This window comes from Curtobacterium sp. MCLR17_040 (genome assembly GCF_003234735.1).
Classification (GTDB): Bacteria; Actinomycetota; Actinomycetes; order Actinomycetales; family Microbacteriaceae; genus Curtobacterium; species Curtobacterium flaccumfaciens.
Genome location: NZ_QKTE01000002.1, coordinates 334714 through 387239, shown reverse-complemented (window position 1 = coordinate 387239; position 52526 = coordinate 334714). Strand labels below are relative to the sequence as shown.

Annotated in this window: 48 protein-coding genes (1 of these 48 running past the window's edge); 9 read left to right on the top strand and 39 right to left on the bottom strand. The window is 70.7% G+C overall.

The window, feature by feature from the left end:
• From DEJ01_RS03920 to DEJ01_RS03900, 5 genes are all read right to left on the bottom strand, one after another.
• Positions 1-977: GNAT family N-acetyltransferase (locus DEJ01_RS03920; protein WP_146247547.1), on the bottom strand; the 977-nt coding region annotated here is incomplete at its 3' end.
• On the bottom strand, positions 974-2398 hold the full coding sequence (locus DEJ01_RS03915) for a lysine N(6)-hydroxylase/L-ornithine N(5)-oxygenase family protein (protein ID WP_111092245.1): 1425 nt from the start codon (positions 2396-2398) through the stop codon (positions 974-976). The genes DEJ01_RS03920 and DEJ01_RS03915, both read right to left, overlap by 4 nt.
• Positions 2395-3819 (bottom strand): pyridoxal-dependent decarboxylase, encoded by a 1425-nt coding sequence (locus DEJ01_RS03910; protein ID WP_111092244.1) that lies wholly within the window; start codon positions 3817-3819, stop codon positions 2395-2397. Before DEJ01_RS03910 ends, DEJ01_RS03915 begins: the two co-directional genes overlap by 4 nt.
• Before the next feature lie 97 nt (positions 3820-3916).
• A complete protein-coding gene (locus tag DEJ01_RS03905; RefSeq protein WP_111092243.1) occupies positions 3917-5896 on the bottom strand; it encodes a LamG-like jellyroll fold domain-containing protein in 1980 nt (659 codons plus the stop codon).
• Positions 5897-5995: 99 nt separating this feature from the next.
• The gene (locus DEJ01_RS03900) at positions 5996-8446 is read right to left on the bottom strand and encodes an ATP-dependent helicase (RefSeq protein WP_110863185.1); all 2451 of its coding nucleotides are present in this window, start codon (positions 8444-8446) and stop codon (positions 5996-5998) included.
• Positions 8447-8503: 57 nt separating this feature from the next.
• Here DEJ01_RS03900 and DEJ01_RS03895 point away from each other — a divergent pair, with 57 nt between their 5' ends.
• Positions 8504-9175: a hypothetical protein gene (locus DEJ01_RS03895; RefSeq protein WP_111092242.1), complete on the top strand. Its 672-nt coding sequence runs from the start codon at positions 8504-8506 to the stop codon at positions 9173-9175.
• Here the strand turns inward: DEJ01_RS03895 and DEJ01_RS03890 are convergent.
• Complete coding sequence (locus DEJ01_RS03890; protein ID WP_111092241.1) at positions 9140-10162, bottom strand: glycerophosphodiester phosphodiesterase family protein; 1023 nt, start codon at positions 10160-10162, stop codon at positions 9140-9142. The genes DEJ01_RS03895 and DEJ01_RS03890 overlap by 36 nt on opposite strands.
• Before the next feature lie 106 nt (positions 10163-10268).
• Here DEJ01_RS03890 and DEJ01_RS03885 point away from each other — a divergent pair, with 106 nt between their 5' ends.
• Both DEJ01_RS03885 and DEJ01_RS03880 read left to right on the top strand, forming a co-directional pair.
• Positions 10269-11300, top strand: coding sequence for a DUF817 domain-containing protein (locus DEJ01_RS03885; protein WP_111092240.1), 1032 nt, complete (start codon positions 10269-10271; stop codon positions 11298-11300).
• A 31-nt stretch (positions 11301-11331) separates the two neighbouring features.
• Positions 11332-12204 carry a Bax inhibitor-1/YccA family protein gene (locus DEJ01_RS03880; RefSeq protein WP_111092239.1) on the top strand — a complete coding sequence of 291 codons (873 nt, stop codon included), beginning with the start codon at positions 11332-11334 and terminating at the stop codon, positions 12202-12204.
• Between the two features lie 426 nt (positions 12205-12630).
• Here the strand turns inward: DEJ01_RS03880 and guaA are convergent, their stop codons facing one another.
• The 5 genes from guaA to DEJ01_RS03855 are packed head-to-tail and all read right to left on the bottom strand — an operon-like array spanning position 12631 to position 17432.
• The gene (guaA, locus tag DEJ01_RS03875; protein ID WP_110863189.1) at positions 12631-14211 is read right to left on the bottom strand and encodes a glutamine-hydrolyzing GMP synthase; all 1581 of its coding nucleotides are present in this window, start codon (positions 14209-14211) and stop codon (positions 12631-12633) included.
• On the bottom strand, positions 14208-14654 hold the full coding sequence (locus DEJ01_RS03870) for a DUF3817 domain-containing protein (protein WP_017885467.1): 447 nt from the start codon (positions 14652-14654) through the stop codon (positions 14208-14210). Before DEJ01_RS03870 ends, guaA begins: the two co-directional genes overlap by 4 nt.
• A 10-nt stretch (positions 14655-14664) precedes the next feature.
• On the bottom strand, positions 14665-15441 hold the full coding sequence (locus DEJ01_RS03865) for an SURF1 family cytochrome oxidase biogenesis protein (protein WP_111092238.1): 777 nt from the start codon (positions 15439-15441) through the stop codon (positions 14665-14667).
• Between the two features lie 5 nt (positions 15442-15446).
• Complete coding sequence (locus tag DEJ01_RS03860; protein ID WP_111028990.1) at positions 15447-16898, bottom strand: cation:proton antiporter; 1452 nt, start codon at positions 16896-16898, stop codon at positions 15447-15449.
• A gap of 3 nt (positions 16899-16901) precedes the next feature.
• Positions 16902-17432, bottom strand: a complete 531-nt coding sequence (locus tag DEJ01_RS03855) for a cation:proton antiporter regulatory subunit (RefSeq protein WP_017885470.1) — start codon at positions 17430-17432, stop codon at positions 16902-16904.
• Positions 17433-17507: 75 nt separating this feature from the next.
• Between DEJ01_RS03855 and DEJ01_RS03850 the strand changes: the two genes are divergently transcribed.
• The gene (locus DEJ01_RS03850) at positions 17508-18011 is read left to right on the top strand and encodes a hypothetical protein (RefSeq protein WP_146247546.1); all 504 of its coding nucleotides are present in this window, start codon (positions 17508-17510) and stop codon (positions 18009-18011) included.
• Positions 18012-18081: 70 nt separating this feature from the next.
• Here the strand turns inward: DEJ01_RS03850 and DEJ01_RS03845 are convergent, their stop codons facing one another.
• From DEJ01_RS03845 to DEJ01_RS03815, 7 genes are all read right to left on the bottom strand, one after another.
• Complete coding sequence (locus tag DEJ01_RS03845) at positions 18082-19968, bottom strand: glycerol-3-phosphate dehydrogenase/oxidase (RefSeq protein ID WP_071404640.1); 1887 nt, start codon at positions 19966-19968, stop codon at positions 18082-18084.
• A gap of 62 nt (positions 19969-20030) precedes the next feature.
• Positions 20031-21149: a GuaB3 family IMP dehydrogenase-related protein gene (locus DEJ01_RS03840; RefSeq protein WP_027466694.1), complete on the bottom strand. Its 1119-nt coding sequence runs from the start codon at positions 21147-21149 to the stop codon at positions 20031-20033.
• A gap of 177 nt (positions 21150-21326) precedes the next feature.
• Positions 21327-21518, bottom strand: coding sequence for a hypothetical protein (locus DEJ01_RS03835; RefSeq protein ID WP_111092236.1), 192 nt, complete (start codon positions 21516-21518; stop codon positions 21327-21329).
• 323 nt (positions 21519-21841) lie between these two features.
• Complete coding sequence (locus DEJ01_RS03830; RefSeq protein ID WP_027466696.1) at positions 21842-22648, bottom strand: ABC transporter ATP-binding protein; 807 nt, start codon at positions 22646-22648, stop codon at positions 21842-21844.
• Positions 22645-23535: an ABC transporter ATP-binding protein gene (locus DEJ01_RS03825; RefSeq protein WP_027466697.1), complete on the bottom strand. Its 891-nt coding sequence runs from the start codon at positions 23533-23535 to the stop codon at positions 22645-22647. Before DEJ01_RS03825 ends, DEJ01_RS03830 begins: the two co-directional genes overlap by 4 nt.
• Positions 23528-24514: a branched-chain amino acid ABC transporter permease gene (locus DEJ01_RS03820; protein ID WP_027466698.1), complete on the bottom strand. Its 987-nt coding sequence runs from the start codon at positions 24512-24514 to the stop codon at positions 23528-23530. Before DEJ01_RS03820 ends, DEJ01_RS03825 begins: the two co-directional genes overlap by 8 nt.
• A 12-nt stretch (positions 24515-24526) precedes the next feature.
• Positions 24527-25837 (bottom strand): branched-chain amino acid ABC transporter permease, encoded by a 1311-nt coding sequence (locus DEJ01_RS03815; RefSeq protein ID WP_111092235.1) that lies wholly within the window; start codon positions 25835-25837, stop codon positions 24527-24529.
• A 326-nt stretch (positions 25838-26163) separates the two neighbouring features.
• Between DEJ01_RS03815 and guaB the strand changes: the two genes are divergently transcribed.
• Positions 26164-27666: an IMP dehydrogenase gene (guaB, locus tag DEJ01_RS03810; RefSeq protein WP_071404638.1), complete on the top strand. Its 1503-nt coding sequence runs from the start codon at positions 26164-26166 to the stop codon at positions 27664-27666.
• Between the two features lie 69 nt (positions 27667-27735).
• Here the strand turns inward: guaB and DEJ01_RS03805 are convergent, their stop codons facing one another.
• The gene (locus DEJ01_RS03805) at positions 27736-28536 is read right to left on the bottom strand and encodes an SDR family oxidoreductase (protein ID WP_111087769.1); all 801 of its coding nucleotides are present in this window, start codon (positions 28534-28536) and stop codon (positions 27736-27738) included.
• Positions 28537-28798: 262 nt separating this feature from the next.
• Between DEJ01_RS03805 and DEJ01_RS03800 the strand changes: the two genes are divergently transcribed.
• The gene (locus DEJ01_RS03800) at positions 28799-30127 is read left to right on the top strand and encodes an ABC transporter substrate-binding protein (RefSeq protein ID WP_071404636.1); all 1329 of its coding nucleotides are present in this window, start codon (positions 28799-28801) and stop codon (positions 30125-30127) included.
• 158 nt (positions 30128-30285) lie between these two features.
• On the opposite strand, the gene rarD is transcribed toward DEJ01_RS03800, so the two are convergent.
• Both rarD and groES read right to left on the bottom strand, forming a co-directional pair.
• Positions 30286-31248: an EamA family transporter RarD gene (gene rarD, locus DEJ01_RS03795; RefSeq protein ID WP_175330792.1), complete on the bottom strand. Its 963-nt coding sequence runs from the start codon at positions 31246-31248 to the stop codon at positions 30286-30288.
• Between the two features lie 163 nt (positions 31249-31411).
• Positions 31412-31708, bottom strand: a complete 297-nt coding sequence (gene groES / locus DEJ01_RS03790) for a co-chaperone GroES (protein WP_017885484.1) — start codon at positions 31706-31708, stop codon at positions 31412-31414.
• A 160-nt stretch (positions 31709-31868) separates the two neighbouring features.
• On the opposite strand from groES, the gene DEJ01_RS03785 reads away from it, so the two are divergent.
• Positions 31869-33071, top strand: coding sequence for a class I SAM-dependent methyltransferase (locus DEJ01_RS03785; protein WP_111092234.1), 1203 nt, complete (start codon positions 31869-31871; stop codon positions 33069-33071).
• 51 nt (positions 33072-33122) lie between these two features.
• Here DEJ01_RS03785 and DEJ01_RS18050 read toward each other — a convergent pair whose 3' ends face one another.
• The 13 genes from DEJ01_RS18050 to glmS form a co-directional block, all read right to left on the bottom strand.
• On the bottom strand, positions 33123-33833 hold the full coding sequence (locus DEJ01_RS18050; protein ID WP_181438346.1) for a DUF4190 domain-containing protein: 711 nt from the start codon (positions 33831-33833) through the stop codon (positions 33123-33125).
• Positions 33834-33919: 86 nt separating this feature from the next.
• Entirely contained in the window at positions 33920-34975 is a 1056-nt protein-coding gene (tsaD, locus tag DEJ01_RS03775) for a tRNA (adenosine(37)-N6)-threonylcarbamoyltransferase complex transferase subunit TsaD (protein WP_111092232.1), read from the bottom strand.
• Complete coding sequence (gene rimI / locus DEJ01_RS03770) at positions 34962-35507, bottom strand: ribosomal protein S18-alanine N-acetyltransferase (RefSeq protein WP_181438345.1); 546 nt, start codon at positions 35505-35507, stop codon at positions 34962-34964. The genes tsaD and rimI overlap by 14 nt, the downstream gene beginning before the upstream one ends.
• Entirely contained in the window at positions 35504-36139 is a 636-nt protein-coding gene (gene tsaB / locus DEJ01_RS03765; RefSeq protein ID WP_111092231.1) for a tRNA (adenosine(37)-N6)-threonylcarbamoyltransferase complex dimerization subunit type 1 TsaB, read from the bottom strand. The genes rimI and tsaB overlap by 4 nt, the downstream gene beginning before the upstream one ends.
• Positions 36140-36170: 31 nt before the next feature.
• Positions 36171-37337: a Fic family protein gene (locus tag DEJ01_RS03760; RefSeq protein WP_111092230.1), complete on the bottom strand. Its 1167-nt coding sequence runs from the start codon at positions 37335-37337 to the stop codon at positions 36171-36173.
• A gap of 114 nt (positions 37338-37451) precedes the next feature.
• Complete coding sequence (locus DEJ01_RS03755; protein WP_111053736.1) at positions 37452-37946, bottom strand: hypothetical protein; 495 nt, start codon at positions 37944-37946, stop codon at positions 37452-37454.
• 37 nt (positions 37947-37983) lie between these two features.
• The gene (locus DEJ01_RS03750) at positions 37984-38592 is read right to left on the bottom strand and encodes an NAD(P)H-dependent oxidoreductase (RefSeq protein WP_071406146.1); all 609 of its coding nucleotides are present in this window, start codon (positions 38590-38592) and stop codon (positions 37984-37986) included.
• A gap of 64 nt (positions 38593-38656) precedes the next feature.
• Positions 38657-39127 (bottom strand): GNAT family N-acetyltransferase, encoded by a 471-nt coding sequence (locus DEJ01_RS03745; RefSeq protein WP_111032258.1) that lies wholly within the window; start codon positions 39125-39127, stop codon positions 38657-38659.
• A gap of 11 nt (positions 39128-39138) precedes the next feature.
• Complete coding sequence (gene tsaE / locus DEJ01_RS03740) at positions 39139-39657, bottom strand: tRNA (adenosine(37)-N6)-threonylcarbamoyltransferase complex ATPase subunit type 1 TsaE (RefSeq protein WP_181438344.1); 519 nt, start codon at positions 39655-39657, stop codon at positions 39139-39141.
• Positions 39654-40820, bottom strand: a complete 1167-nt coding sequence (gene alr / locus DEJ01_RS03735) for an alanine racemase (protein ID WP_173032762.1) — start codon at positions 40818-40820, stop codon at positions 39654-39656. Before alr (DEJ01_RS03735) ends, tsaE begins: the two co-directional genes overlap by 4 nt.
• Positions 40817-41920 carry an alanine racemase gene (gene alr / locus DEJ01_RS03730; protein ID WP_111092229.1) on the bottom strand — a complete coding sequence of 368 codons (1104 nt, stop codon included), beginning with the start codon at positions 41918-41920 and terminating at the stop codon, positions 40817-40819. Before alr (DEJ01_RS03730) ends, alr (DEJ01_RS03735) begins: the two co-directional genes overlap by 4 nt.
• On the bottom strand, positions 41917-42312 hold the full coding sequence (locus DEJ01_RS03725; RefSeq protein ID WP_111092228.1) for a holo-ACP synthase: 396 nt from the start codon (positions 42310-42312) through the stop codon (positions 41917-41919). The genes alr (DEJ01_RS03730) and DEJ01_RS03725 overlap by 4 nt, the downstream gene beginning before the upstream one ends.
• A gap of 8 nt (positions 42313-42320) precedes the next feature.
• Positions 42321-44168: a glutamine--fructose-6-phosphate transaminase (isomerizing) gene (gene glmS, locus DEJ01_RS03720; RefSeq protein ID WP_111092227.1), complete on the bottom strand. Its 1848-nt coding sequence runs from the start codon at positions 44166-44168 to the stop codon at positions 42321-42323.
• 70 nt (positions 44169-44238) lie between these two features.
• On the opposite strand from glmS, the gene DEJ01_RS03715 reads away from it, so the two are divergent.
• Positions 44239-44724 (top strand): glutathione peroxidase, encoded by a 486-nt coding sequence (locus tag DEJ01_RS03715; RefSeq protein ID WP_071245463.1) that lies wholly within the window; start codon positions 44239-44241, stop codon positions 44722-44724.
• A gap of 105 nt (positions 44725-44829) precedes the next feature.
• Positions 44830-45774, top strand: coding sequence for a type I pantothenate kinase (gene coaA, locus DEJ01_RS03710; protein ID WP_111046473.1), 945 nt, complete (start codon positions 44830-44832; stop codon positions 45772-45774).
• A 110-nt stretch (positions 45775-45884) separates the two neighbouring features.
• Here the strand turns inward: coaA and glmM are convergent, their stop codons facing one another.
• The 5 genes from glmM to DEJ01_RS03685 form a co-directional block, all read right to left on the bottom strand.
• Positions 45885-47258: a phosphoglucosamine mutase gene (gene glmM, locus DEJ01_RS03705; protein ID WP_071406153.1), complete on the bottom strand. Its 1374-nt coding sequence runs from the start codon at positions 47256-47258 to the stop codon at positions 45885-45887.
• A 22-nt stretch (positions 47259-47280) separates the two neighbouring features.
• Entirely contained in the window at positions 47281-47766 is a 486-nt protein-coding gene (gene rpsI / locus DEJ01_RS03700) for a 30S ribosomal protein S9 (protein ID WP_017885499.1), read from the bottom strand.
• A gap of 36 nt (positions 47767-47802) precedes the next feature.
• The gene (gene rplM / locus DEJ01_RS03695) at positions 47803-48249 is read right to left on the bottom strand and encodes a 50S ribosomal protein L13 (RefSeq protein WP_027466717.1); all 447 of its coding nucleotides are present in this window, start codon (positions 48247-48249) and stop codon (positions 47803-47805) included.
• Between the two features lie 330 nt (positions 48250-48579).
• The gene (locus DEJ01_RS03690) at positions 48580-51675 is read right to left on the bottom strand and encodes an ExeM/NucH family extracellular endonuclease (protein ID WP_111092226.1); all 3096 of its coding nucleotides are present in this window, start codon (positions 51673-51675) and stop codon (positions 48580-48582) included.
• A gap of 124 nt (positions 51676-51799) precedes the next feature.
• Positions 51800-52526: the 3' portion of an MBL fold metallo-hydrolase gene (locus DEJ01_RS03685; protein ID WP_111092225.1), read on the bottom strand. The gene runs 17 nt beyond the window's last position; the window shows 727 of its 744 coding nt (coding positions 18-744); its start codon lies off the right edge, out of view; it ends in the stop codon at positions 51800-51802.

Below are 52526 nucleotides of genomic sequence, written 5' to 3'. Positions count from 1 at the left end.
CGCGCCAGCTGCCCGGCCGACGGCCCGCCCCGCCGGTGCTTCGCCGCCGCACTCGCCAGCGTCGACGCGATCTCCTCCAGGTACGTGCCGAGCAACTCGTCGGGGATCCCGAGCACCTCGTGCAGTTCGAGCACGAGCTCCTGCGCGCTGAGCGGCGCCGGCGCCCCCGCACGGGTCCGCGTCAGCGAGGCCTCGTCCATCGACCAGTGCTCGAGCACGTGCTGCCGGGCGCTGAACCGGTAGGTCGACTCCCCCGCGTCGAGCCGCCAGCCGTCCCTGTCCGGCACAGGGGCGATCAGCCGTTCGTGGGTGAACTCCGCGATCGTCTTCGCGACGAGGTGCCGTTCGGCGGGCTCCAGGTGCTCGGGCCGCAGGTGCGCGGCCGGCCCGTCGTCATCGGGGACGCCGATGCGATCGGTGTCGAGCACCGACAACAGGGCCCGCTTGCCGTCGACGTCCACCTGTCGCAGCGCGCGGAACCCGACCTCGGCGTTCTTCGCCTGCACGGCGGTGTTCCGCACGTCCGGTTCGACGACGACCCGACGGGCGCCGAGGGCGTCCCGGCAGTACTCGACGACGGTACGCATCACCGCGCTGGTCAGGCCGTGGACACGACGGTCAGCGGGCACCGGCGCGACGAGCAGGTGCATGCCGACGTCGCCGGGTTCGGCCGCCCACACGTCGGTGAGCAGGACGGCGGAGGGGTCGTAGGTCTCCGCCAGGAAGCATGGCTCGCCGTTCCGGCGGCCGAGCCACGCTGCCTGCGCGGGGTCCGCCTGGACGCCGACCAGGTAGGCGCGCACCCCTTCCACGTCGAGGTCGCCCATCTCCCACCACGACGACGCCGGGTGGGCGAGCCACGACTGCACGACGGCGGCGTCGCGTTCCGGGTCCACGGGTTCGACGGTCAGGAGGCCCGGCTCGGCTCCCCCAGGCGCGGTCGCGTCCGGCGCCGTGGTGGTCACGGTCGCGCTCATGCGGAGACCTCCGCGCGCTCGGTCGCGAGGCGGGCCGGCGCGCGCTCCGCGGCGCCGGGGCGGGCGGTGGACGGCGCTGCTGTTGACTGCCCCGAGGCGGGCAGGCCGAACTCCTGGAAGGCGATCCGGGCCTCCAGGCCGTACACGGGGCGACCCGTGACGGACCGGATGATCGACGCGTTCCGCCACGCACCCATGCCGAGGTCGGGCGCGGTCAGGCCGTGCGTGTGCTCCTCGGCGTTCTGCACCCAGATGCGTCCGCCCAGGGTGTCGACGTGGTGGTCGCGGGCGACGGCCAGGCGACCGCGGGAGTCGCGGGCGACGAGGTGCTCGACCGGGTCGAGGAACCGCGGGACCCGCGGGGTGTACCCGGTGGCCAGCACCAGCTGCTCGACCTCGTGCTCGTACGTCTGGTCGAGCTGCTCGTGGCGGAGCGTCAGCCGGTAGGTGCCACGGTCGCCGAGCCAGGCGGCGTCGACGACGCTCGTCTCGGTCCGGAGCGTCGTCGGGACGGGGCCGCGCGCACTGATCCGGTAGAGCTGGTCGTACAGGTCGTCGACCAGGTCGGCGCTGATGCCCTTGTACAGGCCGCGCTGCTCCCGCCCCAGGCGATCGCGGACGGCTTCGGGCAGCCCGTGGAAGTGGTCCGTGTACTCCGGGCTCGTCATCTCGAGGGTGAGCTTGGTGTCCTCCATCGGGAAGAACCGGGGCGACCGCGTGATCCAGTCGAGGCGGTAGCCGTCCTGCCGGATGTCCTCGAGCAGTTCGCGGTAGACCTCGGCGGCGGACTGCCCGCTGCCGACGACGGCGATCGACCCGGCGTCGCGCAGGGCATCGCGGTTCGGCAGGAACTCGGCGGAGTGGACCGCCGGTCCGCCGATCCCGCGCAGCGGGGCGGGGACGGACGGCTCGGTGCCGATGCCCACGACGACGTGGTGCGCGCGGTACGTCTCGGGACCCTGATCGGTCTCGGCGTGCACCGTGAACGTGTCGGTGACCGGGTCGTGCTCGACAGCCGTCACCCGGCGGCCCCACCGCAGGGTGTCGAGCCGGTCGGCGGCCCAGCGGCAGTAGGCGTCGTACTCGCTGCGCAGGGGGTGGAAGTCCTCGCGGATGTAGAACGGGTACAGGCGCCCGGTCTCCTTGAGCCACGCGAGGAACGAGAACGGCGAGGTCGGGTCGGCCATCGTCACCAGGTCGGCGAGGAACGGTACCTGGATCGTGGCGTCGTCGAGCATCATGCCGTGGTGCCAGGCGAAGCCGTCGGCGGCGTCGAGGAACACCGCGTCGAGGTCGGCGATCGGGTCCGTCAGGCAGGCGAGGCCGAGGTTGAACGGGCCGATGCCGATGCCGACGACGTCGTGCACGGCGGGGTCGGCGGTGGCGCGGGTGCGGTCGGCGGCGGTGCGGTCGGCGGTCATCGGTTCGCTCCCTCGGTCTCGGTGGTGGCGGCGCGCACCCGGGCTGCTGTCGCGACGACGTGCTCGAGCGACGCGTGCATCTGCTCAGGCGTCGTCTCGGGGTTGAGCAGCGTGAGCTTGTTGCACGGTCGGCCGTCGATGACCGTCTTGGCGATGAGCACCCGGCCCTCGGCGAGCAGGGCCGAGCGGATCGGGGCGACCAGCGCGTCGGCGGCCTCGTCGGTCATGCCGGCGGGCTGCCAGCGGAACAGCACCGTGCTGAGCTGCGTCGGCGCGACGAGCACCAGGTCGGGATGCTCCTCGACGATCCGGTGGGTGGCCGCGGCGAGGTCGATGACGGCGTCGAACGCGGCACCGATCGCGTCGGCACCGGTCGCCCGCAGCGTGGCCCAGAGCTTCAGGGCGTCGAACCGGCGGGTGGTCTGCAACGACTTGTCGACCTGGTTCGGCTCGGCGGCGTCCTCCGGGTTCAGATAGTCGGCGTACCAGGCGGTGCGGCGCAGGTCCTCCGGGCGCTGGACGATCAGGGCGCTCGACGACACCGGCTGGAAGAACGACTTGTGCAGGTCGGCGGTCACGCTCCGGGCCCGTTCGACGCCGTCGAGCAGGTGCCGGCGGGTCGGGGACACGAGCAGCCCGCAGCCGTACGCGGCGTCGACGTGCAGCCACACTCCCTCGAGGTCACAGACGTCCGCGATCGGCTCGAGCGGGTCGATGACCCCGCGGTCGGTGGTGCCGGCGGTGGCGACGACGGCCATCGGCGTCTGCCCGGCTGCGCGGGCGGCGGCGATCGCCTCGGCGAGGGCGGCGGGCACCATCCGGCCGGCGTGGTCGGTGGCGACGGCGACCACGGCCTCGAGCCCGAGCAGTCGCGCCGACTTCGCGATGCTGAAGTGGGTCTCCGCGGTCGTGAACACGGTGCCGCTGCTGCCGAGGGCCTCGCGCGCCAGTAGCAGGGCCTGCAGGTTCGACTGCGAGCCGCCCGAGGTGAAGATGCCGTCCCCCGCGGCGAACCCGATCCGACCGGCGAGCCAGGCGACGACGTGCCGCTCGATCTCGGTGCCGATGCGGGACTGGTCCCAGGTGTCGACCGAGGGGTTCACGGCGGCCAGGACCGATTCGGCGGCGACCGCGGGCAGCGCGACCGGGCAGTTCAGGTGCGCGAGGTACGCCGGGTCGTGGAACCAGACGGCCTCGCGGACGAACAGCTCGTCGAGTTCGGCGAGTGCACGGTCCGTCCCGAGGGGTTCGGCGTCGAGGTCGACGTCCTGCACCCGGGCCCGGAGGACCTCGGGAGCGGTGTCGGTCGTCGGACGGTCGACGGCGGCGAAGCGGTCGGCCAGACGGTCCACCGTGGACGTCACGGCGGAGCGGTAGCGCTCGGCGGTGGCGGTGGTCAGGAGTTCGATGGGAGGTGTCACGTTAGGTAAGGCTAACCTCACAAAGCGTGATCGTGCCACCCGAACGAGGGGCGCGCCGAACGGCCGGGCGTGTCAGACGCCCGTCCGCCGCCGGACGTCAGGCGTTCATGAACTCGCTCGGCTGCAGGGCCCGGCCGACGACGCGCACGTCGCCGATCGACCCGACGAACACGTTGTCGAGCTTGTCGCCGTAGCGGTACCCACCGAGCAGCCACGGCTTGCCGATCGTGCTGAGACCGCGGTTCGGGGTGGACGGGTTGCGCACGACCGGGCACCCGTCGACGTAGAGCACGGTGTGCGTCCCGTCGTTCACCACGGCCACGTGCCACCAGGCGCCGAGCGGCAACTCGTGCCCCCAGTTCGTCAGTGATCCGTCCTGGCTCGCCGGGTACACGCACCACTGCAGTTCGCGGTCCCCCGACAGGCTCAGCGTCACCGCGGGCTCGTCCCGGTCGCCGTCGGCGCCGGTCGCCTTCCCCACCTGGCCGGCGCTCGAGTACTGCGACAGCAGGGCGCTGAACCCGTTCGCAGTCGGGTCGAACGTGGTCGGCAGCACGAAGAACGCCTCGACCGTGTAGCCCCGGGGGAAGTGGGTCCGGTTGAGCGGTGCCGTGTCGACGGTCTGCAGGTGGTCGCCGCCGGTCTTGCCGCCCTGCAGTGCGAGGCTGCCGGCGCCCGGCTGGTCGGGGTGGTGCGCCGCCGTCCAGCGCAGCGCCCCTGCGACGGCACCGGTCCGCCGGGCGACCACCAGGTCGTTGCCCTTGCCGCTCTGGTCGCGCACCCGCGTCGTCGGCGCGAGCGCCGCCCCGTCCGGGTTGCCGTCGAACCGCCAGTACGCCAGCGTCCCCGGCACCAGCATGCGTGCCGCCGGCCGGGAGGCCCGTGGTGCGACCGGCGCGAACCCCGCGAAGCGCGCGTCGAAGTCCACCGCCATGGTGAAGCGGTCGACGTCGCCACTGAGGTTGACCTCCTGGGCTGCGAGCTCGTTCGCGTCGCCGAGTCCGCCGGCGAGCAGGAAGGGCGACAGCGTCTCGACGTCGATGACGTTCCGCTCGAGGTCGACGTGGTACAGCCGGATCATGGCCGCCCCGCCGTAGTAGCGGTTCTGGTAGTTGGTCAGGTGGAGTGCGACGTCGTGCCCCACGGCGTTCTTCGCCGTCGTGCGTCCCGGCCCCCAGTAGTGCCCGTTGAGCGTCAGGAAGACCTGGTCGTGCTTCGTGATGAAGGAGTCCCAGAGCTGCTGCCCGTAGGGGTCGAACGCCGCCCCGCCGCTGGCGTCCGAGTCGACGAGGGCGTGCGTCGTGAGGATGACCGGAGCGTGCGGCCGGGCGGCGAGCACGGAGCTGGCCCAGGCGAGCCCGCTCGCGCTCGTCCGCCAGTCGAGTGCCAGGACGACCCACTCGCGGCCGGCCGCGGTGAACCGGTGGGCGGTGTTGTAGCCGTCGGGGCTCGAACCGATCCAGCCCGGGGCCTTCCGGAACCGCTGCGGACCGAACACGTCGAGGTACGGGGTGCGGCCGCGCTGGTCGTCGGTCGAGGAGTCGACGTCGTGGTTGCCGGCGAGCACGCTGTAGGGCGCCCCGGCTCGGTCGAGCACGTCGAAGACCGCACCGGATGCGCGCATCTCGGACGCCGCACCGTTCTGCGTCAGGTCGCCGAGGTGGACGAGGAACACCGTGTTGTGCCGGGCCTGCTCGCGGACGACGTACTCGAGCGAGGCGCGCATCGGTGCCTGGTCGACCGCGGCGCCGTCGAACATGTACTGCGTGTCCGGCATCACCGCGACCGTGAAGCGCGGCGAGGTCGTGTCCGGGTGCCACCGTCCGGTGTGTCCGCGCGCCACCGCTGCCTGCGCGGCCGCGGCCGATCCGCCGAGCACTGCCGGGGCCACGACGGGTGCCGCGGTCAGCACATCGGCGACGGCCGGGGCGCTGCCGAAGCCGTTCGACGCCACGAGTCCGGCGGCACCGGCGAGCCCGGATCCGACCAGGAAGCCCCGGCGAGAGACCGGGATGCGCTTGCTGCGGTCTCCGGCGTGGTCGTGGGCGTCGTCGCGGTCGTCAGGGCTGTTCTGCACAGCACCGCACCGTACGGATCGCGGGGGAACGCCCCGGGTCCGTTCCGTGAACTCCAGACCGGCTGCGGCTGCCGGTTCGGTGTGGACCGGTGAGGGCTCCTACAGCTTCTCGATCGGGGCGATCTTGATGAGGAGCTTCTTGCGGCCCGCGGAGTCGAACGCGATCTCGGCGATGCGCTTGGCACCCTGCCCCGTCACCGCGGACACCGTGCCCTCGCCGAAGTCGACGTGCTTGATGCGGTCGCCGGCGACGAGTTCCATGTCGCCGTTGTCGCGCACCTGCCCGGACACCCGGTTCGCCCACTCGGTCTTCGGACGGGTCTTCGAGGCAGCCGCTGCGCGGTCGTACGAGCCGCCGCCCCAGCCACCACCACCGCGGTAGCCACCGCCGCCGCCGCCACCGCCGCCGAAGCCGCCGTCGCGCTTGGCGTTCAGGGCACGGGGCTGCGTGCCACCGCGGCTGTTCGCCATGCCCGGGGACTGCTTCCACTCGATGAGCCCCTCGGGGATCTCCTGCAGGAAGCGCGAGGGCATCGCCACGTTGACGTCACCGAACTGGGCGCGGGTCATCGCGAGGGACAGGAACAGGACCTTCTTGGCGCGGGTGATGCCCACGTAGAACAGCCGGCGCTCTTCCGACGGACCGCCGGGTTCGTTGGCGGACATCCGGTGCGGGAGCAGGTCCTCCTCGACGCCGGTCAGGAACACCGCGTCGTACTCCAGGCCCTTCGCGGTGTGCAGGGTCATCAGTGAGACCGTGCCCGAGGAGTCGTCGAGCTCGTCCGCCGCGGCGACCAGCGAGACCTCGGTCAGGAAGTCCGACAGCGTGCCCTCGGGGTTGTTCTTCTGGAACTCACGCGTCACGGCCACGAGCTCGTCGATGTTGTCGGCGCGGGCGGCGTCCTGCGCGTCGGGCGACTTCCGCAGGTTGTCGAGCAGTCCGGAGCCGTCGAGCAGCTGCGTCAGGGTGTCGACCACCGGCTGCGTCGGGGCCTTCTCGGACACGGCGTCGAGCAGCGCCGCGAACTCGGTGATGGCGTTCCGCACCTTCGGCCCGAACCCGAGCTCGCCCGCGTGCCGCAGGGCGTCGCGCATCGTGGTCTCGTGCTCGTCGGCGTAGCGCTGCAGCGTGGTCTCGGTGACCGAGCCGATGCCGCGCTTGGGCACGTTGAGGATGCGGCGCAGGGCCATCGGGTCGGCCGGGTTGGCGACCGTGATCAGGTACGCCATGGCGTCCTTGATCTCGGCACGCTCGTAGAACTTCGTGCCGCCGAGCACCCGGTACGGGATCGCCGCACGGATGAAGATCTCCTCCAGCGCACGGGTCTGCGAGTTGGTCCGGTAGAACACCGCCATGTCGCGGTAGTCCATGCCGTCTTCACGCAGGCGCTGGATCTCGTCGGCGACGAACTGCGCCTCGTCGTGGCCGGTGTACCCGGTGAAGCCGACGATCTTCTCGCCGGCGCCGACGTCGGTGAACAGGCTCTTCGCCTGGCGGTCGAAGTTGTTCGCGATGACGGCGTTCGCCGCGTCGAGGATGTTCTGCGTCGAGCGGTAGTTCTGCTCGAGCAGGATCGTCTTGGAGTTCGGGAAGTCCCGCTCGAACTCGACGATGTTGCGGATGTCCGCCCCGCGGAAGGCGTAGATGGACTGGTCGGAGTCGCCGACCACCGTCAGGGACGCGGGGGCGATCGACCCGTCGGTCTCCCGCATCCGGGCGACGTGCTGGCCGGAGTCCTCGAGCTTGTCGACCTGTTCGACCGGAACCGGGCGGGTGAGCTCACGGATCAGGGCGTACTGGGCGTGGTTCGTGTCCTGGTACTCGTCGACCAGGATGTACCGGAAGCGGCGCTGGTACAGGGCGGCGACGTCCGGGAAGGCTCGGAACAGGAACACCGTCTGCCCGATGAGGTCGTCGAAGTCGAACGCGTTCGCCCGGCGGAGTTCGTTCGTGTAGCGCCGGAACACCTCGGTGAACATGACCTCTTGCGGGTCGTTCACGTTGATGTTGCGCGCGTAGGTGTCGATGTCCTGCAGCTCGTTCTTGAGCTTCGAGATCTTCGACGCCGCGGCGCCGACGGTCAGCCCGAGGGAGTCGGCCTCGAGCTCCTTGATGATCCGCTTCAGCAGCGCCTTGGAGTCGGCGGAGTCGTAGATCGTGAACGACTGCGGGAACCCGAACCGCTCGGCTTCGCGCCGCAGGATGCGCACGCACGCCGAGTGGAACGTGGAGATCCACATCCCCTCGGCCTCGCCACCGACCAGGGCCCGGACGCGCTCGCGCATCTCGGCGGCGGCCTTGTTGGTGAACGTGATCGCCAGGATCTGCGACGGCCACGCTTCGCGGTTGGCGAGCAGCAGCGCGATGCGGCGGGTGAGCACGCTCGTCTTGCCGGAACCGGCGCCGGCAACGATCAGCAGGGACTCGCCGCGGTACTCGACGGCTTCCTTCTGCTGGGGGTTCAGACCCGCGGTGAACGGGTCTTCGTACGCGCGGGCACCGGCGCCCGGCTCGGGCGTCGATTCGAAGGGGTCGAGCACGATCGTCATGTTCGGGACATTCTAGGCGAGACCCCCGACAGCGACCTCGTGCGGCAGGATGGCGCCGTGGCGATCACACCGGACCGACCTGACGTCTTCGCGCTCCCTGCGATGTCGGCCGCGGTCCCCACCACCCAGGACGTCCTCTGCATCCTGCCTCCGGACGGGCGCGACGACCCCGCCGCGATCGTCGCGAGCCACCGTCGGGCCCGTGCTCAGCGGTCTCGACAGGACACGGCGGGGTGCCTGGTCCCACTGTCGGTCGGCCTGGTCACCGCTGGGCTGTGCCTGGCCGTACTCGGGGCCCTCGCTGTGTCGACGTTCCCGAGGAGTGCCCGGCTCCTCGTCGCCGTCGTGGTGTTCCTCGTCGTCTCGTCCGCCGTCGCGGTCCTCGTCGATCGACGGCGGCGCCGACAGCCACCGGTGCAGGCCCTCCCGGTGACACCGATCGACCCTCGGGTCGCCCGTCTCGCGCCCGGGGACCTGCCCGCGGCCGAGGTCATCCGTGCCTCGGCAGTCCTGCAGGTGCTCGACCGTGCGCGTGCCGACCTCCGGAAGGGCGAACACGACGCCGACCTGACGGACGCGCAACGGACCGTCCAACCCGGCGACCGGAGCTCGTGGTTCTACCGGCCCGAGGACCTGGCCGGGCTCCGCGCCGCTGCCACGTCCGCACGCGAGGAGGCCACCGAGGTCCTCCGGTCAACCGGCATCCCGCTCGAGGCGCTCGAGGACTGACCGGGCACGCACCGCCAGGTCGGGGTGGTCGGCGAACACCCCGTCGAGTCCGGTGCGGATCACGGACGTGAACCACCGCTCCCAGTCACCGAAGGCCGCGACGTCGCCGCCACGACGCAACGGCGACGGCAGGAACCGGTTCTCCGGCCGGAGGGTCCACGTGTACACCGCGAGTCCGGCGGCGTGGGCGCGGTCGACGATCGCACTGCGCACCGGCGTCGGGTCGCCGAGTGCGACGCTGTCGACACCGGCCATCAGGGTGCCGATGTCGACGCTGATGCCGTGGAACTCGGTCGCGAACGACGCGAGCGCGTCCTCGGAACGCTCGGCGGCGTAGGTGGGGGCGAGCGATCCGTGGGACGCGACCTCGTCCGCGGCGCTGCCACGGGCCTCCTGGAGGTACACGAGCCGACCACCGGTCCCCCGCTCGCGCAGGTCCCGCAGCACGCCCTTCTCGAAGCTCTCCACCGTGAGCCGCTCGTCCTGCCGCCACCCGGCCTCGCCGAGCGCGGCGTCGACGAGTGCACCCATCGTGAACCCGGCGCGGTCGAAGTACGCGGCGTGCTTCACCTCGGCGACGAGCCCGACCGGGCGGGGCGCCGCGTCGAGGATCGCGAGCAGGTCGACGAGCCGCAGGATCGGCTGCGCACCGTCGTGCTCGGCGGATCCCGGGCGCAGCACCGGCAGGCGCTCGCGGGTGCGGAGCGTCTGCAGCTCGGCCCACGTGAAGTCCTCGGTGAACCAGCCCGTCAGGGTCTGGCCGTCGACGGTCTTCGTCGTGCGCAGGTGCCGGAACTCGGGGTGGTCGGCGACGTCCGTGGTGCCCGAGACCTCGTTCTCGTGCCGGAGCACCAGCACGCCGTCCTTCGTGGGCACCAGGTCCGGTTCGATCGCGTCGGCGCCGAGTTCGATCGCGAGCTCGTACGCGCTCCGCGAGTGCTCGGGACGGTAGCCGGACGCACCGCGGTGGGCGATCACGAGGGTCATGGCGCGACCCTACTTGCCGCGAGTGACCAGCGGGGCACCTGTGTCGCGGGACACACCCGGCGCTCCGAGGCCCGTCGTTCCCAGCGACGACGCCGACCATCGCCGCATGACCGTCCGTTCGCTCTCCACCGCCGTCGAGGCCCGGATCGACCGGGCCGCACGCCGTCTGCTCGACGCCGGGCACCAGCCGCACCGACCCGTCCGGGTGTTCGTCACCGAGTTCCTGGTGTTCGGCGCGAAGCAGGCCTGGGCGTGCGCGTTCGGGGCGCTGCTGCTCGCGACCATGGCGGTGGTGCACCTGACGGTGCCCGCGGCGATGCGGAACGACGTCCTGACGATCGCGGCCGTGCTGCTGCAGGTCGGGATGCTCGTGTTCGGGCTCGAGACCGTGCGGGAGCTCCGGGTCGTCCTGCTGTTCCACGTCGTCGGCACGGTGATGGAGGTGTTCAAGACCCACATGGGCTCGTGGACCTACGAGCCGGGTGGGCTGTTCGTCGTCGCCGGGGTGCCGCTGTTCTCGGGGTTCATGTACGGCGCCGTCGGGTCGTACATGGTGCGGGTCTACCGGCTGTTCGACCTGCGGTTCGACCGGTACCCGCGGCAGTGGCTGCTGGCGGTCGTGGCGGGCGGGATCTACCTGAACTTCTTCGGCCACCACTTCGTCGCCGACGCCCGGTACGTGCTGCTCGCGCTCGTGCTGCTGCTCTTCGCCCGCACGACCATGCACGTGCGGATCCACCGGGCGACGCTGCGGATGCCCGTGCTCGTCGCGATGGGACTCGTCGCGGTGTTCATCTGGGCGGCGGAGAACGTCGCGACCTGGGCCGGGGCGTGGAGCTACCCGGCGCAGCTCGCGGTGTGGCAGCCGGTGGCACCGACGAAGATCGTGGCGTGGTTCCTGCTCATGACGATCTCGGTCGCGCTCGTCACCTGGCTCTACCCGGCGCTGCCGTCGGGACGGGCGCGCTCGACGGGCTCGACGGGCTTGACGGGCTCGGCTGGCTCGACGGCGGACTCTCGACGTCCTCGGGGCGCGCGTGCAGCGGGCGACCCTAGGCTTCCCTCGACGGGGCCCGCTGGGCCCGCGTCCGCTCGCCGCGAATCCTCAGCCTTCCGCGACCGAGCGCCCCTAGGCTGAGAGGACTCGAATCTCCTAGGAAGAGGACACCATGGCCTTCAAGCCCGGTTTCGACCAGTCCCCCGCCTTCAACGCACAGGGGGCAAACACCTGGGGTGGGCGCGGTGCTGGTCAGCAGCAGGCCGGCTGGGGACAGACCCCGCAGCAGGCCCAGGGCGGCATGACCCCCGAGCAGCTGCAGTACATGTACGACCGTCCGACTGCGTCCCCGGTGGACACCGACCGCATGTCGTACGAAGACACCATCGTCAAGACGCTGCTCGCGTTCGGCGTGCTCGTCGTCGGCGCGGTGGCCGGTTGGAACCTGCCCCCGGCCGTCTGGGTCGTCGGCGCGCTCGTCGGGTTCGTCCTGGCGCTCGTCAACACCTTCAAGAAGAAGCCTTCGCCGGGTCTGATCCTGACGTACGCGTTGTTCGAGGGGCTGTTCGTCGGCGGTATCTCGAACTACTTCCAGACCGCGTTCCCCCAGGCCGACGGCATCGTCGCGCAGGCGGTGTTCGGCACGCTCGGTGTGTTCTTCGTCACCCTGCTCCTGTTCCGCTCGGGCAAGGTCCGCGCGACCCCGAAGGCCACGCGCTTCTTCCTGATCGCGATGGTCGGGTACATGGCGTTCTCCCTGGTGAACCTGGTCCTGATGTGGACCGGCGTGACGCAGAGCGCGTTCGGCCTGATGGGCGTGACGCTCTTCGGCATCCCGCTCGGCGTCCTCATCGGCGTGTTCGTCGTGCTGATGGCCGCGTACTCGCTGATCCTCGACTTCGACCAGATCAAGACGGGTGTCGAGCGCGGGGCACCCCGCATCTACGCCTGGACCGCGGCGTTCGGCTTGATCGTGACGCTCGTCTGGCTGTACCTCGAGATCCTGCGCATCCTCGCCATCATCGCGAGCAGCTCGCGCAACTAGTACCACCGCACACACGAAGGGCCCCGGCGCTGCCGGGGCCCTTCGTCGTTCCCGGGCCGGTGGAAGCGAGAGCGGCAGCGGTCCCAGTGGTCACAACACCCCGCCGGTCGCCCGCCGAGTGGTCACGAAGTGTCGCCCGGGCCGGGGCCAGCCGACAGTTCGTGACCCCTCGGCACCGGGCCCGCGGGGTGTCGTGACCACTCGACGGCCCCGGCAGCACCCACGCCCACAACTCCAGCCGCCCGAGGTCGCACAACACGCCGCACGTGCAGCGCCCGGGTCGCGCGAACTGCCGTCCGACGTCCCGGCAGACGGCAGTTCGTGCGACTCCGGCACCGACCCCGGCACCGACTCGCGCGCCGCCCCCGGACGCACGAAGGCCCGGCACGCGTGACGCGTACCGGGCCTTCGTGACTCAGGGGAGCCCTACTCCCACTCGATCGTCCCCGGCGGCTTCGACGTGACGTCGAGCACGACCCGGTTGACGTCGGGCACCTCGTTCGTGATGCGGTTCGAGATCTTCGCGAGGGTGTCGTACGGCAGACGCGTCCAGTCGGCGGTCATGGCGTCCTCGGACGAGACCGGACGGAGCACGATCGGGTGCCCGTAGGTCCGGCCGTCGCCCTGCACGCCCACGGAGCGGACGTCGGCGAGCAGCACGACCGGGCACTGCCAGATCTCCTGGTCGAGGCCCGCCGCGGTGAGCTCTTCGCGGGCGATCTTGTCGGCCGCGCGGAGCAGTTCGAGCCGCTCCTTCGTGACCTCGCCGACGATGCGGATACCCAGGCCCGGGCCGGGGAACGGCTGGCGACCGACGATGACCTCGGGCAGCCCGAGCTCGCGGCCGACCGCACGGACCTCGTCCTTGAACAGGGTGCGCAGCGGCTCGACGAGCTCGAACGTCATGTCCTCGGGCAGGCCGCCGACGTTGTGGTGCGACTTGATGTTGGCGGTGCCTGCTCCTCCGCCGGACTCGACGACGTCGGGGTAGAGCGTGCCCTGCACGAGGAACTTGACCTCGGCATCGGAGTCGGAAGCCTGGGCCTCGAGCACGAGTGCCTCGGCTGCGCCCTCGAACGTGCGGATGAACTCCCGCCCGATGATCTTGCGCTTCTGCTCGGGGTCGCTCACGCCGGCGAGGGCGTCGAGGAACTGCTGCTCGGCGTCGATCGTGATGAGCCGGACACCGGTGGAGGCGACGTAGTCCTCTTCCACCTGCTTCCGCTCGTCGGCACGCAGGAGCCCGTGGTCGACGAAGACGCAGGTCAGCTGGTCGCCGACGGCCTTGTGCACCAGGGCTGCGGCGACGGCGGAGTCCACACCACCGGAGAGCCCGGCGATGACCCGGGCGGAACCGACCTGCTCGCGGATGCGGGCGACCTGCTCCTCGATGACGTTGCTGGAGTTCCAGTCGCCGGGCAGGCCCGCGGCACGGTGCAGGAAGTTCTCGAGCACGGCCTGGCCGTACACGGAGTGCTTGACCTCGGGGTGCCACTGCACGCCGTAGAGCTTGCGCTCGTCGGACGCGAAGGCCGCGACGGGCGTCGACGCGCTCGAGGCGAGCACCTCGAAGCCGGCCGGTGCCTTGGCCACGGAGTCGCCGTGCGACATCCACGTCACCTGGTCCGCCGGCTGGTCGCCGAGCAGCGTGCTGGTGCCGGGGGCGAGCGTCACGTCCGTGGCGCCGTACTCGCGCAGCCCGGTGTTCGCGACCTCGCCACCGAGGGCGGTCGCCATGGCCTGGAAGCCGTAGCAGATGCCGAGCACGGGGACGCCGAGGTCGAGGATGTCACCGTCGAGGGACGGCGCGCCTTCTTCGTACACGGACGACGGACCACCGGACAGCACGATGGCTGCCGGGTCCTTGGCGCGGACCTCGTCCGCGGTGATGGAGTGCGGCACGATCTCGCTGTAGACGTTCGCTTCACGGACCCGACGCGCGATGAGCTGCGCGTACTGGGCCCCGAAGTCGACGACGAGGACGGGACGCTGTTCGGTCTCGCTCACCGAGCGGCCTCCTTCTCACGCTGCTGGGCAGCGATCAGCTCGTGGTAGGTGTCCATGGCCCGCTGCTGCATGCGGTGTTCGACCACGAAGGACATGAACGGGATGATGCCCCCGAGGGCGATGAGCAGGAAGCGCGACGGCCTCCAGCGCATGATGCTCCACAGACGGAAGTCCGTGAAGAGGTAGAGCACGTACAGCCAGCCGTGGGCGATGAGGATCGCGATCGACAGGTTGAACGTGCCCGGGGTCTCGCCCGCCGTGCCGTTGGGCACGAAGAACGGACCGTTGCCGAGCTGCATCTCGAGCTGCAGCGGCGTGTACTTGATGATGACCTCGACCACCAGGGCGAGCAGCAGCACACCGGTGATGTACGCCGAGACGCGGTACCACTTCACCGCCCCCGGGATCTTGGGGATGTCACGGGTTCGGACGGTCAGGGCCATGCCGGCAATCCTACCGTCGGAGCGCGTCGGCTTCGGTGGCGAGGGCTGCCTCGCGCTCCTCTTCCTGCTCGCGCTCCCAGGCGTCCTTCACGAACCGGTACCAGAGGAACACGGCGAAGCCGGCGAAGACGACCCACTCGATCGCGTAGAACAGGTTGAGCCAGTCGAACTGGACCTCGCGCGACGGTGCCCGGTCGGCGATGGTGCCGAGGTCGGCGGCCTTCGCGGTGGTGCCGTCGGCGACGACGTACCCGAGGTACATGCGGTCGTCGAAGGCCTGCCAGGTGTTCACGAACCGGGCGGGGGCGACGGCGGAGTACTGGCCCTTCTTGTAGGCGTCCTGGTCGGGCGACTCCGCCGGGTAGTAGCGGCCCTGGATCGTGAGCGTCTGGCCGTCTGCCAGGCGCTCGCCCCCGTCGACGGCGGCCGACCGCTGGTCGGACCACCCGATGACGACCGGGAGGCTCGCCCCACCATCCGAGTCCACGAGGTGACCGACGGTCTGGTACTTCCCACCCCCGGTGCGGCCGGTCAGGACGGTGGTGTCGTCGGCGACGAAGGTCCCGGTGACGGTGACCTTCTGCCCGGCGAGACTCTCGCTGACGGGGCGCTCGGGGGTCGTGACCGCCTCGAGCGTGCGGCGGGTCTCGGTGGTCGCCGGCAGGGGCTTGCCGTTGGCGATCGACCGCTCCAGCTGCCACTTGCCCAGCCCGGCGAACACCGCCGCCAGCACGAGCGCCAGCAACAGCAGCGCGATCCACCTCGGTCGTCGGGCAACGGCCCACATCTGTATCAGTACTCCGGATCGCGCTGTCGGACCGGGCGCTCGGGGCGCTCGGCGGGGATCTCGACCGGCGACGTCACGGGGGCGGACGTCGGGTCGGACCCCTCATTGTCTCGCTCGTCCCTGCCAGCCGCCTCGACGAGCGCGAACTCCTCGGCGAACTGGCGGTCCCGCTCGGCCTTCCGCGCCGCGGCGGTCGCGTCCGCCTCGGCCTCGGCCGCTTCGGCGCTCTCGGCAGCGGCTGCCGCGGCGACGGCGCGTCGGCCGCCCAGGCGTCCGCGCAGGCGGATGAGCCGGCCCGGGCGCACCACGAGGCGGCCGATCCGGTCCGAGTTCACCGCGAGCAGCGGCCCGAGGACGGCCATGCAGAGGACGTAGAGGCCCGCGAAGGCGGTGATCCGCGCCTCCAGCCCGGCGGCAGCCGACAGGGTCGCGAGGATCAGCGCGAACTCGCCACGGTTCACCAGGATGACGGCGGTGTTGATGCCCTGCTGGACGTTGAAGCCGTTCATCCGCGCGACGATCTGGCCGGCGACCGCGTTGAGCACGACCGTCATGCCGATGGCACCGAGGACGGGCCAGAGCACCTCGCCGAAGGTCGACAGGTCGAGGCCGAGCCCGAAGTTGACGAAGAAGAACGCGGCGAAGACGTCGCGCATCGGCAGGGCGAGCTGTTCGATGCGGTCGCGGTACCGGGTCGCTCCGCAGAGCAGGCCGATGACGAAGGCACCGATGGCGTCGGTCACGCCGAGCAGGTCGCCGATGCCGCCGAACATGACCGCGAGTCCGAAGAACAGCACCGTGAACAGCTCGTCGTCACGGGTGGCGAAGATCTTCGACACCCACTTGCCCGCGAAGCGCGCGAGCGTGAACATCACGATGAGGAACCCGAACGCGAGTGCCAACTTGCCGACGACGGCCCAGACGTTGGTGTCGCCGGACAGCACGACGGAGACGATCGCCAGGTAGACGGCGATGAAGACGTCCTCGATCACGGTGACGCCGAGGATCATCGGGGTCTCGTCGTTCGCCAGGCGCCGGAGCTCGATGAGGAGCTTCGTCACGATGGCGCTCGAGGACGTCGCCGTCATGCCGGCGATGATCAGGGCTTCGCGGGTGCCCCAGCCGAGCGAGAACCCGAAGGCGAACCCGACGCCCATGTTGATGACGACGTAGGTGCCGCCGGACACCAGGAGCTTGCCGGCGTTGCCGTAGAACTCCTCTTGGTCGAACTCGAGCCCGAGGTTGAACAGCAGCAGGATGAGCCCGAACGTCGCGATGAGCTCGATCGTGTGGGACTCGACGCTCAGCCCGAACCACGGCGTGTTCGGACTCGCGACGAGTCCGACCACCATGTAGATCGGGATGGCCGGCAGACCGATGGTCTTGCCGAGCCGTCCCAGGACGTAGGCGATGACGAAGAGCACACCGATGGTGAGCAGCTCACCACCCAGGTGCATGCGCTAGCTCTTCCGCGGGGCCTCGGCCGAGGCGGCCGCAAGCTCTCCGCTGCGGTAGAAGGAGAACGCCTTGGCGACCTTCTCGGGGGATCCGGCGACGACGATCGTGTCTCCGGGGAAGACGACGAAGTCCGACGAGGGCGCCGGGTTGGCGCTGTCGCCACGGACCACGGCGACGACGGTCAGGCCGATGAACCCCGAGTCGTGCAGGTCACCGAGGGGCTTGCCCGCGATGGCGTCGTCGTAGTCGACGGAGAACCAGTCGATGGACAGCCCGGGGATCTCGTCGAGCTTGTCGAGGCCCTCGGTGATCCGGGTGCCGCCGAGGAGTTCGGCGAGCGTGTGCGCTTCGTCTTCGCTGAGACGCAGCGAGACCTTCTCGGACTTGTCCGCGCCGTCGGAGACGTCGGCGAACGAGATGAGGTCGGAGTGCCCCGACCGGTGCGTGATGACACCGCACTTGCCACCGTCGTCGGTGTAGAAGCTGTGCAGCACGCCGACTCCGGGGAGTTTGACGCGATGGACGTCGACCATGATGGCTCCCTCTTCGAGTACCCCCATGCTAACCACCCGGTGGTCCCGCGCATTCCTCCCACTACTGTTCTGTGGATGGGGAGAACACGGATCGTCGTGGCCGTCGTCGGGGTGCTGGTCGTCGCGCTGTACGCGGCCTTGCTCGCGGTGCAGCAACTCGTGCTGGATCCGCTCGCGGCGGTGCCGGGCACCTCGCTGGAAGCGATCCACGCGCACCTCGAGGGGCAGGGGTTCGACGTCCGCGGTGACGTCGTCGCCGTCCTCGTCACCGCGGCGATCGGTGTCGCGCTGGCGCTCGTGGTCGCGACGGTGACGCTCTGGCGGCGCGTGGAACCGCACTTCGTCGTCGCCTGGATGCTCGGGATCATCGCGGCGGGTGCGGTCCCGTTCTTCGTCGCCGGCTTCCAACTCGGCATGGACATCGCCGACGGCTACGGGGTCAGCGGCGGCGCCCACACCACCTGTGCCGGTGTGCTGTACGTCACGAGCCTGATCGCGCTGGTCGCGATCCCGGTGGTGATCGTGTTCGGCGAGCGGCGACGCGCCCTCCGGGCCACGTCGGGACCGCAGGTCGCCTGACGGACGCACCACGGGCCTCCAGTCCGGTCTGCTGGCCTGGAGGCCCGTGGTGCGTCCGCGACGCTGCCCGCTACTCCGGCTCGCTCGTCTTCTCGCCGACGACCTGCTCGTCGGACGCCTTCGCGCCCTCGGCGCCGTCCGAACGGCCGCCGCCCACGACCACGTCGTCCTCGTCGAAGCCGAACGCGATGTCCGGGGCCTCGAGCCGCACGCGGTCCGCGCTCTCGTCGTCGGGCTGCAGCTGCGACTCCCGTTCGGCGGCGACGCGCTTCAGGTAGTTCGCGACCTCGTGCTCGGTCGTCTCCTGGTCCCAGCCGAGCACGTCCGCCATGAGCTTCGCGGCGACGGGCGCTGCTGACTCGCCGCGGTCCCACGCCTCGATGGAGATGCGGGTGCGGCGGGCGAGGACGTCCTCCAGGTGCAGGGCGCCCTCGTGCGAGGCGGCGTAGACGACCTCGGCGCCGATGTAGTCGTCGGCCCCCGGCAGCGGCTCGGCGAGTGCCGGGTCCTGCTCCACGAGCTGCAGCACCTCGGTCGCGAGGGTCCCGTAGCGGTTGAGCAGGTGCTCGATGCGGACCTTGTGCACGTTGAAGCTCCGTGCGGTGCGGGCGCGTCGGTTCCACGCGGCGGGGTAGCCCTCGGCGCCGAGGAGCGGGATGTCCTCGGTCGTCGACTCCGGGATCCTGCCGTCCATGGCCGCGACGGCCTCGTCGATGGCGTCCTTGCCCATCACGCGGTACGTCGTCCACTTGCCGCCGGCGACCACGACGAGCCCGGGCACGGTGTGCGCGACGACGTGCTCGCGGCTGAGCTGCGAGGTCTGGTCGGACTCCCCCGCCAGCAGCGGGCGGAGGCCGGCGTAGACGCCCTCGACGTCCTCGCGGGTGAGCGGGACGGCGAGCACCTTGTTGACGTGCTCGAGGATGTAGTCGATGTCCGCCGCGGTCGCTGCCGGGTGCGCCTTGTCGAGGTACCAGTCGGTGTCGGTCGTGCCGACGAGCCAGTGGCGGCCCCACGGGATGACGAAGAGCACGCTCTTCTCGGTGCGCAAGATCATGCCCGTGTTCGACTGGAACCGGTCACGGGGGATGACGAGGTGGACGCCCTTCGACGCCCGCACCTTGAACTGGCCGCGGGTGCCGATCATCGCCTGGGTGTCGTCGGTCCAGACACCGGTGGCGTTGACGACCTGCTTCGCGCGGATCTCGAACCGTTCGCCGGTCTGGATGTCGTGGGCCTGCGCGCCGACCACGCGCTCCCCGACCTTGATGAACCCCTCGATGCGGACGCGACTGGCTGCCTCAGCGCCGTACGAGGCCGCGGTGCGCACGAGCGACGCGACGTAGCGCGCGTCGTCGACCTGGGCGTCGTAGTACGTCATGCCGCCGACGAAGGCGTCCTTCTTGAGCCCGGGCATGTTCCTGAGCACCTGCTTCCGGCTGAGGTGCCGGTGGTGCGGGACGCCGGGCGGACGGCCGCCGGACCAGCTGAACACGTCGTACATCGCCATGCCGATCCCGATGTAGAAGCGCTCCCAGACCCGGTGGTTGAGCGGGTAGAGGAAGCGCACGGGCTTCACCAGGTGCGGGGCGATGCGCTGCAGCAGCAGGCCGCGTTCGATGAGCGCCTCGCGGACGAGCGCGAAGTTGAGCTGCTCGAGGTAGCGGATGCCGCCGTGCACGAGCTTGGACGAGCGGCTCGACGTCCCCGAGCCCCAGTCGCGGGCCTCGACGATGCCGACGCTCAGGCCGCGGGTCACGGCGTCGAGCGCGCTGCCCGCACCGACGATCCCGCCGCCCACGACCAGGACGTCGAGCTCCTTGGTCTTCAGCGTCTCGATCGCGGCCGCACGTTCGTCCGGCCCGAGCTTCGCCGCGGGGTCGAACCCCACGCCGGGCGTGACGTCACGCGGACGTCCGGCCGTGCTGGTCTGCTTCGTCGTGCTGGACTTGGCCATCGTCGCCTCCGGGTCACGGTCGGCGCCGTGGCGTCACCCGGGTTCGTGCCCGGGTGCCACCGTCACTGGTGGTACGGCGCCACGACCACTTCTACTCGCTGGAACTCCTTGGCGTCGGAGTATCCCGTCGTCGCCATCGAGCGGCGCAGGGCACCGACCAGGTTGGCGCGGCCGTCGTGGGTCGGCGTCGGACCGTTCAGGACGTTCTCGAGCGGGGCGATCGTGCCCACCTCGACCCGGCGGCCGCGGGGCAGCTCGGGGTGGTGCGCCTCGGCACCCCAGTGGTAGCCGCCACCCGGGGCCTCGGTCGCGCGGGCGAGCGCGGTGCCGAGCATGACGGCGTCGGCACCAACGGCGATGGCCTTGACGATGTCGCCCGCGGTGTCGAGCCCGCCGTCGGCGATGACGTGCACGTACCGGCCGCCCGACTCGTCGAGGTAGTCGCGACGGGCACCGGCGACGTCCGCGACGGCGGTCGCCATCGGGGCGTGGATGCCGAGCGCGGCGCGGGTGGTCGACGCTGCGCCGCCACCGAAGCCGACGAGCACACCGGCGGCACCGGTGCGCATGAGGTGCAGCGCCGACGTGTACGTCGAGGCACCGCCCACGATCACCGGGACGTCGAGCTCGTAGATGAACTTCTTGAGGTTGAGGGGTTCCTCGGTCTGGGAGACGTGCTCGGCCGAGACCGTGGTACCGCGGATGACGAACAGGTCGACACCGGCGTCGACGACCGTCTTCGAGAACTCCTGGGTGCGCTGCGGGCTGAGCGAACCGGCGACCGGCACCCCGGCTGCGCGGATCTCGGCCAGGCGTGCGGTGATCAGCTCGGCCTTGATCGGCTCGGAGTAGATCTCCTGCATGCGCTTCGTGACGTTGCCGTCGGTGAGCGACTTGATCTCGTCGTAGTACGGGGTCGGGTCCTCGTAGCGGGTCCACAGACCTTCGAGGTCGAGCACACCGAGGATGCCGAGCTTGCCCATCTGGATGACCGTCGCCGGCGAGGACACGGAGTCCATCGGCGCCGACAGGATCGGCGACGCGAACGTGAACGCGTCGATCGACCACTGCACGCTGACGTCGCGCGGGTCACGCGTCCGCCTGGAGGGGACCACCGCGATGTCGTCGAACGCGTACGCCCGACGTCCGCGCTTGCCTGCACCGATCTCGACTTCGCTCACTCGGACAGCCTACCGGGCGGGCTCTGCGGCGTGCACGGGCCGGACGGTGCGGGCGGTGGCAACCTCGCACGGTGCGAGGCCTGCCGCTTACGGTGCGAGGTTCCGCGTTCGGTGCGAGGTCGCGAGGTTCGCACGACGTGCGGAACCTCGCACCACGCAGCCATCACCACGCAGCCGTCAGCGCGGACGCCGCGGGGGCCGTCGGCGCTTCCGGAGCGCCCGCAGCACGAAGCCGAGCAGGAGCGCGAGCACCACGAGGACGACGAGCAGCACGGCCGCGACCTTGACGAGCAGCGCCGCCCCGACGAAGAGCGCGATGAACACGAGCCAGACGAGGGCGTCGAGCACGAGGGGTCCGGAGGTGCGCACCCGCGGAACGATACCGACCCGCGCGGGGCGAGCCGCGCCTCCTGGCCGGGTGCGACGGGCGACGCCGTCGTCAGCCGAAGACGCCGTCGTCAGCGCAGGACACCGCCACGCCGTCGAGACGCCGCCGAATTCCGAGGCGTCTCGACGGGACCGCGGCGTCGACGGAACACGACGGCGTCATGCGACCACAGCCATGCAACCAGGGGCGAGCCGCGCCTCCAGGCCGGGTACAGGAGCGGGGCCGTGCGGCGCGAAGCGACCACGCACGGCCCCACCCGTCACGGATACCACCCCCACAGCGGTACCCGTAGCCGACGACAGCGCTAGCGCTGTGCGTCGACGTCCTTGGCGAGCGTCCCCAGGTAGAGCTCGATGACCTTGGGGTCGTCAGCGAGTTCCTTCCCGGTGCCCGAGTACGCGTTCTTCCCCTGGTCGAGCACGTACCCACGATCGCAGATCTGCAGACAGCGTCGCGCGTTCTGCTCCACCATGATGATCGACACACCGGCCTTGTTGATCCGGCGGGTGCGCAGGAAGGTCTCGTCCTGACGCACGGGGGACAGTCCGGCGCTCGGCTCGTCGAGCAGCAGCACCTTCGGGTCCATCATCAGCGCACGGGCCATCGCGACGGACTGCCGCTCACCACCCGAGAGCGATCCGGCCCGCTGGTTGCGTCGCTGCGCGAGGACCGGGAACAGGTCGTAGATGACCTCGAGCCGCTCGGCGAACTTCCGGGGCCGCAGGTACAGCCCCATCTGCAGGTTCTCCTCGATGGACAGCGAGGGGAACACGTTGTTCGTCTGCGGCACGAAGCCGACACCGGCCTGCACGAGCTTGTTCGCCTTGAGGTTCGTGATGTCGTCCCCCTGCAGGGTCACCGAACCCTCGCGGATGGACACGAGCCCGAACAGCGCCTTGAGGAGCGTCGACTTCCCCGCACCGTTCGGCCCGATGATGCCGATGAGCTCGCCCGGGTAGCAGTCCAGGTCGCAGCCGTTCAGGATGTTCACGCCCGGCAGGTAGCCGGCGACGAGGTTCTTGGCGCTGAGCACCGGCTCGCGTTCCAGCGTGGCCGCCGGGGACGGACTGGAGGCACTGCTCGCGTTCGTGGGGTCCGTTGCGTCCGTCATCGGGTCGTCTCCTCTGCTGCGTCCTCTTCGGCGACTTCCTCCGCCAGTTCCTCGAAGGTCTCCTCGGTGAGGAGCGAGTCGTCACCCAGGTCGGTGTCGTGGTGCGCACCGAGGTAGGCGTCGATCACGGCCTGGTCGTCCATCACCGTGTCCGCCGGGCCCTCGGCGACGACCTTGCCCTCGGCCATCACGACCACCCAGTCCGAGATGTGCCGGACCATGTGCATGTCGTGCTCGACGAAGAGCACGGTCATGCCGTCGTCGCGCAGGGACTGGATGTGCCCGAGGAGCGACTGGGTGAGCGCGGGGTTCACGCCGGCCATCGGCTCGTCGAGCATGATCATCGTCGGGTCGGACATCAGCGCCCGGGCCATCTCGAGCAGCTTGCGCTGCCCGCCGGACAGCGAGCCGGCGTAGTCGTCGGCCTTGGTGTCGAGCTTGAACCGGGCGAGGAGGTCCTCGGCCTTGGCCGTGATCTCGCGCTCCCGCTTCGCCCACACCGGCTTGACCAGGGCGGCGAAGAAGTTCTCGCCGGGCTGGTCGCGGGCGCCGAGGAGCATGTTCTGCATCACGGTGAGCCGGGACAGCGCTTTGGTCAGCTGGAAGGTGCGGACCATGCCCTTGTTCGCGATGTGCGTCGCGCTCGTCTTCTGCAGCGTGGCGCCGTTGAACTGCGTCTTCGCTCCGGGGCTCGGCTTGTCGAACCCGGTGAGCAGGTTGAAGAACGTGGTCTTGCCGGCGCCGTTCGGGCCGATGAGAGCCGTGATGGAGCCGCGCTGGACCTCGAGGTGGTCGACGTCCACGGCGGTCATGCCCCCGAAGCGGCGGGTGACGTCGTCGACGGTGAGGATCGGGTCGGCCTTGGGGTGGCCGTAGGTCTCAGACACTGAACGTCAGCTCCTTCTTGTTGCCGAGCAACCCCTGTGGACGGAACACGATGAGCAGCATGAGCGCGACGCCGACGAGCACGTACGAGAACTGCTCGGCCTGCTGCGCGTTCATGATCGAGTCGGGGATGAAGTCGCCGGCCAGCGTGCGGATGAAGAGCCGGACGACGAAGAAGAGCACGGCTCCGAGCACCGGTCCGAACACCGTCGCCGCACCACCGAGGATGAGCGCCGTCCAGATGAAGAACGTCATCGAGCGGCCCATGGCGTCCGGTTGCACCGAACTCGGCAGCACGTAGATGATGCCCGCGATCGCACCGAGCGCCCCACCGAACACGAGCGCCTGCATCTTGTACGAGTAGACGTTCTTGCCGAGCGAGCGGACGGCGTCCTCGTCCTCGCGGATGGCCTTCACCACGCGGCCCCACGGGCTGCGCATGAGCAGGAAGAGCACCAGGGTGAACAGGGCGACCATGGCCCACGCCGCGATGCGGATCCACCAGCCGTTGACGCCGTTGTTCGCGTACGTGAACCACAGGATCGTGGTGGTGCCGTCGGGCAGCGGGCTGAGGGCGGTGAACGGGTCGCGGTAGCTCGACCCGGTGATGCCGTTCGAGCCACCCGTGGTCGAGGTGAGCAGGCTCGAGCGGCCCACCATGCGGATGATCTCGGCGCCGGAGATCGTGACGATCGCCAGGTAGTCGCCGCGCAACCGCAGGGTCGGGATGCCGAGGATGATCGCGAACACGATCGCGACGAGCAGGGCGATGAGGACCGCCATCACGAACGGCAGTCCGTTGGTGATCGAGATCGCGAAGCCGTAGGCGCCGAGCAGCAGGAACGCCGCCTGGCCCATGTTCACGAGGCCGGTGAGCCCGAAGTGCACGTTCAGGCCGATCGCGGCCAGCGCGAACGCCGCCGTGGTCGGGGCGAGTGCCTCCTGGGTGAGCGAGGACAGCAGGTTGAGGATGTAGTCCATGCGCGTGCTCCCTTAGCCGATCCGCTCGGCGCGGCCGAAGATGCCCTGCGGCCGGAACAGCAGGATGAGGATGAGGATGATGAGGGCGGTGGCGTACTTGAAGTCACCGGGGAGCACCAGGTTCGTGAGCTCCACGACGACGCCGATGATCATCGAGCCGACCAGGGCGCCGTACGCGGTGCCGAGGCCACCGAGCGTGACCGAGGCGAACATGAGCAGGAGCAGCTGGAGCCCGGTCTGCCAGTTCACGCCGTTCAGGACGAGTCCGAGCATCACACCGGAGAGCCCCGCGAGGCCGGCGGCGAGCGTCCACACGAAGCGGATCACCCGGTCGACGTCGATGCCGGAGGCCGCGGCGAGCGCCGGGTTGTCCGACACGGCGCGGGTCGCCCGGCCGAAGCGCGTCTTCGCCAGGAAGAGCCCGGTCGCGACGAGGACCACGAGCGCGATCCCCATGGCGACGTAGGACTGCACCGTCAGGGTGACTCCGGCGAACCGCACGGTCTCCGGGTTGCCCTGCTGGATGCGGACCGTCGAGGCTCCGAAGAAGTACTGGAACGCGTACTGGGCGGCGATCGACAGACCGATCGTCACGATCATGAGCTGCGTCAGGCTGATGCGCCGTCGCCGGAGCGGCCGCCAGATCGCGGCGTCCTGCAGGTACCCGGTCGCGGCGCACAACAGCGTGACGACGATGCCGGTGACCCAGATGTTCCAGCCGAGCTGGTTGGCGAACACGTACGCCAGCAGACCGCCGAGGGTGACCTGCTCACCGTGCGAGAAGCTCGACAGCCCGGTCGTGCCGTAGATGAGCGAGAGCCCGATCGACGCCAGGGCGATGAGCAGCCCGAGCCGGAGACCCGAGGCGAACTGCTGCCAGGCCCGCTGGATGCTCACGCCCGACGAGTCCGTCGAGGTCGTGGCGCCCTTCTGGTCGGACAGCTGGAAGATCTGCCCGACGTTGGCGTTCAGGGTGGCCTGCACCTTGCGGTCGGCGTCGGCGGCGTTCGTCAGGTACTGGCCCTTCGGCAGGGCGCCCTGGTCGACGCTCACCGTGTACTCGCCGGCCGTGTCGACGCTGACGGACCAGCGGCCGTCGCCGTTGGTCGTGGCCGTCTGGTCGAAGCCGCTCGGGCCGGTCACGTCGACGTCGACGCCCTCGGCCGGTTCACGCTCGGAGTCGGTGATCGTGCCCTGGATGCACCCGTTGTCGGGGCTGACGGTGCACGCCTGGCTGGTGGCCGGTGCCGAGGTGGCGCTGAAGGCCGGCAGGGTGACCGCCCAGTCGATCAGGAAGGTCGCCAGGAACGCGGCGACGAGCACGGCCGCGAGGACCGGTCGTCGTCGTGCGTGGCGGAGGCGGAACAGGCGCGGCTGCGCCCGTCCCGGAGGAGTGATGGATCCCACGGAAGAGCCTCTCGTTCGGATGACGAGGAACCTATGGGGATTTTGTGACACCCGTGTTTCCAACACGTTCCCTGTGTGATTCGTACCCGAACTGTGACGTTGTGGAGGAACGCTCCGAGGCGGGCGCGATCCGTGCCTCCAGGCGGAATGCGGCGACAGCCGCTCGCGTTACCATGTCCTATCCGGAACCCGTCGTCGTGTTCCCGGTGTCTCGACACTTCACTCGCCCACGAAGGGGACCCATGGACCAGCCGGATCCGTTCGGATTCATCGGACTCACGTACGACGACGTCATGCTGCTGCCCGGGCACACCGACGTCATCCCGAGCGAGGCGTCCACGGCGTCCCGGCTCACCAAGCGGATCTCCGTCAACGTCCCGCTGCTCTCCGCCGCGATGGACACCGTCACCGAAGCCCGCATGGCCATCGCCATGGCGCGCCAGGGCGGCATCGGGATCCTGCACCGCAACCTGTCCATCGAGGACCAGGCTGCCTACGTCGACAAGGTCAAGCGCTCGGAGTCGGGCATGATCACCAACCCGGTGACCACCACCCCGGACGCCACCGTGGCCGAGGTCGACGCGCTCTGTGGCCAGTTCCGCGTCTCCGGTCTGCCGGTCGTCGAGCAGGACGGCACCCTCGTGGGCATCATCACGAACCGCGACATGCGCTTCGTGGCCACGTTCGAGCAGGCCACCACGTACGTGCGCGACGTCATGACGAAGGCCCCGCTGATCACCGCGATGGAGGGCATCGACCCCGAAGAGGCGATCGCGATCTTCGCGCAGCACAAGATCGAGAAGCTGCCGCTGGTCGACGCCGACGGCAAGCTCCGCGGCCTCATCACCGTCAAGGACTTCGACAAGAGCGAGCAGTACCCGGACGCCACGAAGGACGACGAGGGCCGGCTCCGCGTCGGTGCCGCGATCGGGTTCTTCGGCGACGCCTGGCAGCGTGCCGAGGCCCTGCGTGACGCCGGCGTCGACGTGCTCGTCGTCGACACCGCCAACGGTGAGAGCGAAGGCGTGCTCGACATGGTCCGCCGTCTCAAGGCCGACCCGACGTTCGACGCGATCGACGTCATCGGCGGCAACGTCGCCACCCGCGCGGGCGCCCAGGCGCTCATCGACGCCGGTGTGGACGCCGTCAAGGTCGGCGTCGGGCCGGGCTCCATCTGCACCACGCGCGTCGTCGCCGGTGTCGGTGTGCCGCAGGTGACCGCCGTGTACGAGGCCTCCCTCGCCGCACGTGAAGCCGGTGTGCCGATCATCGCCGACGGTGGCCTGCAGTACTCGGGCGACATCGCGAAGGCCCTGGTGGCCGGTGCCGACACCGTCATGCTCGGCTCGCTGCTCGCCGGCACCGACGAGTCCCCCGGTGACCTGGTGTTCGTGGGCGGCAAGCAGTTCAAGGCCTACCGCGGCATGGGGTCCCTCGGGGCCCTGCAGACCCGTGGCAAGAAGACCTCGTACTCGAAGGACCGCTACTTCCAGGCGGACGTGCCGAACGACGACAAGCTCATCCCCGAGGGTATCGAGGGCCAGGTGCCCTACCGCGGCTCGGTCGGCAACGTCGTCTACCAGCTCACCGGTGGGCTGCGGCAGTCGATGTTCTACGTCGGCGGTCGCACGATCCCCGAGCTGAAGGCCCGTGGCAAGTTCGTCCGCATCACGGCGGCGGGGCTCAAGGAGTCCCACCCGCACGACGTCCAGATGGTCGTCGAGGCGCCGAACTACCGCAGCTAGCAGCACTGCTCGACCAGACGCCCCCGCTCCGGACGGAGCGGGGGCGTCTGGCGTTCGTACGCGGACGCGTCAGGCCGAACGCCAGTCGTTCGACGTGATGTGCGAGCCACCGTGCGGGCCCATCTGCAGCATCCCGCCGTCCACCGGCAGGGACACCCCGGTGATGTACGACGACGCACGCGAGGCCAGGAACGCCACGGCGGCCGCGATCTCCCACGCGTTGCCCGGACGGCCGAGCGGCACACCGGGGCGGTCGATGGTGTGCGGGTCCTCGTCCTCGGCACCGGTCATCCGGGTGGCGATCTCGCCGGGGGCGACGGCGTTCACGGTGATGCCGTGTTCGGCGAGCTCGATCGCCATGGTCTTCAGCAGGCCGCCGAGCCCGTGCTTCGCGGCGTCGTAGGCGCTCGAGCCGGAGCGGGGCTGGTGCTCGTGCACGCTCGTGATGCCGATGATCCGGCCGCCGGTACCGGCCTGCACCATGTGCTTCGCGGCGGCCTGCATCGTGACGAAGGCCCCGTCGAGGTCGGTCGACACCGTGTGGCGCCACTGGTCGAGGGTCATCTCGAGGAACGGGGCGTTGTCGCCGGTGCCGGCGTCGGCCACGAAGACGTCGACGCCACCCAGCTGCGAGACGAGGCGGTCGACGACGGCGGCCGCCCCGGCGAGGTCGGAGACGTCGATCTGCTCGACGAAGGCACGACGGCCGGTCTTCCGGACCTCCTCCGCGGTCTCCTCGGCACGGTCGGGTTCGGACAGGTAGGTGATGCCGACGTCCATGCCGGCTTCGGCGAGTGCGACGGCGGTCGCACGGCCGATCCCGGATTCGGAGCCGGTGACGATGGCTGTGGTGGGCTGGAAGTCGCTCATGCGGCGGAACGTACGCCGGGCCTCCCGGGCGCCCTGCCGGACCATCCGCCTGGCGCAGGTCGGGTCGTCACGCCAGCACCGTCGCTCCTGCGCCGATCCCTGTCCCTGCGCACAGGAACGTCACGGCTCGGTAACGAAACACCTTTGCGTACCGCCCCGTCACACGGGCGAAACACATGGACCCTACGTTTCTCGACATCCAGTGGAGGCGTCGCATTCACCCGAAGCGGCACAGCCTCCGCGCAGAGAAAGGGCTCCACGGATGATCAGAACCACCCGTGCCACCGCGGCACTGGCGTTGGCGGGCGCAGCAGCCGTCCTCCTCGCCGCGTGTTCCACCACCGGCAGTGCTTCCCCCTCGAGCTCGGCGTCGAGCGATGCGAAGAAGGATCCCGCCGCCAGCTGCAAGGCCCCGGACACCCCCGGTACGGACGCGCTGAAGATCGGCACGATCCTGCCCCTGACCGGTTCGCTGGCCTACCTCAACCCGCCGGCCGAGTCCGGTGTCGGCCTGGCCGTCAAGGACATCAACGCCGCGGGCGGCGTCCTCGACAAGGACGTCACGATCGACCCGGCGACCGACTCCGGCGACAGCAACGACATGACCGTGTCGAGCTCGGCCGCGACGAAGCTCGTCAACGCGAAGGTGCCGGTCGCGATCGGCGCCGAGTCCTCGTCGGTCACGCTGAACGTCATCGACCAGCTGACCAGCAACTGCATCGTCGAGATCTCGCCCGCGAACACCGCGACCGACCTCTCCGGCTACTCGTCGTACTACTACCGGACCGCACCGCCGGACTCGGTGCAGGGTTCCGCGCTCGGCCAGCTCGTGACCGGTGACGGCAACGCGAAGGTCGCCTTCCTGGTCTTCAACGACACGTACGGCACCGGCCTGCGCAACTCGGTGCAGGCTGCGGTCGAGGCGTCGGGTGGCCAGGTCGTCTACGGCGGCAAGGGTGAGGGCCAGGAGTTCCCGCCCGGCCAGACCACGTTCTCGTCCGAGGTGACCGCGGCCCTGGCCGCGAAGCCCGACGCGATCGTCGTCCTCGCCTTCGACGAGACGAAGTCGATCATCCCGGAGCTCGTGTCGCAGGGCAACGAGGCGAAGATCTACATGTCCGACGGCAACACGGCGGACTACTCGAAGGACTTCGACAAGGGCACCCTGACCGGTGCCCAGGGCACCATCCCCGGTGCCTCGCCGAAGGACGACTTCAAGAAGCAGCTCGCTGCGTTCTACAAGGACTCGTCGGGCAAGACGCTCGCCGACTACTCGTACGCGGCGGAGTCCTACGACGCCACCGTCCTCGCCGCCCTGGCCGCGGTGAAGGGCAAGGGCACCGACTCCGGCACGATCCAGGCCAACATGGCTGCGGTGTCGGGTGCCGACGGCGGCACCGAGTGCGCCACGTTCAAGGAGTGCAAGACGCTCCTGGACGACGGCAAGGACATCCACTACACCGGCCCGTCCGGCATCGGTCCGTTCGACGAGAACAACGACCCGTCGGCCGCCTACATCGGCATCTACAAGTTCGACGGCGACAACAAGCCCGTCTACCAGAGCGCCATCCAGGGTGCGGTGAAGAAGTAGGGCGCAGCCCAGCACCGCTCGCGAAAGCGACAGGCCCCCACGGAAGTTCCGTGGGGGCCTGTCGCTTTCGCGTCGGTGACCGGGATGCGCGGCAGGGCAGGGTCCGTCGCCGCAGCAGGACGGACCGACGGGCGGCCTGGAGGCCCGTGGTGCGTCCGTCAGACCGGCTCGGCCTGGGTGGGTGCGAGCGCCCGGCGACGGGACGCCCGCGCGGCGGCGAACGAGTCCGCCGTCAGCACCACGAGCGCGAGCCACACGATGCCGAAGCCGAACCAGCGTCCGGCCGACATCTCCTCGTGCTGCACGAGCACCCCGACGAGCAGCTGCATCACGGGCGCCAGGTACTGGGTCAGCCCGAGCGTCGACAGGCTCACCCGGCGCGCCGACGACGCGAAGAGCAGCAGCGGCACGGCGGTCGCCGGCCCGGTCAGCACCGTGATGACCGCGTGCCCCCAGCCCTCGCTCGTGAACGTCACGCCGCCACCGAGCCCGGTCACACCGAGCACGATGAGTGCCACGACCGCGATCGGCAGCAGCCACACGGTCTCGATCGTCAGGCCGCTCAGGGCATCCACGGTGCCGCCGACCCGCTTCTTCACCAGGCCGTACAGTCCGAACGAGAACGCCAGGGCCAGCGAGATCCACGGCATCTGCCCGTAGCCGATCGCGATGACGACGACCGCCACGACGCTCAGCCCGACGGCTGCCCACTGCGCCGGACGCAGGCGTTCGCGCAGGACCACGACGCCGAGCGCGATCGTGACGAGCGGGTTGATGAAGTAGCCGAGCGCGGCCTCGACGGTGTGGCCGGTGGTCGTCGCGAGGACGTAGACGGTCCAGTTGACCAGGATCAGGACGGCGGCGAGCCCCATGACGAGCATCACGCGGCGCTGGGCCATCAGGGTCCGGGTGCGGAGCCACGACCGGGTCACCGCGATCGCCACCGCGCAGAACACCAGGCCGAAGACGATCCGCCACGACACGATCTCGAACGCCGCCGCGGGGGCCATGGCCGCGAAGAGCAGGGGCATCAGTCCCCAGAGCCCGTACGCCACGATCGCCTGCACCACGCCGACGGATGCCTCGCTGCGGACGGGTCGCGCCGGACTCGGTTCACTCACGGAACCATCCTAGGAACGACCGCCGACGCGTGGGACGCGCACCGGGCCTCCAGGCGGGGTGCGCGGGCTGATCAGGACCGGCGCACCCGGGTGACCGGCCCCGGACGCACGAACGCCCCGTCGGCCCGAAGGCCGGACGGGGCGTCCGCGGTGAGTACTCGACTCAGTGAACGATGACCGCGAGGACATCGCGGGCCGACAGGACCAGCAGGTCCTCGCCCGAGTACTTGACCTCGGTTCCGCCGTACTTGGAGTAGATGACCTTGTCACCCACGGCGACGTCGAGCGGGACGCGGTTGCCGTTGTCGTCGATCCGACCCGGACCCACGGCGACGACCTCGCCCTCCTGGGGCTTCTCCTTCGCGGTGTCGGGGATGACCAGACCGGAAGCGGTGGTCTGCTCCGCCTCGACCTGGCGGATGACGATGCGATCCTCGAGCGGCTTGATGCTGACGGCCACGGTGACCTCTTCTTTCTCGGTACGGACTCGGTACAGATGAAAACCGGGTTGGCACTTCGCACAGGAGAGTGCCAACGCCAACTCTAGGGGGCCTCTGGCACTCGGTCAATCCGAGTGCCAGCACATCCGGAGAACACGCAGCACCTGCGAGGATCGACGCATGGACGCCGCCGAACTCACCGCACTGCTGACCCCCGACGGGATGGCCCTGCTCGACCGTACCCCGGGCGTCTCCGACGGCGGCGAGATCGTCCGCGTGGTGTCCCGGCTGCGCGCCGAGGGCCACGATCCCCGACTGGTCGCCGCGGTGCTGACCCAGGCGAAACTGCGGCTGAAGGCCCGCGGCAAGTTCGGCGACTTCGCCTCCCGCATGCTCTTCACCGAGGCCGGGCTCGAGCAGGCCACCCGGCTGCAGGTCGCGGCCCAGCACGCCGGACGCTTCGCGGCGGCCGGCCTCACCCGGGTCGCCGACCTCGGCTGCGGCATCGGCGGGGACGCCATGGCGATGGCGGCGCTCGACCTCGACGTCACCGCCGTCGACCGTGATGAGGTGACGGCGGCCGTCGCGACCCACAACCTCGCGGTGTGGCCGAACGCGCGGGTGGAGCTCGGTGATGCCGCGTCCTTCGACCTGTCCGCGGTGGACGGCGTGTGGATGGACCCCGCACGACGCACCTCCGGCCATTCGGACACCCGTCGCCTCGCCGACCCCGACGACTGGTCCCCCTCGCTCGACACCGTGTTCGCCGCGGCGACGACGACGCCGACCGGCGTGAAGCTCGGACCGGGCATCGACCGCGACCTGATCCCGGACACCGCCGAGGCGCAGTGGACCTCCGTCGACCGCGAGGTCGTGGAGCTCGCCCTGTGGTTCGGCCCCCTCGCCCGCCCCGGGATCCGCCGCGCTGCGACCGTCATCGGTGCACACGGCATCGCCGAGATGACCGGAGCGGCCGACGCCGACGACGCCGAGGTCGGACCGCTCGGTGCCTACCTGTACGAGCCCGACGGCGCCGTGATCCGCGCACGGCTGATCGGCGACCTGGCACGAGGCCTCGACGGGCACATGCTGTCCGAGGGCATCGCCTACGTCACGTCCGACCGCGCCGTCACGACCCCCTTCGCGCAGGGTTTCCGGGTGCTCGACACGATGCCGCTCGACGTCAAGCGACTGGCCGCACGGCTCGCCGCCGACGGCATCGGCACCGTCGAGATCAAGAAGCGCGGCGTCGACGTCGACCCGGCGCAGTTCCGCAAGCGGCTGCGGTTGCGCGGATCGGGTCGCGTCACGCTCGTGCTCACCCGCCTGGAGGGACGCCACACGGCGATCCTGTGCGAGCGGCTCACCGACACGGTCGGCTGACGGCCGGGGGCCGCGTGCGGTGCTGCGTGCGCGCCGGCCTCGGCGCCGGCGTCAGTTGACGAAGGCGCCGGAGTTCGAGCTGTAGTCGGAGTAGTCCGACGCGTTCGCGATCGAGATCCACACCAGGGCGACGATCAGGATGAACAGGCCCGTCAGGATCCAGCCACCGATGATGCCGGCGAGCGCCAGGCCGCGGCCACCCTCACCGGTCTGCTTGATCTTGCCGAGGGCGATGTGGCCCATGATCGCGCCGGCCGGGCTCGTCAGGATGATGATCGGCCAGATGATGATGCCACCGAACGCGAAGACGATCGACAGGATCGACAGGACGTTCGTCTTCGGGCGCTGCGCGTAGGGCTGGTACGTGTACGGGTTCGACGCGTAGGGCTGCTGCTGCGGCTGCGCGTACGGGTTCTGCTGCTGGCCGTACGGGTTCTGCGGGGCGCCGTAGGCATGCTGCTGCTGCGGAGCCGCGTACGGGTTCTGCTGCTGCGGAGCCGCGTACGGGTTCTGCTGCTGCGGGGCCGCGTACGGGTTCGACGAGGCCTGCGGTGCCGCGTACGGATTCTGCTGCTGCCCGTACGGGTTCGACTGCTGCTGCTGCTGCTGGCCGTACGGGTTCTGGGGCGCTTCCGGGGCCGACGGCGCCTGCGGTGCGTCAGGAGCCTGCGGGGCGTCCGGGGCGGGCGTGCCGTCGGGCTGTCCGTTCGCCGGGCCGTTCGGCGTCTCGCCCGGCTTCGGCCACTCGTTCTGATCGGACACCGTCCACCCCTCTCGGGCGTCCGGTCTCTCCGACGCCCGTGTGAATCCTCCCACAGGCTCCCGAAGAAGGACCGGGGCCGAACTGGTCAGACCTGGACGGTCGTCACCGGCAGGGTCGAGTCCGCCGCGATGCCGAGGTCGCTCGGCGCGTGCCCCTCGGCCACGAGTCGGGCGCCGACGGCGGCGATCATCGCGCCGTTGTCCGTGCACAGCTCGAACGGCGGGATCCGGAGCCGCACGCTCGCGGCCGCGCAGCGCTCCTCGGCGACCTGTCGCAGTCGGGCGTTCGCGACGACCCCACCACCGAGCAGCAGCCGGTCGACGCCGGTGTCGCGGCACGCGTTCAGGGCCTTGGTCAGCAGGACGTCGACGACGGCCTCGCGGAAGCTCGCGGCGACGTCGGCCACCGGCACCTCGCGGCCCTCGTCGCGGCAGCGCTCGACCCACCGTGCGACGGCAGTTTTCAGCCCCGAGAACGAGAAGTCGTACCGGTGCGCGGCCATGTCCTTCGGCAGCGTCAGTCCCCGGGGGAACCGGACCGCCCTCGGGTCGCCGTCGGCCGCCGCACGGTCGATCTGCGGGCCGCCGGGGTAGGGCAGTCCGAGCAGCCGCGCGACCTTGTCGAACGCCTCGCCCGCCGCGTCGTCGATCGTCTCGCCGAGCAGTTCGACGTCGCCGACCAAGTCCCGCACCAGCAGCAGCGACGTGTGGCCACCGGAGACCAGCAGCGCGATCGTCGGCAGCTCGATCTCACTGCCGTCCTCGCGCAGCACGTCGGCGCCGACGTGCCCGACCAGGTGGTTCACGCCGTACAGGGGCTTGCCGGTGGCCACGGCGAGCGCCTTCGCCGCGCCCACCCCGACCATGAGCGCCCCCGCCAGGCCCGGCCCGGCGGTCACTGCGACGGCGTCGAGTTCGTCGAGGGTGACGCCGGCACGCTCGAGCGCCTCGTGCAGCGTCGGGGTCATCGCCTCGAGGTGGGCCCGTGCGGCGACCTCGGGCACGACCCCGCCGTAACGCGCGTGCTCGTCCATGCTCGAGGCGATCACGTTCGCCAGCAGGGTGCTCCCCCGCACGATGCCGACGCCCGTCTCGTCGCAGCTGGTCTCGATGCCGAGCACCAGTGGTTCAGTCGCGCTCACCGAGGGCCTCCTGTCCGATGGGTCCGACGCCGGACGACCGCTCGGCGTCCGGGCCGGGCAGTTCCGCCCGCATCACCCACGCGTCGACGCCGTCCGGTTGGTAGTAACGCGGCCGGGTCGCGATGTGCTCGAACCCGAACGCCGTGTACATCGCCTGCGCGACGGGGTTGTCCGCGCGCACCTCGAGGAACACCTCGCGCACACCGCGGCGCCGGGCCTCGTCGAGCAGCTCCGTGAACAGGACCCTCCCGAGCCCCTTGCCGCGCTGGTCCGCGGCGACGGCGATGGTCTGCACGTCGGCCACCGGGTTGGCCGCGAGCGACGAGAGCCCGGCGTACCCGACGACCAGCGGCGCGGACGTGTCGTCGGCCGTCTCGATCACGACGTAGTACCCGTGCGGTGAGTACAGCTCGCCGGACATCTGCGACGCCGACCAGGCGTCCGTCGGGAACGAGACGTGCTCGAGCCACATGATGTCGTCGAGGTCCTGCGGGTGTGCCCGCCGCAGGCGGAGCCCGTCCGGCAGGGTCACTGCTTCACCCGCTTGGGCGCACCCGGCACCGTGACGTCGGGCTCGCGCAGGTACAGGGGCGTGTTCTGGTCGAACGCCGCACCGGACGCGAGCCGGTCCGCGGCGAGCGAGCCGAGCCTCCAGGCCGGGATGGACGCGACCGTCACGCGGTCCCAGCCCACCGCTGCGGGCCGGGAGGCGCGGATCGCGTCGTCGAGATCGGCGGGCTTGGCGAGTCCGGGGCCGGCCACGCGGACGCCGTCGGCGTCGTAGGCGCTCCAGTAGACCTCGCGGCGGCGGGCGTCCGTGAGGACGACGAACGGACCGGCGGCGCCCGAATCGCGCTGGTCGAGGGCGACGGCGTCGTGGCTGACGAGGGGCAGGACGGGGACGCCGCGGGCTGCGGCGAAGGTGCGGGCGGCAGCGATGCCGACGCGCAGGCCGGTGAAGGGGCCGGGGCCCATGCCGGCGACGACGCCGGTGACGTCGGCTCCGGTGATGCCGGCCTCGGCGAGGGTCTCGGCGAGGAACGGGCCGATCACCTCGGCATGCCGGCGGCTGTCCTCGGTGTCGCGGGTCGCGAGGGCCTGGCCGGTGGCCGGGTCGACGACGGCGACGGAGGTCCCGGCGGAGGTGTCGATCGCGAGCAGCACCCGTCCATCGTAGGCGGGGCGGGGCAAGGGGTCAGTCCTCGTCGAGGCTGCCGGCGACCGCGTTCCAGATCTCGTCGGCACGCCAGCGCTCGCGACCGCCTCTGCCCGCTCGCCCGAGCGACCGGAGCCAGCCGTACTCCTCGGCTCGACGGAGCAACGCGGATGCCGTCGGCTGTGACACGCCGAGCGCCCTCCGGACCGACGCCACCGTGAGGACGGGGTTCTTGAAGATCACGTCGACGAGCCCGGGGAGCGCCGAACGCTCCGTCCGCGCAGCGAGGCGGTATCGCTCGCGGATCTCCACGAGCTTCCGGATCCGCTCGGCGCTGTCATTCGCTCGGACGGTCACCGCCTCGGCGAAGAACTGGATCCACTCGTTGACCTCTCCGCGCTCCCGAACGGCCTGCAACCGCTCGTAGTACTCGGTTCGGTGTTGTTCGAAGTACCCCGAGATGTGCAAGATCGGCGCGGGCAGGATGCCGTCTGCGATCAGCGAGAACCCGATCAGGAGGCGCCCGATCCGACCATTGCCGTCGAGGAACGGGTGGATCGTCTCGAACTGGTAGTGCATCAGGGCGCACTTCACCGTGACCGACATCGAGTCCAGTGGTGCGTTGACGAAACGCTCCCAGTCGTCAAGGGCCTCGGGAAGGTGGTCCTGGTGCGGCGGGATGAACCGGGCAGTCTCCGGTCGAGCGTTCGGAGATCCGCTCCACACTGGTGAGCGACGAAGCTCACCGGGCGACTTCTCGTCTCCACGGACCTCCCGCATCAGGGTCTCGTGGAGCGAACAGATGAACCGCTGGGTGATGGGGAGATCTGCGAGGAGCGCCACTCCCTCGCGGGCGGCCCGGACGTAGTTGTCCACCTCGCGGAGATCCTCGTCGAGGATCTCGTCGTCGTTCTCGACGCTGAGCACATCGCTCAGTGACGCCTGGGTCCCCTCGATGCGCGAACTCGCCAGCGCCTCCTGCGCCATGGACGGGCCGAGCAGGAGTTGTGGTTCCTGGATGAGCTGCCCGAGCCCGGCGAGCCGACCGATCGCGATGTCCGCGCGTGACACCGCAGCGTTCGTCACGGGCTCGAGGACGAGTTCGCGTGGGAGGGGCGCGGGGAGGAAGTAGGCGTGCGGCCACTCCGACAACGGACGCGTGGCGAGTGTGCCGAAGCGTTCTGATCGGAAGTCTTCTCGACGCATCTCCTCATCATAAGCAAAGTGCCCTCTGCCCTATAACTTCAGATCGAACTTCCAAGCACCTGCACGTCGGGACGCGGGGACGTTCGATCCGTCATGCAAGTCAGGGGGCCGCGGCTAGTCGAAACGGACCGTGCTGGTGGGCGACGTCGCGCCCGTACCCGTCGCGGCCTCGTCCGCTGCTCCTCGAAGGTGCCGCAGCCGGGACCGCACACCGCCGTCCTGGCGACGCAGGACGATCGCAACGTCCGCCACGGACATCCCCGCGGCCGTCATTGCCTCGAGCCCGGTGTCCTCCTGCTGCGTCCACGGCGCGTAGGCGGCGGGCCGGTCGAGCCGAGCAGCGTCGACCTGCGGGTTGCCGGTCGGTGCAGCCCGGACCACCAGCGGGGACGACGGGTCGTCCGCTCCGGACGTCGTGGCGACGGCCGGCACCGGCGCCGACGCTGACCGCGGGCCGGTCGCCCGGACCTCCAGGCAGACGACGGCGGTCACCGGATGGCGTGCCACGACCGCTCCTGCGGGCGACCGGAACACCAACTCGGTGTCGTCACGGTCCACCGTGCCGACCTCCACGTCGCTGAAGCCGCCGGTGTCGAGGACGATGCGCATGGTTCCCCCGTTCGCGCTGACCAGATCTGCTGCGAGGCTACCGGTCGCCGGCCGGGGCACGGTCGACGACCGCCCGACGGACACCCTCCACCGCCGCGGCGACCGCGCGCTCGCGGGCCTCGGCGTCCTCGGTCTCGGAGTCGTGCACGAACACGGTGGCGCCCCGCCGGGCACCGCAGAAGTCGACAATGCCGTGCTCGACCTGCGTCCGGAGCGCCTCGGCGTACCCGTGCCGTTCGTACACGCCGGCGTCGTCGCCCGCGATCGGCACCAGATGGACAGTGAGCCGTTCGAGCGCCCGACGGATGCCGCCGTCCGGGTCGACGTCGAACGCCCAGCCGTTCACGAACACGCGGTCGATCCACCCCTTGAGCACCGCGGGCACGGACCACCACCAGACCGGGAACACGAGGACGAGGTCGGTGGCGCGGTCGATGCGCTGCTGCTCGGCGACGACGTCGGCCAGCGCGTCCGTGCCGGTCCGGTAGGTCTGCCGGTCGGCGAGGGTGAAGCGCGGGTCGAACCCCTCGGCCGCCAGGTCGGCGGTCTCCACCGTCCCCGCGGGCAGGGCGTCCCGCAGGCGAGCCGCGAGGTGGTGGGTGAGGGAGTCGGGGTCCGGGTGGGCGGTCACGATGAGCGTCGGCACACCGCATCCTCCCGGAGCCGGCTGGGTGGTACCGGGACACCCGCTGTCGCCCGGCCGCGCCGGCTCACACCGCGGTCAGGTCGAGGGACCAGGCGACCTCGCGCGCGAGCTGCCCGGTCCGCCGGAACGACCGAACCTGGTGGGTGGCGGCCAGGGCGGCCGCCAGGTCGTCGCGGTCGGCGAGGGTGAACCCGAGCGACTGCCAGAACGGACCGGAGCGCCGCGAGAACAGCCACGCCCGTCGCGCGCCCGTGACCGCGGCGTGGTCGACGGCGAAGCGCGCGAGCCGGGTGCCGTGGCCGAGCCCCCGGAGCTGCGGCGCGACCGCCACGCTGCGGACGAGCACGTGGACGCCGTCGGCGCTCGTCTCGTACCCGGTGCTGCCGACCACGCGGCCGTCCTCGGCACGGTCGACCCACAGCCGGACGGTCGGCTCGAGACCGGCACGGTCGTGGCCAGCACGGTCGAGCCCGGCGACGGTCAGGTCGGCACCGACGAGGAAGGTGCGGAGGTCGTCGACCGCACCGGTGTCCACGCGCTGCAGGGTCAGAGGTCGACGCCCGTCCAGCGCGGCCCCGTCGCGGTGACGACGACCCGGCGCGGCTCGTCGGGCACGTCGTCCGGATCGAGGTCGTCGTCGACACCGTGGTCGGCCGCGTCGGCGCCGGTGGCCCGGGTGATCTCGACGTCGAGCACGCTGTCGCTGATGCCGTCGACCATGCCGCGACCCCACTCGACGACGACGATGGCGGCGTCCCAGTCGAGGTCGAGGTCGTCCAGCTCGACCGGGTCGGACAGACGGTAGGCGTCGACGTGCACCAGGTCGGGGCCGGCGGTCGTCGGGTGCGTCCGGGCGAGGACGAAGGTCGGGCTGGACACCTGGCCGCGCGCGCCGAGTGCGGTGCCGAGCCCGCGCGTCAGGGTCGTCTTGCCGGCACCGAGCGGCCCGGTCAGCACGACGAGGTCCCCCGCGCGCAGCACCGCGGCCAACCGGGCCCCGAGCTCCCCCATCGCCTCGGTGCCGTCGACGGTGGTGTCGAGCAGGACGTGCGGCAACTCGGTCACGGCCGCTCGCCCCGCAGGTACTCCCCGACCCGTCCCTCGATGTCGTGGCCCTCGTAGAACCGGGGCACACGGCTGCCGATCCGGCAGACGATCTCCTCGCCGATGGTCTCGAGCGCCGCGCCCCACTCGAGCACGGTCATCTCGTCGTGCTCGCCGGTGCCGAAGAGCACGACGGTGTCGCCGGTCTGCACGTCGTCCTCGCCGACGTCCACCAGGAACTGGTCCATCGCGACGCGGCCGGCGATCGGGTAGCGCTTGCCGCGGATCGCGACCTCGATGCGGCCCTGCGCCAGACGCGGGACCCCGTCGGCGTACCCGACGGGCACGAGCGCCAGGGTCGTCTCGGTCGCCGTGCGGTACGTGTAGTCGTAGGAGACGCCGGTGTCGACGGGGACGCGCTTCGTCTTCGCGACCGACGCGGTCAGGGTCATCACCGGCTCGAGTCCGAGGTCGGCCGCCGAGACGCCGTCGGCTCCGGGGATGCCGAACAGGTTCGCGCCCATCCGGACCATGTCCTTGCGGAACTCCTTGCGCTCCAGCCCCGCGAGCGACGCGGCGACGTGCTCCATCGGGACGTCGAGCCCCAGGTCCTCGGCGATCTCGATCGCGGCGTCGAACACGGCGACCGCGGCGCTGTCCTCGTGGTCGGACGCCTCGGCCAGGTGCGTGTACGCGGCGACGACCTCGATGCGGCCGTTCCGCTGGGCGTCCCGGGCGAGCTCGACGAGCGCCGGCCAGTCCGCCGGGGTCGCGCCGTCGCGGTGCAGGCCGGAGTCGACGCCGAGGTGCACCCGGGCCGGTCGCTGGTCGACGGCGTCGACGATGCGCTGCAGCTCGGCGACGTTCGAGACGCCGAGGTCGACGGCCGAGTCGATGGCGTCACGGAAGTCCAGGTCGGGGTCGTGCTGCCAGGTGAACAGGTGGACGTCCTCGCCGACGCCGATCGAGCGCAGGCGCAGGGCCGCGGGCACCGTCAGCACACCGATCCAGCGGATGCCGGCGTCGACGGCGGCGAGCGCGATCGGCTCGAGGCCGTGCCCGTACGCGTCGGCCTTCATGATCGCCATCACGGCGACCGGGTCCATCCACTCGCGGACACGGTCGAGGTTGGCCCGGTAGGCGTCGAGGTCGATGCGCGCCTGACGCAGCGGTGCGGAGCTCACGTCGTCCTCCGTTCCACGCTGCGGCCGATCCGGGCGACCACCTCGTAGTTGATCGTGCCGATGGCGTCGGCCCAGTCCTCGACGGCGGGGTCGCCGTTCGCGGGGTCGCCCCACAGCACGGCCTCGTCACCGACCTGCACGTCGGCATCGCCGATGTCGACGTGCATGGCGTTCATCGCGACACGTCCGACCACCGGGAACGTCCGGTCGCCGATCCGCACCGAGACCCGGTTGCCGAAGTCCCGGTCGAAGCCGTCCGCGTAGCCGAGGCCGATCACGGCGAGACGGGTGTCCGTCTCGGCGCGCCAGGTGTAGCCGTAGGACACACCGTCGCCCACGGCGACCGGCACGGTGCGGAGCACGGCGGCGGTGACCCGCATCGCGGGGCGCAGCCCCAGGTCAGCAGAGGTGCGACCGTCGAAGGGGCTCAGCCCGTACAGGGCGAGCCCGACGCGGGACAGGTCGTGGCGGGTCTCCGGCACGGCGATGCTCGCGGCACTCGCGGCGAGGTGCACCACGTCCGGCACTATGCCGTTCGCGGCGAGGCCGTCCAGCGCCCGCTGCAGTGCGGCGTCCTGGTCGAGGTCGTCGGTGCGCGACGCGTTCGACAGGTGGGACATGAGCCCCTCGACCCGGGTGCGGTTGCCGCCGCGGGCCAGGGCGCCGGCGGTCGCGAAGAGCTCGGCCCACTCGGACTCGACCGCTCCGTTGCGGCTCAGGCCGGTGTCGACGCACAGGTGCACGGCGCGGACGTCGGAGTCGGCTGCTGCGGAGAGCTGCTCGACGCTCGACACCGCGGGCGTGACGTCGAACTGCGCGGCGCGACGGAAGTCCTCGTCGGGGGCGTGCAGCCACGCGAGGATCCGGACCCCCTCGTCGATGCCGCCCTGACGGAGCGCGACGGCCTCGTCGATGTCGGCGACCCCGAGCCACTCGGCTCCGGCGTCCACGAAGGCCTGCGCGGCGTCGAGGGCCCCGTGGCCGTAGGCGTTCGCCTTGACGACGGCGATGACCCCGGCCGGTGCGACCCGGTCGGCGATCGTCGCGTAGTTCTCGATCAGGGCTCCGCGATCGACGGTGATGCCGGTGAACGCACTCACCGGACCGTTCCTTCCAGGACCACGTCTGTTCCTTCCAGGACCACGAACGCGGTCGCGATCCCTCCATCATGCGAGAGCGACAGGTGCACGGACGTCACGCCACGCGCGTCCGCCACGTGCCGGGCGCCCTGGTGCAGGGTGAGCGACGGGTTCCGCTGGTCGTCGGACACGACCTCGAGGTCCTGCCAGCTGAGCCCGGCACTCGACCCGAAGGCCTTGATCAGGGCTTCCTTGGCAGCGAACCGTGCAGCGAGGGATGCGATCGGCCGGGGTTCGCCGTCACGGACCTGCTCGGACGGCGTGAACAGCCGCGCCCGCATCGCCGGTGTGCGCTCCAGCACCCGTTCGAACCGCTCCAGGTCGACCACGTCGACCCCGATCCCGATGATCACCGTCGCGACTACTCGACGGTGACCGACTTCGCGAGGTTGCGTGGCTGGTCGACGTCGAGGCCCTTGGCGGCGGCGAGCTCCATGCCGAACATGTGCAGCGGTGCCACGGCGAGCAGCGGCTCGAACAGCGGGGTCGCCAGCGGGATCCGCAGGACCTCGTCGGCGAACGGCAGCACCGCGGCGTCGCCCTCTTCGGCGATCGCGATCACCCGGGCACCGCGTGCGCGGATCTCCTGGATGTTCGAGACGACCTTCGGGTGCAGCGATCGGGGGTCGCGCGGCGAGGGCACGATGACGAAGACGATCTGGCCGGGCTCGATCAGGGCGATCGGGCCGTGCTTGAGCTCACCGGCGGCGAAGCCCTCGGCGTGGATGTACGCGAGCTCCTTGAGCTTGAGGGCGCCCTCGAGCGCGATCGGGTAGCCGACGTGGCGACCGAGGAACAGCACGCTCCGGGTGTCCGCCATCCAGCGCGCCAGGTCCTTGATGCCGGCGGCGTCCTCGATGGTCTGCTGCAGCTTCGGCGCGAGGCCCTCGAGCTCGGCGACCTGCTCGGCGATCTGCTCGGCGGTGAGCGTGCCGCGCAGCGTCGCCAGGTGCAGCCCGAGCAGGTAGAGCGCGACGCCCTGGGCGATGAAGGCCTTGGTCGACGCGACGGCGACCTCGGGCCCGGCGTGCGTGTAGATCACGGCGTCGGACTCACGCGGGATCGTGGCGCCCTGGGTGTTGCAGATCGACAGGACCTGCGCGCCCTGCTCGCGGGCGTACTTGACGGCCATGAGCGTGTCCATGGTCTCGCCGGACTGGCTGATCGAGACGACCAGGGTGCGCTCGTTCAGCACCGGGTCGCGGTAGCGGAACTCGTGCGCGAGCTCGACCTCGACCGGGATGCGGGCCCACTGCTCGATGGCGTACTTGCCGAGGATGCCGGCGTAGGCGGCGGTACCGCAGGCGATCACGATGACGCGGTCGACGGTCGCCAGGCGCTCGGCGATCGGGTCGAGGTCGGTCAGCGTGACGGCGCCGTCGTGGACGCGACCGAGGATCGTCTTCGCGACGGCCTCGGGCTCCTCGCTGATCTCCTTCGCCATGAACGAGCTCCAGCCGCCCTTGTCGGCGGCGGAGGCGTCCCAGTTGACCTCGAACTCGCTCGGCGTGGCCGGGGTGCCGTCGAAGTGGATGACGTCCACGCCGTCGGGGCGGATCGTGGCGATCTCGTCCTGCCCGATCGACAGCGCGCGCTGCGTGTAGGCGACGAAGGCGGCGACGTCCGAGCCCATGAAGTTCTCACCGTCGCCGAGCCCGACCACCAGGGGCGAGTTGCGACGGGCACCGACGACGACGCCGGGCTGGTCGGCGTGCACCACGAGGAGCGTGAAGGCCCCTTCGAGCCGCTGCACGGCCTGCTGCATGGCGGCGGTCAGGTCACCGGTGTCGCGGAAGGCCCGTCCGACCAGGTGCGCGGCGACCTCGGAATCGGTCTCGCTGCGGAACTCGATGCCCTCGGCCTGCAGCTCGGCGCGGAGCTCGGAGAAGTTCTCGATGATGCCGTTGTGGATGAGGGCGAGCTTGTCGCCGTCGGCCAGGTGCGGGTGGGCGTTGCCGTCGGTCGGGCCGCCGTGGGTCGCCCAGCGGGTGTGCCCGATGCCCGTCGTGCCGTCCGGGATCGGCGACGACTCGAGCTCGTCGACCAGGGCCTGGAGCTTGCCCGCCTTCTTGGCCGACACGAGGTCTCCGGCTGGGTCGACGACGGCGATGCCCGCCGAGTCGTAGCCGCGGTACTCGAGGCGACGGAGGCCACCGAGGAGGACGTCCTGGCTGCTGTTGCTGCCGACGTAGCCGACGATTCCACACATGGAACCGATCCTACGGTCTGCCTGGACGCCGACCCTGCGAAGTCCCGGGGGTGGGGATAACGTTTCGGCCATGGGACGCTTCGACGACATCGCCATCACCACGCTGCACGGCGAGGACACCACGTTCGGCGCCTACGCCGACAAGGCCGTACTGGTCGTGAACGTCGCCTCCCGGTGCGGCCTCGCCCCGCAGTACGAGCAGCTCGAGGCCCTGCAGAAGCAGTACGGCCCCCGCGGGTTCACGGTGCTGGGCTTCCCGAGCAACCAGTTCCTGCAGGAGCTCGGCTCGTCCGAGGCGATCGACGAGTACTGCTCCACCACCTGGGGTGTCACGTTCCCGATGTCCGAGAAGGTCAAGGTCAACGGCAAGAGCGCCCACCCGCTCTACCAGGCCCTCAAGGAGACCCCGGACGCCGACGGCAAGGCCGGCCGGGTCGCCTGGAACTTCGAGAAGTTCCTCGTCGCCCCCGACGGCACCGTCACGCGCTTCCGCCCCACCACGAAGCCGGACGCCCCGGAGGTCGTCGCCGCCATCGAGGCGGCCCTCCCCGCCTGACGCGTCGCGTCCTGCGGACGCGCACCGAGCACTGGACGGGAGGCCCGGGGCGCGTGAGCCGGTCGGCTCACGTGCCCCGGGCCTCCCGTCTGTACGCTCGATCCCATGCCCTTCTCGGAGACCGCCGTCGCGCACCCGACCCCGTTCGTGGAGATCCCGCGTGACGAGTGGTCCCAGCTCGCCCCGAAGGAACACCTGTCGCTCACCGAGACCGAGATCGTGCAGCTGCGCGGTCTCGGCGACCGGTTGGACATGCAGGAGGTGCAGGAGGTCTACCTGCCGCTGTCCCGCCTGCTCACGCTCTACGCCGCCGGCGCGCGGAACCTGCACGCCGAGACGAGCCGGTTCCTCGGGGAGCGCGCCGGACGCACGCCGTTCGTCATCGGCGTCGCGGGTTCCGTCGCGGTCGGCAAGTCCACCGTCGCCCGTCTGCTGCGCGAGCTGACGAAGCGCTGGCCGGACACCCCTCGGGTCGAGCTCGTGACGACTGACGGCTTCCTGTACCCGAACGCCGAGCTCGAGCGCCGCGGGATCATGGACCGCAAGGGCTTCCCGGAGTCGTACGACCGCCGCTCCCTGCTGCGCTTCGTGAGCCAGGTGAAGAGCGGGGCCACCGAGGTCCGCGCGCCGTACTACTCGCACCTCGTCTACGACATCGTGCCCGATGCCGAGATCGTCGTCCGGCAGCCCGACGTGCTCATCGTCGAGGGCCTCAACGTGTTGGCGCCCCCGGTGCACGGGCGGCTCGCGCTGTCCGACCTGTTCGACTTCACGATCTACGTGGACGCGAAGACGAAGGACATCGAGTCCTGGTACGTCGACCGGTTCCTCGCCCTGCAGGAAGAGGCGTTCTCGAGCCCCGACTCGTTCTTCCACCGGTTCGCCTCGCTCTCGCGTGAGGACGCGGTCCGGACGGCGACCGAGGTCTGGCGGGCGATCAACGAGCCGAACCTGCTCGAGAACGTGCTGCCCACGCGCTCCCGCGCCACCCTGGTGCTGAAGAAGGGCGCGAACCACAAGGTGAACTCGGTCCTGCTCCGCAAGATCTGAGCTGGGGGGCAGCGCAGCCAGCAGGGCAGCGCGAAACACCGGTTTTCGCGAGCTGAACCGCGTTCTGCGCGTGTTCAACCGGCGAACACCGGTGTCTTGCGGAGGGGACCCTACGCGGCGTCGAGCGCCAGGCGGTCCTGCACGACGGCGGCGAGCTCCTCGGCGATGCGCTGGGCATCGTCCTGCGAGGCGGCCTCGACCATGACGCGCACGACCGGCTCGGTGCCCGACGGACGGAGCAGCACACGACCGCTGTCCCCGAGCGCCTCGCTGGCGGCGGCGATGGCGTCCTGCACGCCCTGGTCGGCCAGCCCGTGACGATCGACGCCCCGGACGTTGAGCAGCACCTGCGGGAACACCGTCATGCACGAGGCGAGCTCCTGCAGGGTCTTGCCCGTACGCGCCATCTCGGCGACCAGGTGCAGCCCGGTCAGGATGCCGTCACCCGTGGTGGCGAACTCGTTGAAGATGATGTGACCGGACTGCTCGCCACCGATGGAGTAGTCGCCCTCGGTCATCTTCTCGAGCACGTAGCGGTCGCCCACGCCGGCCTCGATCACGGTGATGCCCGCGTCGGCCATGGCGCGCTTCAGCCCGAGGTTCGACATGACCGTCGCGACGAGGGTGTCGTCCTTCAGCCGTCCGCGCTCCTGCAGGGACAGCGCGAGGATCGCCATGATCTGGTCGCCGTCGATCGCGTTGCCCGCGGCGTCGACCGCCAGGCAGCGGTCCGCGTCGCCGTCGTGCGCGATGCCGACGTCGGCACCGTGCTCGAGCACCGCGCGGGCGAGGTTGTCGATGTGGGTCGAACCGACGCCGTCGTTGATGTTCCAGCCGTCGGGGTCGGCGCCGATGAGCGTCACGCGGGCACCCGCGTTGACGAAGACCTCGGGCGAGACGCCGGCGGCGGCACCGTTCGCGCAGTCGAGCACGACGTGGATGCCGTCGAGCCGGTGCGGGAGCGTGCCGAGCAGGTGCACCACGTAGCGGTCCTCGGCGTCGGCGAACCGCGAGATGCGCCCGACGTCGATGCCGGTGGGGGTGGGTGCGGAGTGGTCGTGCATGGCCGCTTCGATGCGGTCCTCGACCTCGTCCGGCAGCTTGCGGCCACCCGTGGCGAAGAACTTGATCCCGTTGTCGGGAGCGGGGTTGTGCGATGCGGAGATCATCACGCCGAAGTCGGCGTCGATGTCCGCGACGAGGAACGCCGCGGCGGGGGTGGGGATGACCCCGGCGTCGAGCACGTCGACGCCGGCCGAGGCGAGCCCGGCCGCGACGGCGGCACCGAGGAACTCGCCGGAGACGCGCGGGTCACGCGCGAGGACCGCGCGCGGGCGCGGTCGGCCCGACGCCCGGCGGGCGTCGGCATGGTGTCCGTGTGTGAGGACGGCCGCGCTCGCCTGGGCAAGACCCAGTGCGAGCGCGGCCGTCAGCTCGCCGTTGGCGAGACCACGAACCCCGTCGGTACCGAACAGACGCGGCATTGCGATCTTCAGCCGGTGACGACTAGCGCTTCGAGAACTGCGAAGCCTTGCGGGCCTTCTTGAGACCGGCCTTCTTGCGCTCGATGACGCGGGCGTCACGGGTGAGGAAGCCGGCCTTCTTGAGGGCCGCGCGGTTGTTCTCGCGGTCGATCTCGTTCAGGGTGCGGGCGATGGCGAGGCGGAGCGCGCCGGCCTGACCCGAGGGGCCGCCACCGGTGATGCGGGCGACGACGTCGTACGAGCCGAGGAGCTCGAGCACCTTGAAGGGGTCGTTGATGAGCTGCTGGTGCAGCTTGTTCGGGAAGTAGTCCTCGAGCGTGCGGCCGTTCACGACGAACGTGCCGGAGCCCGGGACGAGCCGGACGCGCGCGATGGCCTCCTTGCGGCGCCCGACGGCACCGCCGGAGACGTTGAGGATCTGACGGGGAGCGGCCTCGGCAGCGGCGGGTGCGCTCTCCGTGGTGAAGCTCTCCGGGGTCTGGTCGAGGGAATCAGCGATCTGAGCCATGAGTTTTCTGTGTCCTTGAAGTCGTCGTGGCCGGAACTACTGTGCGACCTGGTCGAAGATGTACGGCTTGGGCTGCTGCGCGGCGTGCGGGTGCTCCGCGCCGGCGTAGACCTTCAGCTTCTTGAGCTGCTCGCGGCCGAGGGTGTTCTTCGGCAGCATGCCGCGGATCGCCTTCTCGACGGCGCGGGTGGGGTGCTTCTCGAGCATCTCCGGGTAGGAGGTCGCCGTCAGGCCGCCCGGGTAACCCGAGTGACGGTAGTAGACCTTCTTCGCGAGCTTCGAACCGGTCAGGGCGACCTTGTCGGCGTTCACGATGATGACGAAGTCACCCATGTCCATGTGCTGGGCGAAGGTGGCCTTGTGCTTGCCGCGCAGGAGCGCCGCGGCGTGGGTGGCGAGACGGCCGAGGACGACGTCAGTGGCGTCGATGACGATCCAGTCGTGCTGGACGTCTGCCGGCTTCGGTGAGAACGTGCGAGTCACAGGAGTGCTGCTTTCGTGTCGAGGTGAGGAGTCCGTGAATCCCACTCCGGTCGGGAGTTCCACGGGCAGAAGCACGGGGAACACCTCGGTTGGAGGGCTCATCTGACTGTCCGCGCGCGGGGCGCACAGACCAAGGTGAGAGCCTAGCCGACGCGGGGTACGTCGGTCAAACGCGGCCGGCTGCCGGCCTGGAGGCGCGGGGCGGCACCGCACCGCGCCTCCCGTCCGTCGCGCGGTCGCGCCCACCGCGCACGGTGAGCAGAAATGGTCGGGTCCGCTGTGCGAACCCGACCATTCCTGCTCACGAAGTGCGCCCGTGGGGCGTGGGGACTACTCCGCAGCCGCAGCCCGACGTCGGCGGCGCACGATCAGCACACCCGCACCCGCCGCGAGCAGCAGGAACGCCGCCAACGCACCGGCACCCATCCCTGCGGCACCCGTGAACGCGAGCTGCCCGTCCACGGTGATCGTGATCGGGGTCCACCCGATCAGCCTCCCGTCCGCAGCCGTCACCGCCAGCCGGTGCGCACCAGCAGCCGTGGCCGCCGGGATCGTCACACGAACCGTCCCGTCAGCAGCGACCACAGCCGTGCCGATCAGCGTCGGCTCCGAGAACAACCACACGTTCACCGTGTCACCGGCAGACGCGGTGCCGACCGTCACCGTGATCGTCTCCCCCGCACGAGCGGTCGCCGGAGCCGACACGCCACCACGGTTCCCCTCCGTCAACAGCGACTCCGACGGCGCCACCGGAGCAACCGGCGGGGTGATCCCGTCGACCGGCGGCACCGGCGTCGGGGTCGGCGTCGGCGTCGGGTTCGGCACCGGGGTCGGCGTCGGGGTCGGGGTCGGCACCGGCGTCGGGTCCGTGCCCGGGTCGGTGCCCGCGGTGTCCAGGTCGAACCCGACCAGGATCGGGTCGTGGTCGCTCGCCCGGTACACGTCGTCGGTGTACAGGTTCGTCGCGTTGTAGTTGTAGCGGCTGTATTCCAGGCCCACCGACTCGACCGAGTTGATGTTCCAGATGTCCACGCCCGTGACCGTCTCGAGCGCGGCCGTCGACGCGAACACGTGGTCGAGCGAGCCGCTCAGGCCGGAGAACACGTACGAGTACTCGGTGCTGTCGAGCGCCGGGCCCAGGTCGGTGTAGCCGGCCTCGTCGAGGACCACCACCGGGTCCTCCTTGCTGTACGCGTTGAAGTCGCCGAGCATGAACACCTTGTCGGTGCCGTACTGCTCCTGCATGTCGGTGGAGAAGGTCACGAGGGCCTTCGCCTGCTCGACGCGGTCGGCGTTCGAGGCCCCCTGCCCGTCGCCCTGGTCGGCGTTCTCGCCGGTGCCGGAGCCCTTGGACTTGAAGTGGTTCGCGATCACCAGGAAGTCGTCGTCCGCGGTGCCGCCGACCGGGCGGAACGCGTCCGCGACGGGCTGGCGGGCGTTCGTGAACGCGTCGTCGAGCAGGATCGTCGACTCGCCGACGGGCTCGACGCGGTCCTTCTTGTAGATGAGGGCGAGGCGGATGACGTCCTCGCTCGCGGGCACGACGGCCGGGGACTTCGCGTAGGCCCAGGTGTCCTGGCCGGTGGCGGCGTTGAGCGCGTCGACCAGGGTGGCCACGGCGGCGTCGCGGTCCTGACCGAAGCGGACGGAGTTCTCGATCTCCTCGAGTGAGACGACGTCGGCGTCCAGCCCGTTGATGGCCTTCACGATCTTGACCTGCTGGCGCAGGAAGTCCTCCTGCTCGGCGGCGCCGCGGGCGTCGCAGCCGGAGTTCACCGTGACGGGGTCACCGGCGCGGTCCGTGTAGTACTTGCAGCCGGTGAGCTCGTCGCCCGTGGTCGGGAAGTAGTTGAGCACGTTGAAGCCGGCGAGCTTCAGGTCGCCACCGACGTCCTGCGGTGCCGGCTGGCGCACCTTCGAGAACGACGCCGGCAGGTCGGCGGCCGGGGTCGCACCCGTGATCGGCGCGGTCGGCTGGAACTTCCACCCGTTGTTGCGGTAGTCGAGGACGACCGGCTCGGTGAAGGTGGCGGCGGCCCCGACGGTGACCGGGCCCTGGGTGAGCCACGACACCGGGATGCCCTGGTTCGCCTGGGTCAGGAAGTTGGTGCTCGCACCATCGTCGAGCGTGACCTTGCGCGCGGCGTTGTCGGCCTCGACGGCCTTCGCCTCGGCGCTGCCCGGTCGGCCGACCTCGGTCGGCTGGACCAGGCGCTTCGTGCCGCTGGCGAGCACGACCTCGCCGTACTGGTTCGTCGTGTAGTTGTCGGCGACGGTGTACGCGCCCTGGGGAGCGACGAGCATGCTCTCGAGCGACTCGCGCTGGGCGTCGGACGACGGGAACGCGACCGCTGCGGGCTGTGGGGCCGCGACGGTGTCGTCCAGCTGCTGCAGCGAGGAGGCCCCGGACACCGTGAGCTCGGTCAGGCCGAAGTACTCGGACACGGCACCGGTGACCCGCACGTGGTCGCCCTCGTGCACCAGGCCGGCGGTGGCGGACGAGAAGACGAACACCGCGTCGGACGCGGTGTGGGCGCCGAGGTCGATCGCACCGCCGGTGCCGGGGGTCTGGATCGTGTAGCCGTTGAAGCCGCCGGTGCCGTAGACCGCGGTGACGACGCCGTCGGTCGTGACGTTCTTGCCGGCGTACGGCGAGGTGTCCGTGGTGCCCTGCAGCTGGGCGATGGTCACCGTCTCGGCGGGCGTGCCGGGCGTCGGGGTCCCGCCGTCACCCGGGTCGGTCGGTTCCGAGGGCTCGGTCGGTGCCGTCGTCTCGCCCGCGGCGTTCCGCGGGGTGAGCGTCGTCGTCACGGAGAAGTCCGCACCGTTGACGTCGGTGTCCGTGGTGCCCTGGCGGACCAGGCCGTTCGGGACGGAGTTGTCCCCGGTCACGGTGCGCACGGCCGACTCGAACGTGTTCGAGGCGCCGTAGCCGAGCAGGTCGACCACGCCGTCGGTGCCGGTGGCGACGGGTCCGGCGGCGAGCGCCAGGGGTGCCGTGGCGTCGGACAGCACGAGCGTGCCCGTGGTGCCCGACGGGTTGAGCGTTGCGGTGTCGTCGGCGGCGGGCAGGTCCTCGCCAGCCGCGGTGGCCCCGCCGTTGCCCGCCATCGACACCAGGAAGGTGCCCTTGGCCGGCACGGTGCCCTGGAGCGCACTGGCCGAGAACGTGCCGGTGCCCGTGGCGGACCGGTACTGGAGCGACCACCCGTCGAGCGACACGGCGACGTCGGTCGGGTTGCCGATCTCGACGAACTTCTCGTTGTAGAACGCGCCCTTGCTCCCCGCCTTCAGGTAGGCCTCCTCGATGACGAGGCCGGTCCCCTCGGGGTTCGCGGTCGCTGCGGTGACGGTGACGAGTGGGGCCGCGAGGAGCGTCGCGGCCGCCGTGGCGCACAGCAGAGTGCGCCCGAGGGTGTTGGCCATGCCCGCACGCTACCGACCTGCGGGGTCGTTCAGGTTGCGTCGAGGTAAATGATTGCGTTCGGCAACATCAGCGATGCGGCGGCATCAGCCGATCGCGTTCGGCGGCCCAGCCGATCGCGCGGCATCAGCCGATCGGCAGCCACGTCCCGCCCACGCGTCGGACGGCCGGTCCGTGTCCCGGCAGCACGAGCGCCGGGAACGGCAGCGCCCGTGCCGACTCGAGCGCGCGGTCCTGGTCGGCGGTGAAGAAGGGTGTGATCATCCGCGGCCGCGGGGCCCACGACCCGGGCTGGGTGTCGTGCCGGCTGACGACCGCGTCGCCCGTGACGATCGCGTCCGCCGCGGGCAGCAGGTACGCCGTCGAGCCGTCGGTGTGGCCGACGGCCGGGAAGGGCGCGATCGCCCGACCCGCGAAGTCCGCGCCGGTGAACGCGCGAGCGGACGGCACGGTCGTGGGTCGCAGGGCGTCGGAACGGATCGCCCGTGCCAGCCAGGCGAGCACGCGGGGGCTGGCGAGCCGGCCGCCGATCTCCGCCGGGGTGACCTGCTGCCGCTCCGGTCCGCGCACGTTGGCGAGCTCGTCGGCGTGGGCGAGCACCTCGACGTCGGGGTACCGCTCGAGGATCCCGGGGATGCCTCCGACGTGGTCGACGTGTCCGTGCGTCACGTAGACGCGACGCAGGTCAGCGGGGTCGTGTCCGGCTGCGCGCACGGTGTCGAGCACGAGGTCGGTGTCGGCCGGGTAGCCGGCATCGATCAGCGCGACGCCGTCCTCCTCCGCCAGCACCACCCAGTTGGACACGGGGCCCTCGACGAAGACGACTCCGGGGGCGACGGACACGACGGAACGG

What these genes read in the sequence shown, in the direction of transcription:
- DEJ01_RS03915 (WP_111092245.1), bottom strand. Translation starts at nt 2,398, where the DNA reads ATGACCGCCGACCGCACCGCCGCCGACCGCACCCGCGCCACCGCCGAC.
- DEJ01_RS03900 (WP_110863185.1), bottom strand. Translation starts at nt 8,446, where the DNA reads ATGACGATCGTGCTCGACCCCTTCGAATCGACGCCCGAGCCGGGCGCC.
- DEJ01_RS03890 (WP_111092241.1), bottom strand. Translation starts at nt 10,162, where the DNA reads ATGACCCTCGTGATCGCCCACCGCGGTGCGTCCGGCTACCGTCCCGAG.
- DEJ01_RS03885 (WP_111092240.1), top strand. Translation starts at nt 10,269, where the DNA reads ATGACCGTCCGTTCGCTCTCCACCGCCGTCGAGGCCCGGATCGACCGG.
- DEJ01_RS03880 (WP_111092239.1), top strand. Translation starts at nt 11,332, where the DNA reads ATGGCCTTCAAGCCCGGTTTCGACCAGTCCCCCGCCTTCAACGCACAG.
- DEJ01_RS03870 (WP_017885467.1), bottom strand. Translation starts at nt 14,654, where the DNA reads ATGGCCCTGACCGTCCGAACCCGTGACATCCCCAAGATCCCGGGGGCG.
- DEJ01_RS03865 (WP_111092238.1), bottom strand. Translation starts at nt 15,441, where the DNA reads ATGTGGGCCGTTGCCCGACGACCGAGGTGGATCGCGCTGCTGTTGCTG.
- DEJ01_RS03860 (WP_111028990.1), bottom strand. Translation starts at nt 16,898, where the DNA reads ATGCACCTGGGTGGTGAGCTGCTCACCATCGGTGTGCTCTTCGTCATC.
- DEJ01_RS03855 (WP_017885470.1), bottom strand. Translation starts at nt 17,432, where the DNA reads ATGGTCGACGTCCATCGCGTCAAACTCCCCGGAGTCGGCGTGCTGCAC.
- DEJ01_RS03850 (WP_146247546.1), top strand. Translation starts at nt 17,508, where the DNA reads ATGGGGAGAACACGGATCGTCGTGGCCGTCGTCGGGGTGCTGGTCGTC.
- DEJ01_RS03845 (WP_071404640.1), bottom strand. Translation starts at nt 19,968, where the DNA reads ATGGCCAAGTCCAGCACGACGAAGCAGACCAGCACGGCCGGACGTCCG.
- DEJ01_RS03830 (WP_027466696.1), bottom strand. Translation starts at nt 22,648, where the DNA reads ATGACGGACGCAACGGACCCCACGAACGCGAGCAGTGCCTCCAGTCCG.
- DEJ01_RS03820 (WP_027466698.1), bottom strand. Translation starts at nt 24,514, where the DNA reads ATGGACTACATCCTCAACCTGCTGTCCTCGCTCACCCAGGAGGCACTC.
- guaB (WP_071404638.1), top strand. Translation starts at nt 26,164, where the DNA reads ATGGACCAGCCGGATCCGTTCGGATTCATCGGACTCACGTACGACGAC.
- DEJ01_RS03805 (WP_111087769.1), bottom strand. Translation starts at nt 28,536, where the DNA reads ATGAGCGACTTCCAGCCCACCACAGCCATCGTCACCGGCTCCGAATCC.
- DEJ01_RS03800 (WP_071404636.1), top strand. Translation starts at nt 28,799, where the DNA reads ATGATCAGAACCACCCGTGCCACCGCGGCACTGGCGTTGGCGGGCGCA.
- DEJ01_RS03785 (WP_111092234.1), top strand. Translation starts at nt 31,869, where the DNA reads ATGGACGCCGCCGAACTCACCGCACTGCTGACCCCCGACGGGATGGCC.
- DEJ01_RS03760 (WP_111092230.1), bottom strand. Translation starts at nt 37,337, where the DNA reads ATGCGTCGAGAAGACTTCCGATCAGAACGCTTCGGCACACTCGCCACG.
- DEJ01_RS03755 (WP_111053736.1), bottom strand. Translation starts at nt 37,946, where the DNA reads ATGCGCATCGTCCTCGACACCGGCGGCTTCAGCGACGTGGAGGTCGGC.
- glmS (WP_111092227.1), bottom strand. Translation starts at nt 44,168, where the DNA reads ATGTGTGGAATCGTCGGCTACGTCGGCAGCAACAGCAGCCAGGACGTC.
- DEJ01_RS03715 (WP_071245463.1), top strand. Translation starts at nt 44,239, where the DNA reads ATGGGACGCTTCGACGACATCGCCATCACCACGCTGCACGGCGAGGAC.
- coaA (WP_111046473.1), top strand. Translation starts at nt 44,830, where the DNA reads ATGCCCTTCTCGGAGACCGCCGTCGCGCACCCGACCCCGTTCGTGGAG.
- glmM (WP_071406153.1), bottom strand. Translation starts at nt 47,258, where the DNA reads ATGCCGCGTCTGTTCGGTACCGACGGGGTTCGTGGTCTCGCCAACGGC.
- rpsI (WP_017885499.1), bottom strand. Translation starts at nt 47,766, where the DNA reads ATGGCTCAGATCGCTGATTCCCTCGACCAGACCCCGGAGAGCTTCACC.
- DEJ01_RS03690 (WP_111092226.1), bottom strand. Translation starts at nt 51,675, where the DNA reads ATGGCCAACACCCTCGGGCGCACTCTGCTGTGCGCCACGGCGGCCGCG.